Origin of the sequence: Pantoea sp. GM_Pan_4 (genome assembly GCF_026541005.1) — a bacterium.
Taxonomy (GTDB): Bacteria; Pseudomonadota; Gammaproteobacteria; order Enterobacterales; family Enterobacteriaceae; genus Pantoea; species Pantoea dispersa.
In genome coordinates this window covers 1-57136 of sequence record NZ_JALNUZ010000006.1, presented here as the reverse complement: position 1 = coordinate 57136, position 57136 = coordinate 1, and the positions used below count along the sequence as shown (strand labels likewise).

Here is a 57136-nt window from a genome sequence, read left to right as displayed (position 1 = left end):
AGCATCAGATGGTTAACGTCTTTATCCATCGCCACCGGCACGCCCAGTCGTTCACTCAGCAGCGCCGCTACCGGCTGGTGATCGAGCGCCTGAATGAACGGCAGTGAAATTACCTGCTGGCGATCGCGGCTGAGAATGCCCGGCAGGCCGAGCATCACACCGCTGACCGGCTGCTGCTCCAGCGTTTCCGCAATCAGCTGCCCAAGTGCGGCCAGCGCATCGGGCTGCTGCGCCCAGCTGGCGGTGGGCACTTTACGAAAGCTGCTCCAGATGCGGCCTGCCTCCATCAACTGCAGACGGGTGCCGGTGCCGCCAATGTCGATACCGAGCCAGCGTGTTGTCATGCCGACACCTGCGCCAGGCCCTGCGCTTCATCAATGCTCTCACGCATCATGTTCCACGCGGTGGCAAGGTCTTCGTGAATGTTAAACAGGCCGGAAGTACCGACAATCAGCACTTCGGCACCGGCACCGACCAGCGTGTTGTAGGTGCGCGTATTACAGGAACCGTCAATCTCAATCAGGTAGCGGTGGCCGTGCGCCTGTTTCAGCGCCTTCAGTTCCTGCACCTTCTGCACCATCTCCGGAATAAACGGCTGACCGGCATAGCCCGGGTCCACCGTCATCACGGTGATTTTATCCAGCAGATGAATGTAATGATGGATAAAGGAGACCGGCGTGGCCGGGTTGAGCACCACGCCCACTTTTTTGCCGTAGCTGCGAATCAGGTTAATCACGCGAAACGCATCACGATTGATGGTTTCAGCGTGCGGGCAAATGTAATCGGCGCCGGCATTGGCCACCGCTTCAATAAAGTCGGTCGGCTCTTCCACCATCAGATGCACATCGATCGCCACCTGGGTATGCGGGCGGATCTGCTCAATAAAGAACGGCGACAGGGTGATGTTTTTAACGTAGTGACCGTCCATGATGTCGATGTGCAGGAAGTCAGCGCGGGAGTCCAGCACGGCCAGCTGGTGCTTGATCTCCATCAGATTCATACACATCAACGACGGGGAGACTTGAATACGCATCATACTTCCTTTTTTTCGGTCAGAGGATTAAGCGCCGCGGCCAGCTTGCTGAGCCTGACGGCACGGTGATCGTTAAAGCGCGCTTTGAGTTGTTTGAAGGCCAGCACCACCACCAGCACGGCACCCCACATCGCCAGGCTGACGTGCTGGCTGATGTTCATCAGGTTGAAGCCGGTGGAGAGCACCTGCAGCGCAATCAGCGCCAGCACCACGCCGGTCACGCGGCCAAAACCGCCGTTGGGATCGGTGCCGCCGAGAATAATGGCCAGTACGGTCAGCAGCAGATAGGCATCGCCGTAACCCATGCGCGCCGAGTTAAAGCGCGCCATCATGATCAGACCGGCCAGCACGCACAGCAGGCTGGAGATGACATACACCAGCATCACCATACGGTGGGTATTGATGCCGCTGAACCAGGTGGCGTTGATGTTGCTGCCGCCCATGTAGATGCATTTGCCGGCGCGGGTTTTGCCGAGGAACAGCGCCAGCAGCGCGGCGGCAACCAGGAATACCCACAGCGGCAGCGGCATGCCCAGCAGCGTGTCTGAGCCGAGCGACTGCACCACCGGCGGCATACCGCTCACCGCCGCACCTTTGGTCAGCCAGATGCCGATGCCGTTGAGCGTCATCATGGTGGCCAGCGTCACCAGAATCGGGTGCGCGCCGATGCGCGTTACCATCACGCCGGTGATTACGCCAATCACGGCGGCAATCACCATCGCGCCGACGATGGCGATAAACAGCCACAGTAACTGCTGACCGGTACCGGCATCAGCCGGCAGTGCGCTCATCAGGGTCCAGGCGATGAACAGCGCCGTCAGGTTGGCGGTGGCGATGATGGCGAGGTTCAGGCCGCCGCTGAGGATGGCGATAAACATCGCCAGCGTTAACAGGCCGAGCTCCGGCAGCTGAAACGCCATGCTCATAAAGGTCGAATCAGTGAGAAAGCGGCCTGGCAGCATGACGCTGAAGGTGGCCAGCGCCAGCGCAATCAACAGCATCAGGCCGATGTTGGTGCCGTCCGGCCGCAGCGCAGAGAGAGATTTCATGGTGATGGCTCCTCCCGTCAGACGAAACTGACGTCGGTTTCTTTACGTTTTTTGTAGTGGGTGACGGCAATCGCCACCATAATCGTGCCGCCGACCACAATGTTCATGAAGTAGTTGGAGACGCCGATCAGATTGAGGCCGTTTTTCAGGATGGCGATCAGGAATACGCCCATCAGCGTGCCGCTGACCGTGCCTTTGCCGCCCATCAGGCTGGCACCGCCCAGCACCGTCGCAGCCAGCACATCCAGCTCACCGCCCACCAGCGCGTTCGGCACTACTTCACCCATGCGGTACACCTGCACCAGCCCGCCAATCGCCGCCATCGCCCCGAGCCAGCCGTAGGCAAACACGTGAATCAATCCCACGCGGATGCCAATACGCCGCGCCGATTCCGCATCGCCGCCCACCGCATACAGCTGACGGCCCAGATTGGTTTTGTTGAGCAGCAGCGCGGTGAGGGCGGCAATCACCAGCATGATCGCCAGCGGTAAGCCAATCTGAAAACTGTTGCCCTGTACGCTAAACGGCAGCACGCTGCGCAGGGTGATCCACCAGTCCGGCAGCGAGTAGAGGCTTTTGCCGCCGGTAACCCACATCAGCAGACCAAACAGCAACGACTGCATGCTGATGGTGATGATGATCGACACCACGCGCAGCGAGGTGATCAGCAGGGCGTTGATCACGCCAAACAGCGTGCCACAGACGATAGCCAGCAGAATGCTGAGCAGCGCGTTATCAAACTGGAACTGCACAAACAGCGAGGCGATCAGGTATTGCACCACCGACGCCACGGCGGCGAAGGAGATATCGATACCGCCGGTCACCAGCACCACAAACAGGCCGAGGGCGAAAATGCCGGTAACGGCATAGCTTTCCGCCAGATCCAGCAGGTTCTGCACCGTCAGGAACTGATCGCTGGCCAGCGAGAAGAACACCATGAAAGCCAGCAGCACCCAGGCGAGCCAGCCCTGGCTGGAGTGCGGACGTAAACGAGAGAAATCAGGCATTAATCACCTCCGCCAGCTGTTCCTGCGCCACGGTATCGGGTTGGTATTCGGCATGGATGGTGCCGTCGCGGAAGTGCAGAATGCGGTCGCAGTTGTACCAGACCTCCGGCACTTCGTCGGAAATCAGGATGATCGACAGTCCCTCTTTCGCCAGCTCGTGGATCAGCTGATAGATGCTGGCCTTGGCGCCGACATCCACGCCGACTGTCGGCGAGTCGAGGATCAGAATGCGCGGCTGGGTCAGTACCCATTTTGCCAGCACGATTTTTTGCTGGTTGCCGCCGGACAGGGTGGAGATCGCCAGGTTGGGATCGGCCACGCGCACGCCGAGCTGCTGAATCCACTGCAGGATCAGCTTGTTCTTGCGGTATTCGTCGATCAGATGAAAACGGTTTTGCAGCTTATCGAGAATCGGCAGCACCATGTTGTCGGCCACCGACTGCTGCTGCACCAGGCCGAGCGTCAGACGATCTTCCGAAACGTAGCCGATGCCGGCTTTGATGGCATCTTCGTGCCCGCGAAAACGCACCGGCTTGCTGTCGAGCCAGATTTTGCCGCTGTCCGGTTTGGTCATGCCAAACAGCGACAGCGCCAGTTCGGTGCGGCCGGAGCCGAGCAGGCCGCACAGGCCCAGCACTTCACCGGCGTAGAGTTTGAAATTGACGTCATGATACTGACCGGCGCGTGTCAGCTTCTCCACTTCGAGAATCGCCCGGTCGGCGTTGCGCGTTGGCGCTTTTAACTGGTAGTCGAGCTTCAGGCCAGTCATCAGTTCGGTCAGGTGATGCGGCGTCATCTCTCTGGCTGGCCAGCAGCCCATCTTGCGGCCGTCGCGGATCACCGTCACGCGATCCGAAATCTCCAGCACTTCATCCAGCCGGTGACTGACAAACACCACGCAGATGTTTTTGTCTTTCAGATAGCGCACAGTGCGCAGCAGCTGATTGACCTCGGTACGCGTCAGCGACGCGGTGGGTTCGTCCATGATCACCAGTCGTGCATCGGCCACCAGCGCGCGGCAAATCGCCACCTGCTGGCGTTGGGCAATCGACAGCGCAGCGACTTTCTCATTCAGATCAAGGTCAAATTTCAACTCATCAATAATGCCGCGCGCGGTGTCACGCAGCCGGGCCTGACGGTGCCAGCCGAGCAACCCGTTGAGGTTATGCTCAAAAGCGATGTTCTCCGCCACGCTCAAATTGGGGAACAGCGACAGATCCTGGTAAATCACCTGGATACCGAAGTCGCGCGCCTGACGGGTGGTCAGACGCGGGAAACTCTGGCCGTCGCCGAGGGTAATGCGGCTGCCACTATCCGGGGCGTGCACCCCGGAAATGACTTTAATTAAGGTGCTCTTGCCACAGCCGTTGGTGCCAGCGAGACAGTGCACTTCGCCGGCCAGCAGGGTCAGCGAGATATCGCTCAGTGCGCGGTTGCCACCAAATGTTTTCGACAGGTTGTCGAGCGCAATCAGCGTCTGTGGAGTGACCTCTTGCATGTTACAGCCCCATTTTCACCAGTTTTGGCAGGTTCTCTTTATCGAGACTTTCGGTGTTGTTACCGAGAATGGTGTGCGTCGCCTCATCCACCTTCACTTTGCCCAGCCCTTCAATGGTCATGCCGTCGGTAATTGGCTCTTTTTTCTCCATCATGTCGGCGATACGCACAAATACTTCACCGGCGGTCTGCGGATTCCAGATATAGCCGCCCTTGATAGCACCGCGCTGTACCAGCGTCGCGCCCTGGCCCGGGCTGAAGGCGCCGATGACGCACACCTGATCGATCTTGTTGCGGTTCATGACCGCGCGGCCGGCGCCAATCGGTCCCTGTGAACCAAAGGCCATAATTCCTTTCAGATCCGGGTACTTAGACATCAGCTCGTTGGTGGTGCGGATGGAGTCATCCAGCGATTCGCCGACGCCGAATTTGTCGGTCACCAGCTGCATCTTCGGATAGTGCTGTTTCTGGTAGTTGAGCGCGGCGTCGGTCCACTCCTGATGCAGTGGCACCGTCAGGCTGCCGACATACATGGCGTATTTGCCTTCTTCATGCATGCATTTCGCCAGCGCTTTCATATGGTTGATGCCGTGGGTTGGCGCATCGACCAGCTCGAAATCCCAGTTGGCGTCTTTCTGGCCGGGCGATTCGTGAGTAATCACCATGATCCCGGCTTCACGTGCGCGCTTCAGCACTGGCTCAAGCACTTTCGGGTCGTTTGGCACCACGCCGATGATATCGACCTTCTGCGCAATCAAATCTTCAATCGCGCGCACCTGCAGCGCCGGGTCAGCGGCGGTTGGCCCGACCATCCACGCGTCGATGCCGCGTTTTGCCGCTTCACTTTTGATGCCCGCTTCCATGGCGTTGAACCACGGAATACCGCCAATTTTTACCACGATGCCCATGCGGATTTTGTCAGCGGCCTGCGCGCCAGCGGCGGCAAACAGGGCAAGCAGAGAACAGGCGATAAGATGTTTTTTCATAAAGACTCCGGATTAATTTTTTATTAGCTGCATCGAATGGCTGCGTTGCGAGCAATCAATAATATTGACGCCGTTCCACGCCAGTTCTTGTTCCAGCTCTTTGTCTTTTAATTGGTCAGTGATGAGAAAATCCACATCGCGGTAGTGACAAATACGCGCGAATGAGGGGCGCAGAAATTTACTGCCGTCCAGCAGCAGATGTTTTCTTTCTGCCGCTAACAACATTTGCTGTTTTAAATGTGCGTTGTTTTCGTTACCTTCGCGTAAATAACCGTCATTTCCCAGACTGCTGCAGGAAAAAAAGATCTTATTGATCTGAAATTCCCGTAGCGGCTGCTCTGCGACGACGCCGTGGAAATCTTCATAACGGTCAGAATATTCTCCACCCAGGCAGATGGTGCGGATACTGCCGCGCGCTGCAAGGGTCTGGACGATTCTGATAGAATTGGTTAACACCGTTAATTCAATATCCGGTAGCTGTCGTGCCAGATACCAGCAGGTGGTACTACTGTCGAGTAATAAACAATCACCGGGGCTGATAAAATCGAGTGCTCGTTTGGCTATCGCCATCTTGGCCTCGACGTTTTCATTCATGCGCTGGCGAAAAGATAATTCATACTCGTTAATACCGCGTGTATTTCCCTGAATGTTGGCGGCCTGTCGTTTGGCTGGTACTGCACCACCGTGGCTGCGCTGTAATACGCCACGTTTCTCCAGCTGCGTTAAATCACGACGAATGGTTTCCTGCGAAACCTGACACAGCGTGACTAATTCAGCGACAATGACCCGACCATTTAAATTAAGCTCGTCAATAATTCGCTGCTGTCTTTCAATCGGCAACATGACTTCCCTCCGATGGCTATAAATTACTGGATGCCGGAATGTGAAAATGTGGGCTGGGCACGAGTCCGCAGCGACCAACTGGCCCGGCGACATTAAGGTGATTTTCATTGGATTTTTTATGTAAATGAGATCTCTTTATTTCAAATTTGAGTGATCGCATTCACATAAATGCGCGTTATCACGCGAGGGAATGAGAGAGACCGTGCACAGCGTTGACGCTCTGCCAGCACCATAGCATGACCGCTTATGACCGTTTGTGTGTATTTGACCGTTTTGTGAAGGGGGTAAAAATTGTCCGACGAATCCGATTGAGCAGAAATCAGCCGCACCGGATGATGGAGCTGTTGCGCTATTCCACACAGATCGCCCATAAGGCGACGGCTTTTTCAGCAGTTAACTTCGCTTTTCAGGCCACTTCACAGTTTCGGCCTGATGACCGCGCATGCATTGCGCTATCATTTTCTTTCCAGGAATCGGGGATCGTTTTTTTTCATGTCGTATTGGATGAAGTCGCTGCTTTTATTGCCCTTTCTGCTGATCGCCAGCGTACAGGCCGAGCCGCTGCAAAAGTCGTTTTCCGACTGGCAGATCACCTGCAACAACGCAGCGTTCTGCGTGGCACGCAGTTTTCCTGGCGATAATGGCCTGGTAATGACGATTTCGCGTCACGCCGGGGTCAACGATCGGCCACTGCTGCGCATTGATTACGGCAGCGCCTATAGCGGTGCATTGCCGGGCGCGGCGCTAAAAGACAACCTGCTGCTCGACCAGCGCCGCCTCAATCCCGACCTCAAACACTGGACGGTGGAGCCGCATCATCTGGCCACCAGCAACGCCATCGCCATCGACGAATTTCTCGCCCAGACGCTGGATGCCAGCAATTTACAGCTCACCTATAAAGCCAGCGCCAGTATTCCGTTGCGCGGTATGAAAGCGGCGCTGCTGCTGATGGATGACGTACAGGGGCGGGTTAACGGTGCCAGCGCCTGGGTAAAGCGCGGTGATCGCGTCCAGTGGGATGTGCCACCGCCGCCCTCAATTCCACAGCTGCCGGCACCAATGCCCGCACCCGCGCCGCTGACGCAGCAGGAAACCACCGGCCTGATCGATTACGGAACCTGGCGCGTCAATACCGATAACTGCTCGCTCGATCCGCTGCGGCGGGAAGTCAGCGTTGCGCCACTCACCGACAGCAAAGCGCTGCTGCTGATAAGCTGCGAAACCGGCGCCTACAACGTGATCGATCTGGCGTTTGAAGTCACACGCAGCCAGCCGTATGTATCGCGCGGCATCACGCTCAACCTGCCGTTTACCCCGCCGTCGCGCACTGATAATCAGCTGGAGCTGGTGAACGCCGAGTTCGATGCCAGTAACGGCCAGCTGTATACCTTCAGCAAAGGGCGCGGTCTGGGCGACTGCGGTGTGGCCACACGCTGGCAGTTTGATGGTAATGCTTTCGTGCTGGCGGAGTATGCGGAAGAAAAGACCTGTGACGCCTGGCATAGTAGTGATGACTGGCCCACCCTCTGGGTCACTCAGTAATCCCCGTCATCCTTCGCACTGCAGGGGCGTTGGCTGCGGCTGCTCATCCCGGTCACTTACCTGAGTAAGCTCCCGGGGATGCCCATCCTTGCCGCCTTCCTGCAGCACGAATGATTTAGGGGAGGGTTCGCAGTAAATAACCACTAGCTGTTGGTCAAATACTTAGCGAATATTACCGATCATCATCGGTGAGCCCGTCTGGTTGCCCACCAGCTCAGCCAGCATGTTGTTGACGCCATCGCTCATTGGGGTGAAGCGGGTCAGCGGCGAGCGCGTCACCACCACAAATACGCCGACGTTGTGCTGTGGCACCATCGCCATGTAGGTGATGAAGCCGCCGCCGCCGCCGGTTTTCTGAATGATGCCCGGATGGCCCGCCTTCGGTGCCATGTAAACCCAGCCCATACCCAGCGCGTCGGCGCGTCCTGGCACGTCCATGCCTTCCACCTTGGTCAGCTGGTCGCGGCGATAAATCAGCGTTTGCAGCCGATCGATCTGCGGCGTGCGGTGATTCACCGCCGAGTTGAGGAACTGCTGCATCCAGCGCCCCATATCGTCCGGCGTGGAATACACGCCGCCGCTGCCGATGGCTGCCAGCGTGTTATTGCACGGGCTGGCCCCTTTTTCGGCGATCATCAGGCGCTGACACTGGTCCGGTGATGGCGTGAAGGTGGTGTCCTTCATGCCGAGCGGACGCGTCACCAGCTGCTGCAGCAGGGCCGGATAAGGCATACCGGCGGCTTTAGCCAGCGCGTCGCCCAGCAGATCGAAGGCGAGGTTGGAGTAAGCCGCCTGCGTGCCCGGCGCGGCTTTTAGCTGCGCACCGCGCAGCCACTGCCAGCGATCCGCTTTGGTTGGCCAGACAAACACCGGACGATGCGGTTTGCCGCCCGGCTGCTCGCGCGGCAGGCTGCTGGTGTGGGTAGCGAGATTGATCAGCCGAATCGGCTGGCCGTTGTAAGTCGGTACCCGGGCGCCCGGCGGCGCGTATTTGCTCAGCGGATCGTCAAGACGAATCTGGCCGCGCTCGGCCATCTTCACCATCACTTCGCTGGTCATCAGTTTGCTCAGCGAGGCGATACGGATCAGTGAGTCCTGCTGTGGGCGCACATTATTGCCGGGACGGGTTTCGCCAAAGCTGGCGAACACGCGCTGGTTACCGTCAATTGCCACCAGCGCCATGCCGGTCGCACCGCTGCCATAAAAGATGTGTTCTGCATAGCGATCGACAATCTGCGAGGCCAGCAGCGGATCGGGCGATACCTGCGCCGCGCTGGTAAAGGGCAGCACGGCAACCATTAAGGCCAGTAAAAAAGGAGTACGTTTTTTCAACGGGAAAGCGTCCGCTATAGGAATCGGAGGAAAACCTATAGTAATCAGTTTGCGCAAAGCGGGAAGGGGGCGGGGCGGATTTTTTTCTGTATCAGGCTGTGAAATAAAACGGCCCTCTCCCGGTAGCGGGAAAGGGCCAGACACTCAGGCAGGCTTAAGCAGCGATTCGGCGTGGCTCACCACGTTCTCGACGGTAAAGCCAAAGGCCGGGAACAGCTTGCCGGCCGGCGCGGATTCGCCGAAGGTGGTCATGCCGACAATTTTGCCGTCGATACCGACGTATTTGTACCAGTAGTCGGCAATACCGGCTTCAACCGCCACACGCGCGCGCACGGTGGAAGGCAGCACCGATTCACGATAGGCCACGTCCTGTTTATCAAACACGTCAGTGCTCGGCAGCGACACCACGCGCACCTTGTGGCCGTCGGCGCTGAGTTTCGCTTCGGCGCCCAGCGTGATCTCCACTTCGGAACCGGTGGCAATCAGGATGACGTCCGGCGTGCCGTCACAATCCTTGAGGATGTAGCCACCGCGCGCGATGTTCTCTACCTGTTGCGCGCTGCGCTCCGGCTGCAGCAGGTTCTGACGCGACAGAATCAGCGCGGTCGGACCGTGATGGCGCTCAATCGCCGCTTTCCACGCCACGGCGGTCTCGACCTGATCGCACGGTCGCCAGGTGCTGAAGTTTGGCGTCACGCGCAGGCTGGCCAGCTGTTCAACCGGCTGGTGCGTCGGGCCATCTTCGCCCAGACCAATTGAGTCGTGGGTGTAGACCATAATCTGGCGCGCTTTCATCAGGGCGGCCATGCGCGCTGCGTTACGCGCGTATTCCACGAACATCAGGAAGGTGGCGGTATAAGGCACAAAGCCACCGTGATGCGCGATACCGTTGGCAATGGCCGTCATGCCAAATTCGCGTACGCCGTAATGAATGTAGTTACCGGCGTGATCCTCTTTGATCGGCTTCGAACCGGACCAGATGGTGAGGTTGCTGGGCGCGAGGTCGGCGGAACCGCCGAGGAACTCCGGCAGCAGTTTACCGAAGGCTTCCAGCGTGTTCTGTGAGGCTTTGCGGCTGGCGATTTTCTGCGGGTTAGCCTGCAGATCGCGAATGAACTGGCTGGTTTTGTTTTCCCAGTCAGCCGGCATTTCGCCCTTCAGGCGGCGGCTGAATTCGTCCGCCAGTTGCGGATGCGCCTGCTGATAAGCCGTGAACTTCTCTTCCCAGGATTTCTCCTGCGCGGCCCCGGCTTCTCTGGCATCCCACTGCTGATAAATATCCTGCGGGATTTCGAACGGACCGTAGTTCCAGCCGAGCTGTTTACGCGTCAGCGCCACTTCTTCTTCGCCCAGCGCGGCCCCGTGCGACTCCTCTTTGCCGGCTTTGTTTGGCGAGCCAAAGCCGATCACCGTGCGGCAGATAATCAGCGAAGGCTTGTCGGTGACGCTTTGCGCTTCTTTGATGGCCGCCGCGATGGCATCCGGATCGTGGCCGTCGATGCCTTCGGCGCTGCCCACCACGTGCCAGTTATAAGCTTCAAAACGCTTGTGGGTGTCGTCGGTAAACCAGCCTTCGGTTTCGCCGTCGATGGAGATACCGTTGTGATCGTAGAAGCCAATCAGTTTGCCGAGGCCCAGCGTGCCGGCCAGCGAACAGACTTCGTGCGAGATGCCTTCCATCAGACAGCCGTCGCCCATAAACACATAGGTAAAGTGATCGACGATATCATGGCCAGGCTGGTTAAACTGGGCCGCCAGCGTGCGCTCGGCAATCGCCAGACCGACAGCGTTGGCCAGCCCCTGGCCGAGCGGGCCGGTGGTGGTTTCAACGCCCGGCGTGTAGCCAATTTCCGGGTGGCCCGGCGTTTTTGAGTGCAGCTGGCGGAAGTTTTTCAGCTCTTCCAGCGGCAGATCATAGCCGGTGAGATGCAGCAGGCTATACAGCAGCATCGAGCCATGCCCGTTAGACAGAATGAAGCGATCGCGATCCGCCCAGGCCGGGTTGGTCGGGTTGTGCTTCAGGAAGTCGCGCCACAGCACTTCGGCGATATCAGCCATGCCCATCGGCATACCTGGGTGGCCGGAATTTGCTTTCTGTACCGCATCCATGCTCAGGGCGCGGATCGCGTTAGCCAACTCTCTGCGTGAAGACATAGGGTTCTCCCTTGTAATTGGGCAAAAGCGGACGGGCCGCAACCCGTCCGGCAGAAGGTGAGTTCAGGATTACAGGCGGGCGGCCAGCACGTCTTCCAGCTTCTGCTGGTCGACGGCAAACTGGCGGATACCGTCGGACAGTTTCTCCACCGCCATCGCATCCTGGTTATGCTCCCAGCGGAACTCCGCTTCGGAGAGCGGTGCCGGCTGGTGGAAGCCCTCGGTTGATGGCTCCAGTTTGCGCTCCACCGGCGCTTCGCTGTTGGCCAGTTCTTCCAGCAGGTTCGGGGAGATGGTCAGGCGATCGCAGCCGGCCAGCGCCACAATCTGCTCCACTTTACGGAAGCTGGCACCCATGATGACGGTGTTGTAACGGTGCTTTTTGTAGTAGTCGTAAATACGACGCACCGATTTAACGCCCGGATCTTCGTCGACCACATACGGGTCGAGCGGTTTGCGCGTGTTGTACCAGTCGTAGATTCGGCCGACAAATGGCGAAATCAGGAACACGCCGGCTTCGGCACAGGCGCGCGCCTGGGCGAAGGAGAACAGCAGCGTCAGGTTACAGTTGATGCCGTTCTTCTCCAGCTCTTCCGCCGCTTTGATGCCTTCCCAGGTGGACGCCAGTTTGATCAGAATACGTGAGCGGTCGATGCCGTTCTCTTCATACAGGCGGACCAGTTTCTCCGCTTTGGTCACACACATGCCACGATCGAAAGAGAGGCGCGCATCCACTTCGGTCGAAACACGGCCCGGTACGCTTTTCAGAATTTCCATACCGAGGTTGATCGCCACTTTATCGCTGGCGTTGATGATTTGCGTCTCTTTGCTGCCGCCCTGTTTTTTCGCGTACTCAATGGCGTCATCAATCAGGTGTTTGTAAGCGTCGAGGCCGGCAGCTTTGAGGATCAGGGATGGGTTAGTGGTGGCATCTTCCGGATGGTAATGGCGAATGGATTCGATATCGCCGCTGTCCGCCACCACGGTGGTGAACTGTTTTAATGCATCTAGCTGGTTCATCGCTTAACTCCTTGATTAGCAATAATGTGGGCAAAACAGGCACCCGGGCAGTCATCGTCTTAGGTGCGCCCTTATCGGGGAAGGGAGGTTCCACACAGTGCAACAGACGCCGGATGAAGAAAATGCGTTTTCTCTGATTGTGACGTCGGGGCGCGTTTCTGATAGTCAGGCCTGCCTGATCGGTTCAGCTCAGCGTTTTGCCACCCTTAAGCATAGCAGGCTGTCCCAAAGCCGCAGGCGAAGCCGTGGCAATCCGTGTCCTGGCGACTGTGCGTTCTTTGAGCGCCTTCACCCTCTTTTGCGCCGCGCGTTCTTATACTGAGGGCTTTTCAGCCGTGCAAAAGGATGTCTGATGGACGATCAACTCAAGCAAAGCGCGCTCGATTTTCACCAATATCCCACCCCCGGAAAAATTCAGGTGTCACCCACTAAGCCGCTGGCGACGCAGCGCGATCTGGCACTGGCCTATTCGCCCGGTGTGGCGGCACCCTGTCTGGAAATTGCCGCCGATCCGCTGGCCGCGCACAAATACACCGCGCGCGGCAATCTGGTGGCGGTGATCTCCAACGGCACGGCGGTGCTGGGGCTCGGTAATATTGGCGCGCTGGCCGGCAAGCCAGTGATGGAAGGCAAGGGCGTGCTGTTCAAAAAGTTTGCCGGCATTGATGTGTTCGACATCGAAATCGACGAGCACGACCCGGACAAGCTGATTGAGGTGATTGCCGCGCTGGAGCCGACGTTCGGCGGCATCAACCTTGAGGACATCAAAGCGCCGGAGTGTTTTTACATTGAGCAGCAGCTGCGGCAGCGCATGAAGATTCCGGTGTTTCATGACGATCAGCACGGCACCGCCATCATCTGTACCGCGGCAGTGCTTAACGGCCTGACCATCGTGCATAAGGCGATTGCCGACGTGCGGCTGGTGGTGTCGGGCGCCGGCGCGTCAGCCATTGCCTGCCTCAATCTGCTGGTGGCGCTTGGCATGCAGCAGAAAAATATCGTGGTGTGTGATTCAAAAGGGGTGATTTATCGCGATCGCGAAGCGGACATGACGCCGACCAAAGCCGCCTATGCCGTGGAAGATAGCGGGGCGCGCACGCTGGATGAGGTGATTGGCGGCGCGGATATTTTCCTCGGCTGCTCCGGTCCGAAAGCGCTGACGCCAGAGATGGTGCAGAAGATGGCACCAAATCCGCTGATTCTGGCGCTGGCCAATCCGGAGCCGGAGATCATGCCGCCGCTGGCGAAGCAGGTGCGGCCGGATGCGATTATCTGTACCGGGCGCTCGGATTTCCCCAATCAGGTGAATAATGTGCTGTGCTTCCCGTTCATCTTCCGCGGCGCGCTGGACGTCGGTGCCACCGCCATCAACGAAGAGATGAAGCTGGCGGCGGTGCATGCGATTGCCGCCCTGGCGCAGGCGGAACAGAGCGACGTGGTGGCGTCCGCTTACGACGATCAGGATCTGAGCTTTGGCCCGGAGTATCTGATTCCCAAACCATTCGATCCGCGTTTGATTGTGCAGATAGCCCCGGCCGTCGCCAGAGCGGCGATGGATTCCGGCGTGGCGACGCGACCGATTGCTGACTTTGACGCCTATCGCGAGCAGCTCACCGAGTTCGTGTATAAAACCAATCTGTTCATGAAGCCGATCTTCTCGCAGGCGCGCAAAGCGCCGCAGCGCGTGGTGCTGGCGGAAGGTGAAGAGGTGCGGGTGCTGCACGCCACTCAGGAGCTGGTGTCGCTCGGGCTGGCGAAGCCGATCCTGATTGGCCGTCCCAACGTGATTGCCATGCGTTTGCAGAAGCAGGGGCTGAAAATCGAGGCCGGGCGTGATTTTGAGATCGTGAACAACGAGTCCGATCCGCGCTTTAAGGAGTACTGGAATGAATATTATCAGCTGATGAAGCGGCGCGGCGTCACGCCGGAAACCGCCCAGCGCGCGGTGATTGGCAATCCCACGCTGATCGGCGCCATCATGGTGCATCGCGGCGAAGCGGACGCGATGATTTGCGGCACCATCGGCGACTACCGCGAACATTATGACGTGGTGGAGAAGGTGTTTGGCTTCCGCGATGACGTCAAGGTCGCCGGGGCGATGAATGCGCTGCTGCTGCCGAGCGGCAACACATTTATTGCCGATACCTATGTGAATGAGGATCCCAGCGCTGAGCAGCTGGCGGATATCACGCTGCTGGCGGCAGAAACCGTGCGGCGTTTCGGCATCGAACCGCGCGTGGCGCTGCTGTCGCACTCCAGTTTCGGCACTTCGAACGCCCCCGGCGCGCGGAAGATGCGCGAGGCGCTGGCGCTGATTCAGCAGCGAGCGCCGGAACTGGAGATTGATGGCGAGATGCACGGCGATGCAGCGCTGGTGGAGAGTATTCGTCGCGAGCTGATGCCGGACAGCCCGCTGAAAGGAACCGCCAATCTGCTGATCATGCCGAACGTTGAGGCCGCACGCATCAGCTACAACCTGCTGCGCGTGTCCTGTTCGGAAGGGGTGACGGTGGGGCCGGTGCTGATGGGTATCCGCAAGCCAGTGCATGTGCTGACGCGCATCGCCTCGGTGCGGCGCATTGTTAACATGGTGGCGCTGGCGGTGGTGGAGGCGCAGACCGAGCCGTTGTGAGCGGCAAGCTGGCCTGATACCCGGTCGCCCTGAAGGGCGACCCTACGGGGGCGCGTTTTATCGGGTTATTCCGCAGGGTGCGCATGAATGCGCACCTGGCTTATTTTTCCAGCCCCAGCCAATCCTGCACCGGCAGGAAATCGCGGGTCAGCGCGGCTTCCGGGGAGTCGTCGGCGGGTTGATAATCATATTCCCAGCGCACCAGCGGCGGCATCGACATCAGAATCGATTCGGTGCGACCGCCGGTTTGCAGACCGAACAGCGTGCCGCGATCCCACACCAGATTGAACTCAACGTAGCGGCCCCGGCGGTAAAGCTGGAACTGACGCTCGCGTTCGCCCCAAGCCAGTTCTTTGCGCTTCGCTACAATCGGCTGATAGGCCTGCATGAAACCGTTGCCGACCGCCTGCATGAAATCAAAGCAGTGGTCAAAATCCGGCGTATTCAAATCATCAAAAAACAGGCCGCCAATGCCGCGCTGCTCGTTGCGGTGTTTCAGGTAGAAGTAGTCGTCACACCACTTTTTGTAGCGCGCATAGACGTCATCGCCAAACGGCTGGCACAGATCGAACGCGGTCTGATGCCAGTGCCGGGCATCCTCTGTGAAACCGTAATAAGGGGTGAGATCGAAACCGCCACCAAACCACCAGACCGGATCGGCGCCCGGCTTTTCAGCAATGAAAAAGCGCACGTTGGCGTGGCTGGTTGGCACATACGGATTTTCCGGGTGTACCACCAGCGACACGCCCATCGCTTCGAAGCTGCGGCCTGCCAGCTCCGGGCGATGCGCGGTGGCTGACGCGGGCATCTGCTCGCCATACACATGGGAGAAATTAACCCCAGCCTGCTCGAACACCTTGCCATTGCGCAGCACGCGGCTGCGTCCGCCGCCGCCGCCGGGGCGTTGCCAGGTGTCTTCGGCAAAGCTGGCGCTGCCGTCTTCCGCCGCCAGACCGGCGCAAATATCATCCTGCAGCGCCAGCAGATAGGCTTTGACGCGCGAAATATCGGGATTGCTCATGGCTCACTCATTGCAAAAATTTGCCGCGATTCTAGCACAAAACGCTATCAGGCCTGGCGACGATCGTACTCATCAAAGTAATTGACGATACCGTCGGCAATCGCCCGGGCAATTTTCTGGCGAAACGCCGTGGTGCCCAACAGCTGTTCTTCACGCGGGTTGGTGATAAACGAGGTTTCCACCAGCACCGACGGGATGGACGGGGATTTTAACACTGCGAACGCCGCCTGCTCGGTGTGCTGGCTGTGCAGGTGATGCACCGGACGAATCTGGTCCAGCACGTGTTTACCCAGCGTCAGGCTGTTGCGGATGGTATCGGTCTGCACCAGGTCGAACAGGATCTGGTTAAGATAATTATCTTTTTCCTGCACCGCCGCGCCGCCCACTTTATCGGCGTCGTTTTCGCGCTGCGACATATAGCGCGCCATGGCGCTGCTGGCACCGCGATTGGAGAGGGCAAACACCGACGCACCGTTGGCTTCCGGGCTGGTGTAGCCGTCGGCGTGAATCGACATAAACAGGTTGGCGCCGTGCTGATGCGCAATCTCCACGCGCTGGTAGAGCGGAATGAAGTGGTCGCTGTCGCGCGTCAGCCGCACTTCCACCTTCGGGTGGTTCTGCAGCAGCGTACGCACGGTGTTGGCGATCTCCAGTACGATGTGCTTCTCTTCTGAGCCTTCCTGACCCACCGCGCCAGAATCAATGCCGCCGTGACCGGGATCGATCATCACAATGCGCTTGCCGCTGGTGGCCGGTTTCGGCGGTGTATGGCGTGCGCTGACGGGCACTGCCGCGCGCGTTTCCTGCGCCTGGACCGCGCGCGGCGACAGCACCGCCAGCGCCAGGCCGGAGAGGATCAGCTGGCGGCGATTGGTCAGGCGCCGCAACAGTGAAATCTTGTTCATTAACATGTCCCTGAGAGTAAACCTGCCCCGTGTTATAGCTTAAGCGCCGTCCGGCGGCGACTGCCGAACCATTTCAGGACATTACTTTGTATTTCAGGCCGCGAATCGCTATTTAGCCGTTTTTTTCAGCCGTTGCGCCCTGCGAGGGTTGCGCCTGGCAAAGAATGCGTGATAATCAGCGAATTGTGCCTCATTGCAGGGTAACGCCGATGGAAATCCGCTCCTTCCGCCAGGAAGATTTTGAAGAAGTCATTACGCTCTGGGAGCGTTGCGATCTGTTACGGCCGTGGAATGATCCGGAACTCGATATCGAACGCAAAATGAACCATGACCCGGAGCTGTTTCTGGTGGCTGAGGTAGGCGGCGAGGTCGTGGGCACGCTGATGGGCGGCTACGATGGCCATCGCGGCTCCGCCTACTATCTGGCGGTGCACCCTGATTATCAGGGCCGGGGATTTGCCAATGCGCTGATGAACCGGCTGGAGAAAAAGCTGATTGCGCGCGGCTGCCCGAAAATCCATCTGATGGTGCGCGAAGAGAACGATCAGGTGGTGGCTTTCTACGAGAAGCTGGATTACGAGCCGGTCGACTCGCTGCTGCTGGGCAAACGCCTGATTGAAGACCGCGAATACTGATTCAACGCGGCGCGCGGCCGGGTTTCTGCCCGCCATGCAGCACAGCGAATAAACTTTTTGCCGGTTTGCGACTCCAACAGGCACGCCAGTCGGCACAAAAGAAAGGAGTTTGCATGAAAGTTGTTCGTCCCGCCCTGCTGGTCAGCGCCCTGGTGCTGGCCGGTTGCGCCAGTTCCGGTTCCTCTTCCCCTGCCAGCACCAGCGAAAGTCACTGGTACAATCCGCTCAGCTATCACTGGTCGGCGCTCAATCCGTTCAGCTGGTTTGGCAGTTCGCTCACCGTCACCGAGCAGGGCGTCGCCGGGCTGAACAGCAACACGGCAATGTCGGAGTCCGCCATTGGCGCCGCGCTGAACAATGATTATCAGCTGCGTCAGGGCATGCGCACGCAGAACGGGCAGGTGGTGGATTTCTGGCAGGCGCTGGATGACGGTAAGGTTAAGCTGGTGATCAATGGCCAGCGCAGCGTCGAGCGCATTGAAGTGCTCGATAGCGACGCGCGCAGCGCCGACGGCAGTAAAATCGGTGATGCGTTCAGCGATAAATTCAGCAAAGCGTTTGATAACTGCAAAATGGTTGCCGGGCTGGATGTGCGCGATGTTGAGTGCCGCGCGCCGGGTAGTCAGCATATCGCTTATATCTACAGCGGCGAGTGGCACGGTCCGACCGGACTGATGCCGTCGGATGATACATTAAAAAGCTGGAAAATCAGTAAGATCGTCTGGCAGCGTTAACTGGCGAAAAAATTGCGTTAACGCATCTTCTGCGCAGGGCTTTCCGGTATGATACCGGCGAAAAAACGCCGTTAACTTTTATGCCGGAGAGCATTGTCATGTCTCAGTTTCAGAGCGGGATCCTGCTGGAGCACCGCCGTTTCGCCATTTGGCTGGAAGCCCGCGCCACCGGCGACCTCGCTGCGCTGCGCCAGGGTTGCCACGCCTTTCTGCAACAGCTGGCTGCGCTGCAGCAGCAATTCCCGGACGCCGGTCTTGGTGCGGTCATCGCCTTTGGTGATGCGCTGTGGCGCGATCTGCAGGGCACCGATTCAGCTCCTGAACTCAAAGCTTTCACGCCGCTCGGCAAAGGTGCGGCACCGGCGACCCAGCGCGATCTGTTGATCCATATTCAGTCGCTGCGTCACGACGTGAACTTTTCGCTGGCGCAGGCGGCGCTGACGGCGTTTGCCGGCGCGGTCGCCATTGAAGAAGAGACGCACGGTTTCCGCTGGGTCGAGGATCGCGATCTTTCCGGTTTTGTTGATGGTACCGAAAACCCGCAGGGCGAGGCGCGCCAGCAGGTGGCGATCATTGCTGACGGGCCGGATGCCGGCGGCAGCTATGTGTTTACCCAGCGCTGGGAGCACAACCTGCCGCAGTTCAACCGGCTGGCGATTGATAAGCAGGAAGCGATTATTGGCCGCACCAAACAGGACAATGAAGAGCTGCCGGGCGATCAGCGGCCGGCGACGTCGCACCTGAGCCGCGTGGATTTGAAAGAAGCGGGCAAAGGCCTGAAGATTCTGCGCCAGAGCCTGCCGTACGGCACCGCCAGCGGTCGCCACGGTCTCTATTTTATTTCGTATTGTCATCGCCTGTATAACATCGAGCAGCAGCTGCTGAGCATGTTTGGCGAGCGCGACGGCAAGATGGACGCGATGTTACGGTTCACCAAACCGGTGAGCGGTAGCTACTTCTTTGCCCCTTCGCTGACGGCGCTGCAGGCGCTGTCACGTTAATCCATCGCGTTTTACCGGTGCGCCGCCGTGCGCACCACATCCCCGCTTGACGCGGCTCAGTTAATCCCGCCCTGCGCATAAACTCTGCCGCCGGCTTATGCCTTTTTAGACTTTGAAATCCCTAAACGATATATAAAACCGTTACAGCTTTCGCCAGAGTTATAAATACACTGACAGCATCTAATGGCATAGGCTCGAACTCCATTTCTCAGGGTGCAGCATGACACGTTCGGTTTCGAAAAAATGGCTTGGCGGTATGGCGCTGTCGCTGAGTTTAGCGGGCGCGGCACAGGCAACAGAGCTGCTCAATAGCTCTTACGATGTGTCACGTGAACTGTTTGTTGCCCTGAATGCGCCGTTTGAACAGCAGTGGGACGCGGCGCACCCTGACGACAAGCTGACCATTAAACAGTCACATGCGGGCTCCTCAAAACAGGCGCTGGCCATTCTGCAGGGGCTGCGTGCCGATGTCGTGACCTATAATCAGGTGACCGATGTACAGGTGCTGCACGACAAAGGCAACCTGATCCCGGCCGACTGGCAGAGCCGTCTGCCCAACAGCAGCTCACCGTTTTATTCCACCATGGCGTTCCTGGTGCGCAAGGGGAATCCCAAGCAGATTCACGACTGGGCCGATCTGGCGCGCGATAACGTGAAACTGATTTTCCCGAATCCGAAAACCTCCGGTAACGGCCGTTACACCTATCTGGCCGCGTGGGGCGCTGCCGACCAGGCGGATGGCAAAGATCAGGCCAAAACCGAAGCGTTTATGACCAGGTTCCTGAAAAACGTCGAAGTGTTTGATACCGGCGGCCGTGGTGCCACCACCACCTTTGCCGAGCGCGGGCTGGGCGATGTGCTGATCAGCTTTGAGTCGGAAGTGAACAATATCCGTAACCAGTACGGTAAAGACCAATACGAAGTGATTGTGCCGAAAACCAACATCCTTGCTGAATTCCCGGTCGCGTGGGTCGATAAGAACGTCGAACACAATGGCACGGCGGAAGCGGCGAAAGCCTATCTTAACTACCTCTACACGCCGCAGGCGCAGAAAATCATCACCGGCTTTTACTATCGCGTGAATAACCCGCAGCTGATGGCGGAGCAGAAAGATCGCTTCCCGCAGACTGCGCTGTTCAATGTTAATGACGCGTTTGGCGGCTGGCCACAGGTGATGAAAACCCACTTCGCCAGCGGCGGTGAGCTGGATAAATTACTGGCAGCGGGGCGCGGCTGATGTTGGCTTCTGCACAAAAACGCGTTCTGCCCGGATTTGGTCTCAGCCTTGGCACCAGCCTGCTGTTTACCTGCCTGATTCTGCTGCTGCCGATCAGCGCGCTGATCATGCAGCTGTCGCAGATGACGCTGGCGCAGTACTGGCAGGTGATCAGCAATCCGCAACTGGTGGCGGCGTATAAAGTCACGCTGCTGTCAGCGGGCGTGGCCTCGCTGTTTAACGCGGTGTTTGGCATGCTGATGGCGTGGATTCTGACCCGCTATCGCTTTCCCGGCCGTACGCTGCTGGATGGCCTGATGGACCTGCCGTTTGCGCTGCCGACGGCGGTGGCCGGCCTGACGCTGGCCGGGCTGTTTTCGGTTAACGGCTGGTACGGTCAGTGGCTGGCACATTTTGATATCAAAGTGTCTTACACCTGGCTCGGTATCGCGGTGGCGATGGCGTTCACCAGCATTCCGTTTGTGGTGCGTACCGTGCAGCCGGTGCTGGAAGAATTAGGCCCGGAGTATGAGGAAGCGGCGGAAACCCTCGGTGCCACGCCGTGGCAGAGTTTCCGGCGCGTGGTGCTGCCGGAAGTCGCGCCGGCGCTGCTGGCCGGGACCGCGCTGTCGTTTACCCGCAGCCTCGGTGAATTTGGCGCGGTGATCTTTATCGCCGGTAACATCGCCTGGAAAACTGAAGTGACCTCGCTGATGATTTTTGTTCGCCTGCAGGAGTTTGATTATCCGGCCGCCAGCGCCATCGCTTCGGTGATCCTCGCGGCGTCGTTGCTGCTGCTGTTTGCGATTAACACTCTGCAGAGCCGCTTTGGCCGCCGTCTGGGAGGTCACTGATGGCTGAGATTTCACAGATCAATCATGCCGAGCGTCAGCCGGTGAACTGGGGCAAATGGCTGCTGATCGGCATTGGCGTGCTGGTATCGATTGGCCTGCTGGTGGTGCCGATGGTCTCCATCTTCTGGGAGGCGCTGGGACAGGGCATCGGCAAGGCCTTTAGCAACCTGCAGGATGGTGACATGCTGCATGCTATCTGGCTGACGGTGCTGGTGGCGCTGATTACCGTGCCGGTTAACCTGGTGTTCGGCACGCTGCTGGCCTGGCTGGTGACGCGCTTCACTTTCCCCGGTCGCCAGCTGCTGCTGACCCTGTTCGATATTCCGTTTGCCGTGTCGCCGGTGGTGGCCGGTCTGATGTATCTGCTGTTCTGGGGCGTGAACGGCCCGGCTGGCGGCTGGCTTGATGCGCACAACATCCAGGTGATGTTTGCCTGGCCGGGTATGGTGCTGGCGACGATTTTCGTCACCTGTCCGTTTGTGGTGCGCGAGCTGGTGCCGGTGATGCTGAGCCAGGGCAGCCACGAAGATGAAGCCGCCGTGTTGCTGGGCGCCTCTGGCTGGCAGATGTTCCGCCGCGTGACGCTGCCAAATATTCGCTGGGCGCTGCTGTACGGCGTGGTGCTGACCAACGCGCGCGCCATCGGCGAATTTGGTGCGGTATCGGTAGTGTCCGGCTCGATTCGCGGCGAAACCTATACCTTACCTTTACAGGTTGAATTACTGCATCAGGATTACAACACCGTGGGCGCTTTTACCGCCGCCGCGCTGCTGACCCTGATGGCAATTGTGACGCTGTTTCTGAAAAGCGTGGTGCAGTGGCGATTAGAGCATCAGCAGAAGCGCCAACAGGAGGAAAATCATGAGCATTGAGATTAAACACATTAATAAAGCATTTGGCCGCACGCCGGTGCTGAACGATATCTCTCTGGATATTCCTTCCGGCAAGATGGTGGCGCTGCTTGGACCGTCCGGTTCCGGTAAAACCACGCTGCTGCGCATTATCGCCGGGCTGGAGCACCAGAACAGCGGGCAGATCCATTTTCATGGCAAAGACGTCAGCCGCACGCACGCACGCGATCGTCAGGTCGGCTTTGTGTTTCAGCACTATGCGCTGTTCCGCCATATGACGGTGTTCGACAACATCGCCTTTGGTCTGACGGTGCTGCCGCGCCGCGAGCGTCCGAACAGCGCCGAAATTAAGCAGCGCGTTACCCGTCTGCTGGAGATGGTACAGCTGGCACATCTGGCCAACCGCTACCCGGCACAGCTCTCCGGTGGACAGAAACAGCGCGTGGCGCTGGCGCGTGCGCTGGCCGTTGAGCCGCAGATTCTGCTGCTGGACGAACCGTTTGGCGCGCTGGATGCCCAGGTGCGTAAAGAGCTGCGCCGCTGGCTGCGTCAGCTGCATGAAGAGCTGAAATTTACCAGCGTGTTTGTGACCCACGACCAGGAAGAAGCGATGGAAGTGGCGGATAGCGTGGTGGTAATGAGTCAGGGCAATATTGAGCAGGTGGGCGCACCGGATGACGTGTGGCGCGAACCTGCGACCCGCTTCGTGCTGGAGTTCCTCGGCGAAGTGAACCGCTTTGACGGCGAAGTGCACGGCTCGCAGTTCCATGTGGGCGCGCATCGCTGGCCGCTGGGCTATACGCCAGCGCATCAGGGCGACGTGGAGCTGTTCCTGCGTCCGTGGGAAGTGGACGTGTCACGCCAGAGTAGCCTGGAGACGCCGTTGCCGGTACAGGTGCTGGAGGTCAGTCCGCGTGGCCACTTCTGGCAGCTGGTGGTTCAGCCCGTCGGCTGGCAGAGCGAGCCAATCTCGGTGGTATTCGCCGGTGAACAGACGGCGCCAATCCGCGGCGAACGGCTGTTTGTTGGTCTGCAACAGGCACGTATCTACCAGGGCACCACGCCGCTGCGCCCGGTTGCCTTTGCCGAAAGCGCCTGATATTTTTGTCACTCCTTCGGGCGGGATTTTCCCGCCCGATTTATTTGTACTCCTTTCGGCTGGAATGACACCGTGACCACTCTGGAAAACACCATCGGCAATACGCCGCTGATTAAGTTGCAGCGCCTGACGCCGGATAACGGCAGCGAAATCTGGCTCAAGCTGGAAGGCAACAATCCGGCAGGTTCGGTGAAAGATCGCGCGGCCTGGTCGATGATCCACCACGCTGAGTTGCGGGGTGAAATCCAGCCCGGCGACACGCTGATTGAGGCCACCAGCGGCAATACCGGCATTGCGCTGGCGATGATTGCCGCGCTGAAAGGCTACCGGTTACGCCTGCTGATGCCGGAGAACATGAGCCAGGAGCGTCAGGATGCGATGCGCGCCTACGGGGCTGAGCTGGTTTTGGTGACACGCGAGCAGGGCATGGAGGGCGCACGCGATCTGGCGCAGGCCATGGCGCAGCGCGGTGAAGGCAAAGTGCTGGATCAGTTTAATAATCCCGACAACCCGCTCGGCCATTATCTCACCACCGGTCCGGAGATCTGGCAGCAAAGCCACGGTCGTATGACGCATTTTGTCTCCAGCATGGGCACCACCGGCACCATCAGCGGCGTCGGGCGCTATCTGAAAGAGTTTGCTCCGGCGGTGAAAGTGATTGGTTTGCAGCCGCAGGAGGGCAGCAGTATTCCCGGTATTCGTCGCTGGCCGGCGGCCTATCTGCCGGGGATTTTTCGTCCGGAACTGGTGGATGAAGTGATAGATATGGCGCAGCAGGAGGCAGAAGAGACCATGCGCGCGCTGGCGCAGCGCGAAGGCATTTTCTGCGGCGTCAGTTCAGGTGGGTCAGTGGCTGGCGCATTGCGCATCGCGACGGCGCAGCCGGGCAGTGTGGTTGTCGCCATTGTCTGCGATCGCGGCGATCGCTATCTCTCCACCGGCGTTTTTCACCGCTAGTTCCCCCCGCCTGTTTCTGGCTTCGTGCGCCCTGTGACGCGGCGTACGGGCCATTTTTGTCTATAGTCTCCCTAAGCATGTTCTGACGCGGTCACTGTAAGGATCGCGTAAAACCGGCTGCTTTCCCGCGGCACTCAGGACAAAATAGCGGCAATTTTGTACGAGAGAAAAAGATGAAAATCCTGCTTGTTGATGACGATGTTGAACTTGGCACCATGCTGAGCCAGTACCTGATTGCCGAAGGTTTTGAAACCCAGCTGGTGCTGACCGGCAGCGCCGGGATTGAAGGGGCGTTATCCGGACACTACACTGCGATGATTCTCGACATCATGCTGCCGGATATGAGCGGTATTGATGTGCTGCGTCAGGTGCGGCAGAACAGCCGCCTGCCGGTGATTATGCTGACGGCGAAGGGCGACAATATCGACCGCGTTATCGGCCTGGAGATGGGCGCGGATGACTACGTGCCCAAACCCTGCTATCCGCGCGAGCTGGTGGCGCGTCTGCGCGCGGTGCTGCGTCGCTTTGAAGATCAGGCACCGGTGCCGGACAAGAAAGAGGTCCTGCGTTGGGGCGATCTCAGCCTGAACCCGGCCACGCGTATCACGGAGTGGCAGGGCAAAGCTTTTGATCTCACCGCGTCGGAGTTCAATCTGCTGGATCTGCTGCTGCGCGCACCGGACCGCGTGGTGTCCAAAGATGAGCTGTCGGAGAAGGGGCTGGGCCGACCGCGTGAAGCTTACGATCGCAGCGTGGATGTGCACATCAGCAACATCCGCCAGAAGCTGGCTGCGCTGACCGCAGACAGCGTGAATATTGAAACCGTGCGCAGCATTGGTTATCGCATTCGATGAAACACAGCTACCGTGGCCGCATGTTCTGGAAGATCCTGCTGGGCTTCTGGATTGTGTTTGTGATTATCAGCCAGCTGCTGTGGCTGGGCTTTACCTTGTCAGGAAACCGTCACGAGCCGCCGGAGATTGTGGCGGTACGCCGTATCGTCAATCTGCAAATGGCTTCGGCGGTGTCGGTACTGGAGCGCGGCGGTCCCAGCTCGCTCGACGATATGATGGCCGACTGGGAGCCGAACGATCGCCAGTTTTTCTCGGTGATTCAGCACGCCAGACCGGCCACTACGCCGGACAATGCGCCGCCGGAGACCTTTAATCAGCCGTTTCACGGCCCGTTTCCGCAGGTGATTGTGCGCTGGGTGAAGGGCGCTGACGGTAAAGAGTACGAACTGCGCTATGACGTAAAAGGGCTGCGCGAGGACAGTTCAATGGGCGGCGGAGGCCCGCGTCGTATTCTGAATATCCCCGAGCCGATGTTTACCTTTGCCGGCGCGCTGGGGCTGCTGTTCAGTCTGCTGCTGGCGTGGAACCTGACGCGACCAATGCGTCAGCTGCGCGAGGGGTTTGCCCGCGTGTCGCGCGGTGATTTGTCGGTGCGGCTCTATCCGGTGATGCGCCGCCGCCATGATGAGCTGTCGATTGTGGCCCAGGATTTTGATGCGATGGTGGAGCGGCTGGATACGCTGGTGAAAGCGCGTGAAGAGCTGCTGCACGATATCTCCCACGAGCTGCGCTCCCCGCTGGCGCGCCTGCAGTTAGCCACCGGTCTGGCGCGTCAGACGCCGGAGTCGGTAGCCTCCTCACTGAACCGCATCGACGAGGAGGCGCGCCGTCTGGATAAGATGATCGGCGAACTGCTGACGCTGTCGCGCGCTGAGCATGAGAGCATGCCTGGCGAGCAGTATTTTGATCTGACCGGCCTGCTGCATGCGGTGGTAACCGATGTGCGCTACGAAGCGCAGATCCCCGGTGTGCACGTTGATTTTCTGGTGGATGAGAACGCGGATTACACCGTGCGCGGTAATGCTGAGCTAATCCGCCGCGGCGTGGAGAATGTGCTGCGCAACGCGCTGCGTTTCTCGCATCAGGGGCAGCATATCAGCGTGCAGTTGCAGGCGGAGAATCAGTGGCTGGCGATTCGCGTGCGCGATCAGGGGCCGGGCGTGGATGATGAGAAACTGTCGAGTATCTTCGATCCGTTCGTTCGGGTGAATTCGCCGCTAATGGGCAAAGGCTATGGGCTGGGGCTGTCGATCGTGCGCAAAGTGGTTCTGGCCCATCACGGCGAAGTTCAGGCGGTGAACCGTCCGGAAGGCGGGCTGGAAGTGACGCTGCGGCTGCCGCGCTGGAAGCAGGCGTAAATCATCACGCCAGGCGCAGGCGGTCAGGACGACCGGACAGATCGCAAAGACGGCATAAACCGTCCCTGGGCCTCGGCCCGCGCCATCCATGGCGCGGGACGCTTTGCTCCTCTGCCCGGTCGTCCTGCCCTCAAACAGGCACGGTGCGCTTTGCCAGAAGCGCTCGCCTGCAAATCATTCATCAGCGTGTGAAACAAACAAAAACGGCACCCATTGGGTGCCGTTTTCACGCAATCAGCGCGGTTTACTTCCTGATGCGGATAACAGGCGTTTCGCCCACGGTAACCTGACCGGAGAGTTTCACCAGGTCCTTGATCTCATCCATATTCGAGATCACGACCGGGGTCAGCGTGGATTTGGCTTTCTCTTCCAGCAGCGGCAGATCAAACTCGATCACCACATCGCCTTTTTTCACTTTCTGGCCTTCTTCAGCGATGCGTTTGAAGCCTTCACCTTTCAGTTCTACCGTGTCGATACCGAAGTGCACGAACAGTTCGATGCCGTTATCAGACTCGATAGAAAACGCGTGGTTGGTTTCGAAAATCTTGCCGATAGTACCATCCACTGGTGCAACCATTTTGTTGCCAGTAGGTTTGATGGCGATACCATCACCGACGATTTTCTCTGCGAATACCACATCAGGTACGTCTTCGATATTCACGATTTCGCCTGACAGAGGCGCAACGATATCGATAGTCCCTGACGCGCTCTCTGATTTATCGCCAAAAAGTTTAGAAAACAAACCCATGATCTTCTCCTAAGCAGTAATTTGGGGCCAGCGTCTCGTGGATCAGCAGAGCGTTTTTTCTTTGATGAACTTGTTCACCAGGTTCATCAAATCTTCCGCTGTGGGTTGAGCCAGAGCCTGCTCTGCCAGTGCCTTCGCATCTTCGAAATTGGTATTGCGAATGATCTTCTTGATGCTTGGGATTGAAATGGCACTCATGCTGAATTCGTCCAGCCCCATTCCCAGTAACAGTAGTGTAGCACGTTCATCACCAGCCAGCTCACCACACATGCCGGTCCATTTCCCTTCGGCATGTGATGCGTCGATCACTTGCTTAATGAGGCCCAGTACAGATGGCGTCATTGGGTTATAGAGGTGTGAAATCAAATCATTACCACGATCGACCGCCAGAGTATACTGCGTCAGGTCATTTGTCCCAATACTAAAGAAGTCGACTTCTTTCGCCAGATGGCGGGCAATCACTGCGGAAGCCGGGGTTTCCACCATGATGCCCACTTCAATGGACTCATCAAAGGCTTTACCTTCTTCACGCAGCTGTGCCTTCAGCATCTCCAGCTCAGCCTTCAGGAAGCGCACTTCTTCAACCGAGATGATCATCGGGAACATGATGCGCAGTTTGCCGAAGGAAGACGCACGCAGAATGGCGCGCAGCTGGGCATGCAGAATCTCTTTGCGGTCCATGGCGATACGAATCGCACGCCAGCCGAGGAATGGGTTCTCCTCTTTTGGCAGGTTCATGTACGGCAGATCTTTGTCGCCGCCGATGTCCATGGTGCGCACGATCACGGCCTGGGAACCCATCGCTTCCGCCACGGCTTTGTAAGCCTGGAACTGCTCTTCTTCGCTTGGCAGCGAATCGCGGTCCATGAACAGGAATTCAGTACGGTACAGACCAACACCTTCCGCGCCGTTGCGCTCAGCACCGGCGACATCTCGCACGGTACCAATGTTGGCGCACACTTCAACCTGATGGCCGTCCAGCGTAATCGCTGGCAGATCTTTCAGTTTCGCCAGCTCGTGCTTCTCAGACAGATACTGCGTCTGAATCGCTTTCAGCTCTTCCTGCACGTCGTCGGTCGGATTGACGTAAATCTTGTTGTTCACGCCATCGATAATCAGGAAATCACCGTTTTTCACGGTAGCGGTCACGTTGCCGGTGCCGACAATCGCAGGCAGCTCCAGCGAACGCGCCATGATCGAGGTGTGTGAAGTACGACCACCCAGATCGGTAATAAAGCCCAGCACCTTTTTCAGGTTCAGCTGTGCGGTTTCGGATGGCGTCAGATCTTTCGCCACCAGAATGGATTCGTCAGCAATGGCGCTCAGGTCAACGATATGCAGACCCAGAATGTTCTGCAGCAGACGCTTGCCGATGTCACGTACGTCAGCCGCGCGCTCTTTCAGATATTCGTCGTCGAGCTCTTCCAGCGCTTTTGCCTGGCCTTCAACCACAGAGTGGGCGGCGGCGTCAGCGGTTACGTGATCTTTTTTAATCAGGTCGATGATTTCCTGCTCAAGCTCTTCGTCTTCGAGCAGCATGATGTGACCTTCAAAGATCGCCGCTTTCTCTTCACCGAAGGTTTCACCGGCTTTCACACGGATGGCTTCAAGCTGCCCGGCTGCTTTGCTGCGACCGTCGAGGAAGCGCTGAACTTCCTGCTCAACCTGGTCGTCAGTAATCTTTTTACGGCTGATGACGATCTCGTCTTCCTTCAGCAGCAGTGCTTTGCCGAAAGCGATACCCGGTGATGCTAAAATGCCTGAAATCATAACCCTACCTTTTAATCACGATGGCTCATTGACCCAATGCGTTGCCACTGTCGCGGAGCAGTACTCTAAGGAAGCAATAACGCGGACAGGTTGTCCGCGATCAACATAATTGCACTCAATGGGGCAAAGGAGTCGGTTTAATGGCTTGCCGGAGCGGAATTACTCCAGTTCAGCCATCAGTTTGACCAGATGCTCAACCGCCTGCTGCTCGTCTTCACCTTCTGCAGAAAGCGTAACAACCGTACCCTGAGTCAGACCCAGAGTCTGCAGTTTGAACAGGCTTTTCGCGCTGGCAGATTTGCCGTTAGAAGTAACGGTGATTTCAGACTGGAAAGCCTTCGCTTCTTTCACGAACTGAGCTGCAGGACGGGTATGGAGGCCGTTAGGTGCGGTAATGGTAACTTCTTGCTGGAACATTCTATTTCCCCAACTTTATCAGGTTTGGTGTTATGGATCTAAAGTCTAGCCTGGAGCCGTAACTTTAGCCTGTGTAGGTGCGCTGGTACGGCATCACGCTGACCAAAAAATGCGCTTGAATGAAAAAGTCATTTTTTCGATGACGGATCAAAACTGCTGCAATACGTCACTCTGCTGATTATGCCGTGATTCGCCGTTTCACCAAATCAGTAAATCGATTCAGCTTGATCCACTTCAAAGGCAGATTAATTTCAGGCACCGAAATAATTGGCTGCTTAAATACCAGAGCCGCATCACTGAAATCAATCTGCCCGGTGGTAAAAGTGAGATCTGCGCCACAAAAAAGCACCCATTTGGGTGCTTTTTTCATCATTTTCAGACTCTGTCGTTTACTGTTGCAGCTCTTTTTCGGTGAACAGATCGGCAAACAGTGCGGTACTGAGATAGCGTTCGCCGGAAGAGGGCAGAATCACCACGATATTTTTATTGGCGAAGGCTTCATCTTCCTGCAGCTTAAGGGCAGCCGCCACCGCTGCACCGGAAGAGATACCGGCCAGAATGCCTTCCTCTTCCATCAGCTGACGCGCGGTGCTGATCGCTTCTTCATTGGTTATGGCCACCACGCGGTCAATCAGTTTCAGGTCAAGGTTGCCCGGAATAAAACCGGCACCGATGCCCTGAATCTTGTGCGGGCCCGGTTTGATCTCTTCTCCCGCCAGCGCCTGCGCGATGACCGGGGAATCCGTAGGCTCAACGGCCACGGTGATCAAATCCTGCTTGCCTTTGGTGTTCTTGATGTAGCGGCTCACGCCGGTCAGCGTACCACCGGTGCCCACGCCGGCAATGAAGACATCTACGGCGCCGTCAGTGTCTTCCCAGATCTCCGGGCCAGTGGTCTTTTCGTGAATTTCCGGGTTGGCCGGGTTGCTGAACTGCTGCAGCAGCACATATTTGTCCGGATCGCTGGCAACAATCTCTTCTGCTTTAGCGATGGCGCCCTTCATGCCTTTTGGCCCTTCGGTCAGCACCAGATTGGCGCCCAGCGCTTTCAGCAGCTTGCGACGTTCAATCGACATGGTCTCAGGCATGGTCAGCGTCAGCTTGTAGCCGCGCGCAGCGGCGACATAGGCCAGCGCAATGCCGGTGTTGCCGCTGGTTGGCTCTACCAGCTCAACGCCCGGTTTCAGAATACCGCGTTTTTCTGCGTCCCAAATCATATTGGCACCGATACGGCATTTAACGCTGAAGCTCGGGTTACGCGACTCGACCTTCGCCAGAATGCGTCCATTACCGATGCGGTTCAGTCGAACCAGCGGCGTATGACCAATTGTCAGAGAGTTGTCTTCATAGATCTTACTCATAGCCCGTCCTTAACTGTATGAAATATTGGGAACCCTCAGAGCATACCTGTTCTGACCCCCGGCGGAAGGAAAGAAATCGTATATCTATATAGCCTGCGACCATAAGCCTGATGCAAAAATGCATAAGGCTTTTTGATGCATTATAGATGACGCGCATGCTGGCTGCGGTAGCGATCGACCCACATGGCGGTCGCGCCGCATACCGCGACCGGCATGATGGCGAGATTGAGGATCGGAATCATGGTGAACAGACTGACCAGCGCGCCAAACTGCATATTGGCGGTTTTATGCTGACGCAGCGCGTTACGCATCTGAGGAAAACTGACTTTGTGGTTGTCGAACGGATAGTCGCAATATTGTATTGATAGCATCCAGGCGCTAAACAGAAACCACAACACCGGTGCCACGGTCTGGCCAAAGCCGGGGATAAAATAGAGCAGCAGCAGTCCCAGCGCGCGCGGCAAATAGTAGCCGAGCTTCTGTAACTCGCGCTTCATGATGCGCGGGATGTCTTTCATCATGCCGAGCCAGCCACTGTCCGGCAGGGGTTTTCCGGTCAGACGCCCTTCTAGCTGCTCCGCCAGCAGGCCGCAAAACGGCGCGGCAATCCAGTTGGCGATGGTGGAGAAGAAATAGCTGAATACCAGCACAATCGAAATCACCGACAGCGGCCACAGCAGATAGCTCAGCCACTGCAGCCAGTCCGGCACGTGCGACATCAGCCGGGGAATCCACTGGCCGAGGCGCTGAAACAGCCAGATAAACGCACCGCCCAGCAGCACAATGTTTACCAGCAGCGGGATGATGACGTAGCGGCGGATACCGGGCAGACGCACCAGTTTCCAGCCCTGGGCAAAATAATGAATACCATTCATGGATGAGACCGAATTCTCAGCGGGCATAGCGAGCCTTTCTCCTTTATGTAGCGGCGCCAACATCATAACCTGGCTTTTTATCGGTGACAGGCGCACTTTGCGCGAAAAAACAGCAAAAAAGCGTGGGGCAGCTATCTTATTTGTCAGAAAATACTGCACAGACTTGCACTTGTGTAGCTGGGCAAATACAGTTAGAGGATAAAGTTTGCCGTGGTGGCAAGGTATTGGAACAACAGAGAATACAATGATGCAGGATTTGCGTCTGATATTAATCGTTGTTGGCGCGATCGCCATAATAGCGCTGCTTCTTCACGGACTGTGGACCAGCCGTAAAGAGCGCTCTTCCGTGTTTCGCGATCGCCCGCACAAACGTCTGAAACAGCGTGAAGAAGCGGATGACGATGATCTGCTGAACAGCGAAGACGATGGCGTCGGCGAAGTACGCGTGCGTCGTCAGCGTGATGCCGAAGACGAGCCGCAGTTCGATGCGCCGGTCACCAAACCTGCTGCTCCGCGTGCGCCGGAACCGGTGCGTCAGCCATTCCCACGCCAGGAAACGCCGTTAAGCGGCGATCCGCTGCTGGACGATGAGCCGGTACGTCAGTCTGCACCTGCGCCACAACCGCAGGCGCCGGTAGCGCAGCCCGTGCCGCAGCCACAAGCGATTCAGGCCGATCCGCTGCTGGATAATGAACCGCTGTCCGCCACCCAGCCGGCTCCGGAGTTTACCGCCGCCGAGCCGGAGGTTAAACAACCTGAACCTGCGCCTGTGCAGGAAGCTGCACCGCAGCCGCAGCCCGCTGCGCCGGGCAGTAAAAAAGAAGCGGTGCTGGTGTTGCACGTTGCCGCGCATGCCGGTGGCGCACTGAACGGCGAAGCGCTGCTGCAGGGCATTCTGCAGGCCGGCTTCCAGTTTGGTGAAATGAACATTTTCCATCGCCATCTCAGCCCGGCCGGCAGCGGTCCGGTGCTGTTCAGCCTGGCGAATATGGTCAAACCGGGGTCGTTCAATCCGGATGAAATGGGCGATTTCACCACGCCGGGCGTCTCAATCTTTATGATGGTGCCGTCGTACGGCGACGCCAACCAGAACTTTAAGCTGATGCTGCAATCCGCGCAGCGTATCGCCGATGATGTCGGTGGCGTAGTGCTGGATGATGAGCGTCGCATGATGACACCGCAAAAGCTGGAAACCTATAAAGCACGCATCCGCGAGGTTATTGGCTAAGCGCCGCCAGCAGCATCACCCTTTAACTAAATAACCCCCGCTTGCCGGGGGTTTTTTATCGGACGAGAGAATATGACATCGGTTCAGGAGCAGATCACCGCGCTGCGCACCACGTTACGCCACCACGAATACCTCTATCACGTGATGGATACGCCGGAAATCCCGGATGCAGAATATGACCGATTGATGCGCGAACTGCGTGAGCTGGAGAGCGCGCATCCCGATTTAATCACCCCGGATTCTCCCACCCAGCGCGTGGGCGCGGCACCGCTTGCCACCTTTGAACAGGTGCGCCATGAAGTGCCGATGCTGTCGCTTGATAACACCTTCGATGAAGCCGGATTTCTTGCCTTCAATAAGCGCGTGCAGGATCGCCTGAAAAGCACCGACGATCTCACCTACTGCTGCGAGCTGAAGCTGGATGGTCTGGCGGTGAGTCTGCTGTATGAAAACGGCCTGCTGGTGCGTGCCGCCACGCGTGGCGATGGCACCACCGGCGAAAACATCACGGCGAACGTGCGCACCATTCACGCCATTCCGCTGCGCCTGCACGGCGACGATATTCCGGCGCGGGTAGAAGTGCGCGGTGAAGTATTCATGACCGAAAGCGGCTTTGAAAAGCTGAACGAGGAAGCGCGACGCACCGGCGGCAAAGTGTTTGCCAACCCGCGCAATGCGGCGGCCGGCTCGCTGCGCCAGCTCGATCCGCGTATCACCGCGAAACGTCCGCTGACCTTCTTCTGCTACGGCTTTGGTCTGCTGGAGGGCGGCGAAATGCCCGCCAGCCACTGGCAGCGTCTGCAACAGTTTAAGGCCTGGGGATTACCGGTCAGCGACCGGATTCGCCTGGTGCACACCGCGGACGAAGCGCTGGCGTTCTATCGCCAGGTTGAGCAGGACCGTCCGTCGCTCGGCTTTGATATTGACGGCGTGGTGATCAAAGTCGACTCGCAGGCGCTGCAGGAGCAGCTGGGCTTTGTGGCCCGCGCACCGCGCTGGGCGGTGGCATTCAAGTTCCCGGCGCAGGAGCAGATGACGGTGGTGCGCGACGTCGAGTTTCAGGTCGGACGTACCGGGGCGATTACGCCGGTGGCGCGCCTCGAACCGGTGCAGGTTGCGGGCGTGATAGTCAGTAATGCGACGCTGCACAACGCCGATGAAATCGCCCGGCTGGGGCTGCGCATCGGCGACAAAGTGGTAATTCGCCGCGCCGGTGACGTAATTCCGCAGGTGGTCAACGTGGTGGAATCCGAGCGTCCGGCGGATGCGCGTGAGATCGTGTTCCCCAGCCACTGTCCGGTGTGCGGCTCTGACGTGGAGCGGGTGGAAGGCGAAGCGGTGACGCGCTGTACCGGCGGGCTGATTTGCGGCGCGCAGCGTAAAGAAGCGCTGAAGCACTTTGTCTCACGCCGTGCGATGGACGTGGACGGCATGGGCGATAAAATCATCGACCAGCTGGTGGAAAAAGAGTACGTCAAAACCCCGGCCGACCTGTTCCGTCTCACCGCCGGCAAGCTGACCGGACTGGACCGCATGGGGCCGAAATCAGCGCAAAACGTGGTGGACGCGCTGGAAAAAGCCAAATTCACTACACTGCCGCGCTTCCTGTATGCGCTCGGCATCCGCGAAGTGGGCGAGGCGACGGCGGCCAACCTGGCGAACCACTTTGGTGAGCTGGAAAAGGTCATGAACGCTGACCTTGATGCGCTGATTGCGGTACAGGACGTCGGCAAAGTGGTGGCAGCGCACGTGCGCAACTTCATGGAAGAGGAGAGCAACCGTGAAGTGATCCGCCAGCTGACGGAGGAGGTGGGCGTGCACTGGCCGGCGGTGGTGGTGGTCAAAGCCGAAGAGATCGACAGCCCGTTCGCCGGAAAAACCGTGGTACTGACTGGCTCGCTGTCGCAGATGAACCGTGACGATGCCAAAGCGCGGCTGACGGCGCTGGGGGCCAAAGTCAGCGGCAGCGTATCGAAAAAAACCGATCTGCTGATCGCCGGTGAGGCCGCCGGTTCCAAGCTGGCAAAAGCGCAGGAGCTGGGGATTGCGGTGATCGATGAAGCCGAAATGATTCGCTTACTGGGCGCCTGAGATGGATAAGCAGCAGCTGGTTGAGATTGCCAATACCGCGATGCCGTTTGGCAAATACAAAGGGCGGATGCTGATCGATGTGCCGGAAGAGTATCTGCTGTGGTTTGCGCGTAAAAATGAGTTTCCTGCCGGCAAACTAGGTGAGCTGATGCAGCTGACGCTGGCGATCAAAATCGAAGGCTTACAGGGCTTGGTTAAACCGCTCAAGCGCAGTGAATAAGTGACAGGCCCGCAGTTGCGGGCCTGATGTTTTTATGACTTCTGTGCTTCAATCTGCTGCTTCGCCAGCTTCTTCTCATTGCCGGCTTTATAGCGCTGGGCAATGAACGAGCACACCATCAGCTGGACCTGATGGAAGATCATCAGCGGCAGGACAATAATCCCCACTGCGCTGGCCGGGAACAGAATGTTAGCCATCGGCACACCGTTTGCCAGGCTCTTTTTCGAGCCGCAAAACAGCACCACAATCTCATCCGCACGGCTAAAGCCAAACAGCCGGGAAGCGCCAAGGTTGATCGCCAGTGCGACGAACAGAATCAGCAGGCTGCCAGCCAGAATCCACAGCAGGGTATCAACGCCAACGCGATGCCAGATGCCGTTAACCACCGCTTCACTGAACGCCGAATAGACCACCAGCAGAATCGAGGTTTGATCGGTTTTGCCAATCAGGCTGCGATGCTTCTCCACCCAGCCACCAATCCAGCGGCGTGCCAGGTGGCCCAGCACAAAGGGCACCAGCAGCTGCAGCATGATTTTACCAATCTGCTCGAGGCCGTTACCCGGCGCATCGCTGTGCACATTCATCACCAGGTTAACCAGCAGCGGCGAAATAAAGACGCCCAGCAGACTGGAGGCGGAGGCGGCACACACCGCCGCGGCAACGTTACCGCCCGCCATGGAGGTGAAAGCAATCGCGGACTGCACCGTCGCCGGCAGGATACACAGGTAGAGGAAACCGGTGTAAATCTCCGCGCCGACGTTAACCGGATGCCACCACACCAGCAGCAGGCCAAGGATCGGGAAAATCACGAAGGTACTGCACATAATCCACAGATGCAGCCGCCAGTGGCTGCTGCCGGCGATGATCTTCTCACGCGACAGTTTGGCACCGTGCATGAAGAACAGCAGGGCGATGGCCGCGGTGGTCAGGTATTCGAAGAAATCGACAAACCCGCCTTTGGCCGGGAAGAAGCTGGCCAGCAGCACGGTGATGATGAGTTTGACCATCATCGGATCAAGTCGTAAAAAGCCCATTGTTACAATCCGGTTAAATGTAATAAATGATGCTGCTGATTGTGCGTCAGACGCGTTTAGAAATAAAATTGATTTATTGCATTAATCTATGAGCGTAATCGATGAATTACACCTTACGACAGCTGCGCACCTTTGTGGCGGTGGCGCAGCACGGCAGTTTCAGCCAGGCAGGGCAGGCGATTGGGCTGAGCCAGTCGGCGGTCAGTCACAGTATTAAAGAGCTGGAAGCGGAGATGGGCGTACGGCTGCTGGATCGCACCACGCGCGAGGTGTTACTAAGCGAAGCCGGACAGCAACTGGCAACGCGGCTGGAACGACTGCTGGAGGAGCTCAATACCACGCTGCTCGATGTGCGCAGCTATGGCGAGCAGCGCAGCGGCACGGTGCGCGTGGCGGCCAGCCAGACGCCCTCGGCGCATCTGATGCCGCAATGTCTGGCCAGCAGCCAGCTGCGTTACCCCGACATTCGGGTGATTCTGCACGACCGCGTGCAGCAGTGGGTATTGCAGAGCGTGCGCAATGCGGAAGTCGATTTTGGCATCGTCATCGGTCCGCTGCAGGATGCCGATTTTGATAGCGAGGAGATTCTGCAGGAGCCGTTTTTACTGTTGTGTCATCAGGATGATGCGCTGGCGCAGGTGCCGCAGGCCCAGTGGTCAATGCTGGCTGGTCGCGCTATGGTGCTGCAGGATTACGCGTCGGGCAGCCGATTGCTGGTCGATGCCGCATTGCAGCGGCTGGCGCTGAACGTACAGGTGGTGCAGGAGATTGGCCATCCGGCCACGCTTTATCCGATGGTGGAAGCGGGCATTGGCATCAGTATTTTACCGGCACTGGCGCTGCCGCTGCCGTCTGGTCGTAAGCTGACGGTGCGCCGGCTCTATCCGGAGATCAATCGCAGCCTGATGCTGATTAAACGCAAAAACCGGTCACTCACCCCGGCAGCGGAGGCTATCTGGCAGGAAGTGCGTCAGCAGGCGGCGCTGCTGACGCAGGATCGCGCGCTTAATCCGGCGTTTTAAACATAAACGTCAAGTTGGTTGCTGTCGGTTGGGCGGTTGATACCATCCGCTTTCACTGCAGTAACCTCCTGTTTCTCCTGCTTCTGCTCCGCTTTCTCCTTTTCCTGCTTCTGCAACTGCTGGATTTGCGCCTGCAGCAGCTGAATCTGCGCGTTAATCGTCTCCTGCTTATCCTTTCTTTGCTTCTCGGTCAGGCTTTTGTCCTTCGCGATGTCTTTCAGTTCATCGTTCAGACTGGCGATTTGTTTGGTCAGGCTGGCGATTTTCGAAGCGCTATCGCTACTGCCGGATGCGCTTCCGGATCCCGAAGTACTGCTGCTGCCAATATTGGTATTGGTCGAAATGGTGGTCATAACGTTCTCCTTGCAAATGTGCCCTTTCGTTATCGGAACGCAGCCGCTGCGGCTTGAGGGCGAGAGGTGTTAAATTTGCGAAAAGGTTTCGTCAGGAACGAGGGCGGAAGGGGATAGGGCGGGCACGACCTCAGGCTGAGCGGGGTCTTTCTTCACAGCTGAAGCGGAAAAGCGCCCTGAGAACGTAAGAGCGGTCAGGTAAGGCAATCGCAAATCGCACATTATTCGTAGCGGCGCGATTCATCGCGCAATAAATTGCGCTGCTACCAAACGTGCAACCGTGGTTGAATGCAGTTAGAGCTTAACTGGTAGCCTGGGGGAACGTGAAGAAACGAAAAAAGGCGCCCTGAGAACGTAAGAGCGGTCAGGTAAGGCAATCGCAAATCGCACACTATTCGTAGCGGCGCGATTAATCGCGCAATAAATTGCGCCGCTACCAAACGTGCAACCATGGTTGAACGCAGTTGCAGCTTAACTGGCAGCCTGGGGGATGCGAAGAAACGAAAAAAGCGCCCTGATGGCGTAAGGGCAACCAGGTAAGGCAACCGCAAATCGCACACCATTTGTAGCGGCGCGATTTATCGCGCAATAAATTGCGCCGCTACCAAATGTACAACCGTGGTTGAATGCAGTTGCAGTTGCAGTTGCAGTTGCAGTTGCAGTTGCAGCTTAGCTGGTAGCCTGGGAAGTGAGATATGAAGAAACGAAAAAAGCGCCCTGAGGGCGCTCTTTTCTGAATTTGGTGGGTCGTGCAGGATATGCCTCGGCCCATCCGGGGCCTCGCCCTGCGGGTGATGCTGGCGCATCAGCCTGAATCGCTCCCGGCGATTCAGTCGAACCTGCAGCAGGTTCTCATCCTGCACGTTCAGCATCGGCACACAGAAACGAAAAAAGCGCCCAAAGGGCGCTCTTTTCTGAATTTGGTGGGTCGTGCAGGATTCGAACCTGCGACCAATTGATTAAAAGTCAACTGCTCTACCAACTGAGCTAACGACCCGAAGTGGTGGGTGATGACGGGCTCGAACCGCCGACCCCCTCCTTGTAAGGGAGATGCTCTACCAACTGAGCTAATCACCCACTTCGGTACTGCTTAACAAGAGTGTCATCTGACTAAGATATGGTGGGTGATGACGGGCTCGAACCGCCGACCCCCTCCTTGTAAGGGAGATGCTCTACCAACTGAGCTAATCACCCATATCTTATCTCTTGTTCACTGCGGGCCATCTCATTAAGAGTGGTGGGTGATGACGGGCTCGAACCGCCGACCCCCTCCTTGTAAGGGAGATGCTCTACCAACTGAGCTAATCACCCCCGCTGTGTGGAGTCGCATTATAGGGATCCTTCGAAGTGAGTCAACGCTTTTTAAAACATAAATGTGCGTTCGCTTTAAATTTAGACATCATGCAGCGCTTTTAGCCAATGTGCTGGTTTTATTAGCAGAAAAACGCACTTCTGCCCGCGCCGCCAGCGTGACAGTGATTGAGGAATCAGCCTCACCTGCTAGAATATGCGCACTGTTTTTCCGCGTTAACCCGTTTTTTTGTCATCCAGACAACGAAACCTGCGCATTTAAGGCAATGCTGAATGAAAATCAAAACTCGCTTCGCACCCAGCCCGACGGGCTACCTGCACGTCGGTGGTGCGCGTACTGCGCTTTACTCATGGCTTTATGCTCGCCATAACCAGGGCGAATTCGTCCTGCGTATCGAAGATACCGACCTGGAGCGCTCCACGCCGGAAGCGATCGAAGCCATTATGGATGGGATGAACTGGCTGAATCTCGACTGGGATGAGGGCCCGTACTACCAGACCAAACGTTTCGACCGTTATAACGACGTTATCGACGAAATGCTGGAAGCCGGTACTGCTTATAAATGCTATTGCTCGAAAGAGCGTCTGGAAGCGCTGCGTGAAGAGCAGATGGAAAAAGGCGAGAAGCCCCGTTATGACGGCCGCTGCCGCGACAGCCATGAACATCATGCTGTCGATGAGCCGTGCGTGGTGCGCTTCCGCAACCCGCAGGACGGTTCGGTGATTTTTGACGATCAGATTCGTGGTCCGATCGAATTCAGCAACCAGGAACTGGATGATCTGATCATCCGCCGTACCGACGGTTCACCGACCTACAACTTCTGTGTGGTGGTCGACGACTGGGATATGGGCATCACGCACGTTATTCGTGGTGAAGACCATATCAACAACACGCCGCGTCAGATCAACATCCTGAAAGCGATTGGTGCGGAAGTGCCAACTTATGCGCACGTATCCATGATCCTTGGCGATGACGGTAAAAAGCTGTCCAAGCGTCACGGCGCAGTGGGCGTCATGCAGTATCGCGACGACGGCTACCTGCCGGAAGCGCTGCTTAATTATCTGGTGCGCCTCGGCTGGTCACATGGCGATCAGGAGATTTTCAGCGTGGCGGAAATGACCGAACTGTTCACCCTCGATGCGGTAAGCAAGTCGGCCAGCGCCTTCAACACCGAGAAACTGCAGTGGCTCAACCACCACTACATTAATACGCTGCCGCCGGAATATGTCGCGACCCAGCTGCAGTGGCACATTGAGCAGCAGAATATCGATACCCGCACCGGACCGGAGCTGGCGAAGCTGGTGACGCTGCTGGGTGAGCGTTGCAAAACGCTGGTCGAAATCGCCGCGTCCTGCCGCTACTTCTATGAAGAGTTTGACGCGTTTGATGCGGATGCAGCGAAAAAGCATCTGCGTCCGGTGGCGCGTCAGCCGCTGGAAGTGGTACGCGACAAGCTGGCGGCCATCAGCGACAGCGACTGGAATGCGGAAAACGTGCATCACGCCATCCAGGCTGCTGCGGATGAACTCGAGCTCGGCATGGGCAAAGTCGGTATGCCGCTGCGCGTTGCCGTAACCGGTGCCGGTCAGTCGCCTGGGCTCGACGTGACGGTGGAAGCCATCGGCCGCAGCCGCAGCGTGGCGCGTATCGAAAAAGCACTGGCGTTCATCGCGGAGCGTGAAGCACAGGCCTGATTGAGCTGAACAGCGGCCTGTCAGGCTGCTGTGATGCGGCAGGCAACAAAAAAGCCGGAAGCATCTCACTGCTTCCGGCTTTTCTATTCTTCCTGGATTCCTAACCGCTGTAATACGCCCCTGATCCCTTCCCGCAATAACAGCGCCGCCAGTTGTTCCTGTTCGGTGGGCGTCATTTGCTGGACAGAATTTATTAATAACGCAGGTAACGTATTTTGCTGAGCGCCGTAATTCGCCGCCGGTTCGTTTGCATGGCGGGTGGACTGAATGAAGCTTTTGACACGCTCATCAATGTGGATTAATCGCGCCTTACCGCCCTGTACACCGGGCTTGGGCGTGGTCGTCCAGTTTTCACGCTTGATCCATTTATTCACCGTCTGCCGACTGTAGCCCGTTTCCAGCGCGAGCTCTTCGGGAGTGAGCCATTCCTTTTTCACGATGCTGTCCCTGTTAAATACATTAGCTCTACATATTACAACAAAACGTTACGGGGAAAAGTAATCAAGGCAGAAAATGCCTTTTGCTGTGCGACAAAAGGCAAAATCGGTTTACTGCGCTTCGCTGACCGCCGCCTGTGCCGGACGGAAGGCGAGGAAATAGGTGAGGCCGACAAAGATCGCACCGCCCACACCATTGCCTAAAAATACCGCAACCACGTTAGGTGCAAATTCTGCCCAGCTCATCTGACCGGCAAAAATTGCGGCAGGCACGATAAACATGTTGGCCACCACGTGCTGGAAACCGATTGCCACGAAGGCCATCACCGGGAACCACATGCCGAAGATTTTGCCGACCATATCTTTACTGGCGAAGGCCAGCCACACCGCCAGACACACCAGCCAGTTGCAGCCGATGCCGGAGATGAACGCGTGCATGAAATCGGCGTTCACTTTGGCATGCGCGATCGCCACGGTTTTCTTCAGATAGTCGCCTTCGGTCATGCCGAGCAGATGGCCGAAGAACCATGCTACCGCAACGCTGCCAATAAAATTGGCGATGGTGACCCAAAACCAGTTACGCAGCACGCTGAAACCACTAATGCGGCGCGCGAACCAGGCAATGGGCAGGGTCATCATGTTGCCGGTCAGCAGCTCGCCGCCCGCCAGCACGGTCAGAATCAGTCCGACCGGGAATACCGCCGCACCGAGGAAGCCGGCAAACGAGCCCCATTCAGCAGGCAGCTGGTTAATAACGTGCAGATCGAGCAGGAAGCCGGTCGCGATAAACGCGCCAGCCATAAAGCCAAGAATTAATAAGGTGGAAACCGGCAGACGGCTTTTAGCCACGCCGGCCTGAATCGCCAGTTGCGCGATCTCTTTAGGTGTATGCAGCGACATAGTTCACTTTTCTTTTATTAAACAAGGAGGACGTGCTGGCCGGTTAGCGAGTGAATACCCTGGACGGCTAACCGGTTAATTAGCGCGCTAAGTTTTACACGCACCATTAACGAAAACAAGCCTGACGCTAACATCTTTAACCTAAAGTTAACCTCGGCGTGGTGCACCGTTGAGGCGGCGTTGAGATAACGGCTGAGGGCAGGGATGACGAGTACGCGCTGCGCTGAAAAAAAAGCCACGGCGACACAGGGTTGCCGCCTTTTTCAGCGATCGCACGCAGAACGAGAATTTGCCGTTGACACTCAAACAGCGGTCTCATATTATGCCGTCCGTCGAGGTAACTCGGCGGTTTTTTCGGTACGGGGCTATAGCTCAGCTGGGAGAGCGCTTGCATGGCATGCAAGAGGTCAGCGGTTCGATCCCGCTTAGCTCCACCAAACCGCTCCCAACGGTTTGCACTGAAAAAACGAATTCCAGATGTGGGGGTATAGCTCAGCTGGGAGAGCGCTTGCATGGCATGCAAGAGGTCAGCGGTTCGATCCCGCTTATCTCCACCAATTCTCTGTTCGTTCAGAACAAACGTACTTAAAACCCGATAATAATACTGCCCGTTTGCGCAGTGTGACGTTGCATTCGCCGACTGGCTGCGTGCAATGGCGCTGACCTGCAGCGCCTTTCCGTGTTAAACCGTCACGGCCTGTGGCTGCAGCTGCAGCACGCGAAAACCGTGGGTACCGTCGCGATCCAGTTGCGCCACCAGACCATATTCCCAGTCGAGATAGGCCTGCATCACGTCCGGTTCAATATCGGTGCCTTCGTACGGGCGGCGATAACGATCGATGGGCGGCGAGAGCAGGCGCTGCTCGCCCTGCTCGGTGGGCAGACCGGCGGCGCGCCAGGCTGCATTGCCTCCCGCCAGCACCCGCACCGGTTTGCCGGTCAGCGTGGCAATTTGCTCCACGGCATAGCTGGCCAGCAGACTGCTGCCGCAGGTCAGCACATAGCGGCCAGCATCGGGCAGTAGTGCCTTGCCCTGCTGCTGCAGGGTGGAACGCAGCAGCCAGGCCGCACCGGGAATATGGCTGTTGCGGTAATTGGCGAGCGTGGTGAAATCCAGCACCTGCGTGTCGCCAGCCGCCAGCCACTCGGCCAGCTGCGCGGGGGAGATCGATTCCGGCGCAGCAACCGGCGCGACCTGCGGCTGCCAGCTGCCGACAGCGCTGAAATCGCTGGCCTGCAATGCGTCAAGCACCGCCACCTGCCAGCCAAGCTGCGCCAGCCAGGAGCCAGTCATATTGGCGCGGACACCGTCATCATCCACCAGCACGATACGCGCACCGCGCACGCTGGCGTAATGATCGGTCTCCTGTACCAGCTGGCCGCCCGCCACGTGGCGGCTGCCCGGCAGATGACCGGCGGCGTACTCGTCGGCATCACGCACGTCAAACAGGTAGGTGGTGCGTGCTTCCTGCTGCCAGCGCGTCAGCGTCGCCAGAGGAATGCGTGTCACGCCAGCACGATCGGCAATGGCGCGGGCCTGGCTCGCGGCCTGACGTTGCGCGGTTTCGCTGGCGTAGCCATAGCGGCGGCTCTGCCCATGCTCCAGCGCATGACCGGCCAGCGTCCAGCCAATGGTGCCGTTGCGCAGCGCGAATACCGGATTACGAATACCGGCATTGACCAGCGACTGCGTGCCAATAATGCTGCGCGTGCGTCCGGCGCAATTCACAATCACTGTGGTGCGCGGTGAGGGGGCTAAATCGCGCACGCGCAGCACCAGTTCGCCGCCGGGTACGCTGGTGGCGCCCGGAATGCTCATGGTGTGATATTCATCAAAGCGCCGCGCATCCAGCACCACCACGTCGGCATCATTGCTAATCAGCGTCTGTACCTCATCGGCGGAGAGCGAAGGCGTGCGGGCATGATGTTCCACCAGTTCGCCAAACGCTTTGCTGGGTGAATTAACATCGATAAACAGCTCGCCGCCAGCCGCCTGCCAGCCGGCTAAATCATCGGCCAGTAGCGTGACCTGCTGATAACCCAGTGCGGCGAGACGTTCAGCGGCGGTCTGCGCCAGGCCTTCGCCGTTGTCATACAGCGTAATGGCGGTGTGACGTTGGGGAACGCGGTCCAGCAGCTCCAGCTCCAGCTTTGACAGCGGAATGTTGACGGCAAACAGCGGATGCCCGGTGGCAAACAGCGCCTCATCGCGCACGTCAATGATCGCCACTTCCTGTTGCTGACGCAGCGCTGTCAGCAGTTCCGCCGCCTGGCGAAACGGGAAAACCGGTTTAGTCATGTGAAAGGTCCCAAATGTTAGGTAGATAACGGTTGCTGTAGCCGGAAATAAAGCGTTTTTCGTGGCCGTCGGCGGTGTAGACCGCGCGCTCAACCGCGCCGATATTCGCGCCATACACGTGGATACTGACAGAGACGCGATCGTCATAGGCGTTGCTGACGCGATGGATATCACCGACTGTCGGCGACACCGCCTCCACGCTGCCGGGTTCAAGCCGCACCGGCGCACCTTCTGCCTGTAAACCGTGCGGGCCCGGCTGCCACGATTGTGAAATCTCGGCGCCGCGCAGCATGCCAATCAGGCCCCAGACGCGGTGATCGTGAATCGGCGTCTGCTGACCCGGCCCCCAGACAAAACTCACCACGGAAAAGCGCTGCTGCGCATCGGCATACAGCAGATATTGCTGATAGTGCTGCGGATGGGGCTGGGTAAACGCCTCATCCAGCCAGTCATCGTGGCGAATCAGTTCGGCCAGCCAGCCGCTGCCCTGCCGCAAAAGGGTCGCTTCGTCCGGCTGGCTGTCGAGCAGAGTGGCCAGCCGGGCGACGAAGGTGCGCAGGCGATGGTGCTGATAATCACTCATGATTTGTCTCCCGGCGCGTGCTGGGCGATGCGGTTAGCGGCGGCTGACAGACTGAAGTCAAACGCCTGGCTGACATCGACCTGCTTTGGCAACACCTGATAACGATGGAAAAAGTCGGCGGATTTCTGCAGCGTGGCAATCAGGTGCGTGTCAAACACCAGCGGGCGGATGCGCGCATCGTCAATCCAGCTGCGGGTAATGGCGGGGGGCATATTCAGGGTTTGGCTCAGCACGCCGGCGAATTCCTGCGGATGGTGTTGCGCCCAGATTTGCGCCTTCGCCAGTCGCGCCAGCAGATCAGCAATCGCTTCCCGCTTGCCGGCGTCCTGCAACGCTTCATTGCGGGCCAGCGCGTAGGAGTAACCGGACATAATGCCTTTACCCCCGCCGTCCGGCACGCGCACCGTGCCGTCGATGGCGGTCGAGGTGGCAATATAAGGCTCCCACGGCGCCCAGGCCGCGACCGCACCGGACGTCAGCGCCGCGCGACCATCCACCGGTCCGAGGAAGCGCAGCGTGACATCCTGCGGCGTCAGGCCAGCGCGCTCCAGCAAGCCCAGCAGCAGATAGTGTCCCCAGCCGCCGCGGTTGACCGCGATCTGCTTACCTTTCAAATCCTGCAGCCGGTGAATGCCGGCGTCGGGGCGGGTCAGCAGGGCGATGCTGTCCGGGTTATTCTGCCAGGCACCCACGGCTTTCACCGGCGCGCCTGCCGCATAGACAAACAGAAACGGCAAATCACCGGTAAAGCCAACGTCGAGCGCCCCGGCATTGAGCGCTTCCTGCACCGGCGCGCCGGAGTCAAAGGCGGTGAGCTTAAGATCGTAAGGCAGATTGTTCAGTTCGCCCGAGGCTTTCAGGGCGGCAAAACGATCGCCTTTAACATCGCCGAGGCGCAGCGTGACTTTATCGGCCGCCAGCAGCGGCTGGAGTGACGCGAGGGCCAGCGCAACACCGGCAAACAGAGCGGCGAGACGCATCAGGCGCTCCTTTTTTCAGTTGCGCTGAGCGCAGCCACTTTTTCACGCGTCAGCGGCAGCAGCTCACGGCCGTATTCCACCGCGTCATTCAGCGGGTCAAATCCGCGGATCAGCACGCTATGAATACCGAGGCGATAATAATCCAGCAGCGCCTCAGAAACCTGATCCGGCGTGCCGACCAGCGCGGTGGAGTTGTAGCCGCCCTGCACCAGTTTTGCCACGCCGGTCCACAACACTTTGTCGTGGCGTTCGCTCTCATGCGCCGCCGCCAGCAGACGCTGCGCACCGACACTCTGCGGCTTCGGCAAACCAAAGGTATAGCCGGTCTCCGCCAGCTGCTTCTCTGCGGTGGCGCGGATATGTTCGGCGCGCTCCCAGGCTTCTTTTTCGGTGTTACCCAGAATAGGCCGGAAGGAGATGTTAAACGCAATCTGGCGCCCCTGCGCGGCCGCCGCCGCACGCACATTACGTACCGTCTCGGCCGCGCCTTTTAACGGTTCGCCCCACAGCGCGAAGACATCGGCATGCCGCGCCGCCACGTCAATCGCCTCCGGTGACGATCCGCCGAAATAGATCGGCAGCTTATGTTGCAGCGGTTTGATGGCAGAGAAAGCCTGCTCAGCCTGGTAAAACCGGCCCTGATGATCGTAAGGCTGCGGCGATTCAAGGCTCTGTTTCAGCACGCTGAGAAATTCGTCGGTGCGCGCATAGCGTTCAGCCTTGCTGAGAAAATCACCGTCGCGGCGCTGTTCGCTGTCGCTGCCGCCGCTGATAATGTGCACGGCCAGGCGGCCGTCGGTGAGATGGTCGAGCGAAGCCAGCTTGCGGGCCGCCAGCGTGGGCGCGACAAACCCCGGACGGTGCGCCAGCAGGAATTTAATTTTCTGGGTATGCGCCGCTGCGTGAGCGGTGACCAGAAAGCCATCGGGTTGATCGGACCAGTAGCCGACAAGGATGCGATCGAAACCGGCCGCTTCATGGGCGCGGGCAAAGCGGGCAATGTAATCTTTATCGAACAACGTGCCGGATGCGGGAATGATTTCTGAGGCAAGCCGGTGGCCAATCATGCCAAGGAACTGAATGCTCATGCGATTCTCCTGAGGTGAGGTCAGAAGGAAAAGCTACGGGCGCAGACGGCAACAACGGAAATTCGATATTGTGCAAAGGGTTTGCGGGAAACGGTGAAGCAGAGCGTGACGCGGCGGCAGGCTGACTGACGCGGTATATAACGCTTAGGTATATAAAAGAAGAGAAGGGCGAGCCGCAGCCCGCCCTGTAGATCAGAAGCCCAGCACCAGACCGGCGATGGCGGCGGAGAGCACGCTCACCAGCGTCGAGCCGTACAGCAGTTTCAGGCCGAAACGTGATACCACGTTACCCTGCTCTTCATGCAGACCTTTGATCGCGCCTGCGACAATGCCGATGGAAGAGAAGTTGGCGAAGGAGACCAGGAACACCGACAGAATGCCTTCCGCATGCGGCGACAGCTGACCGGCGATTTTCTGCAGGTCCATCATTGCAACGAATTCGTTAGAAACCAGCTTGGTCGCCATGATGCTGCCCACCTGCAGCGCTTCGCTGGATGGTACGCCCATTACCCAGGCAAACGGATAGAACACATAGCCCAGCACGCCCTGGAAGCTGATGCCGAAGATGGTATCAAACAGCGCGTTGAGGCCGGAGATCAGCGCGATAAAGCCAATCAGCATCGCCGCAACGATAATCGCCACCTTGAAACCGGCCAGGATGTATTCACCCAGCATCTCAAAGAAGCTCTGACCTTTATGCAGATCCTGCAGCTGCAGGTCTTCTTCGCTGTCCACGCGGTACGGGTTAATCAGCGACAGCACGATAAAGGTACTGAACATGTTGAGCACCAGCGCGGCCACCACGTACTTTGGCTGCAGCATCGTCATATAGGCGCCCACAATCGACATCGACACTGTCGACATCGCGGTAGCTGCCATGGTGTACATGCGGCGCTGTGACATTTTGCCGAGGATATCCTTATAGGCGATAAAGTTTTCTGACTGTCCCAGAATCAGAGAGCTGACGGCGTTAAAGGATTCCAGTTTGCCCATGCCGTTGATCTTCGACAGCACGGTACCGATAGCGCGAATCACCCACGGCAGGATGCGGAAATGCTGCAAAATACCGATCAGGGCCGAGATGAAGACGATAGGGCACAAAACATTGAGGAAGAAGAAGGCCAGACCTTTCTCGTTCATGTTACCGAACACGAAATTCGTACCCTCTGCTGCATATTTGAGCAGATGATCAAACAGCCCGGCGAAACCTTTAACAAAGCCAAGGCCTGCTTCGGAGTTAAGGAAGAACCACGCCAGCAGCACTTCAATCACCAGCAGCTGAACGATATAGCGAATCCGGATACTCTTACGATCGTGACTGACGAGTAACGCCAGCACGGCTACCACCACCAATGCTAAAAGGAAGTGCAAAATATGGGACATATCGGCTCCAAATTTGAGGAGGGTTGTATTTTGCTGCGTATTCTATGTAACGCGTTACTTAAAAACGAGATCAAAACCACAATATAAGTATTCGGTATCGCTTTATTTCTCAGATTAGTCTCACCGCTCACAACCTGTTTACAAAACGATCACAAGAAATATCCACAAAGAGATTGTCTATAATTTGACCCGGGAGTAGAGTGAAACCTGTTGCATAATTTTTAGCAAGCGCTAACTTTACCTTGTGGTATAGCAATGGCTATACTTTATAGCACCATCTATCAATGCGATAACTATAACCAAATTTCACTTGCCTTGAATGCCCCGTAAGCTGGATGGGTCAGACAAGCGTTAGGACAGGGTCAAAACTATGTCAGAAAGTCGCACCGCCGAGCGCGCCGCTCGCGGAGCCAGAAAGATCAAGCTCGCGCTGCTGGGACCGGCCTTCATCGCGGCCATTGGTTATATCGATCCCGGCAACTTTGCCACCAACATCCAGGCGGGGGCCGCGTACGGCTACAAACTGCTGTGGGTGGTGGTATGGGCCAACATCATGGCGATGCTGATCCAGCTGATGTCCGCCAAGCTGGGCATTGCCACCGGTAAAAACCTCGCCGAGCATATTCGCGATCGCTTCCCGCGTCCGGCGGTGTGGTTCTACTGGGTACAGGCGGAGATCATCGCCATGGCCACCGATCTGGCGGAATTCATCGGGGCTGCGCTCGGCTTTAAGCTGCTGCTCGGCATCTCGCTGCTGCAGGGCGCGGTGTTAACCGGTATCGCCACGTTCCTGATTCTGATGCTGCAGAACCGTGGACAGAAGCCGCTGGAGCTGGTGATTGGCGGGCTGCTGCTGTTTGTCGCCGCCGCTTATATCGTTGAACTGTTCTTCTCGCAGCCGCGCGTCAGCGATCTGGTGGTGGGCATGGCGCTGCCGAGCCTGCCCACTTCGGACGCGGTATTCCTCGCGGCTGGCGTGCTGGGCGCGACCATTATGCCGCACGTCATTTATCTGCACTCTGCGCTGACGCAGTACGGTAATAAAGGCAGCAAGGCGGAGCGCTACTCCTCCACCAAGCTCGACGTGGCGATCGCCATGACCATTGCCGGTTTCGTTAACCTGGCGATGATGGCCACCGCAGCGGCCGCGTTTCACTTTAGCGGTCACACCAGCATTGTCGATCTCGACCAGGCCTATCTGACGCTGCAGCCGCTGCTGGGTCACGCGGCGGCGATTGTGTTCGGGCTGAGTCTGGTAGCGGCCGGCCTCTCTTCTACCGTGGTGGGCACGCTGGCCGGCCAGGTGGTGATGCAGGGCTTTATCCGCTTCCACATTCCGCTGTGGTTCCGTCGCACCATTACCATGCTGCCGTCCTTTATTGTTATCTGGGCGGGCTGGGATCCGACGCGCATTCTGGTGATGAGCCAGGTGCTGCTGAGCTTCGGTATTGCGCTGGCGCTGATTCCGCTGCTGTCGTTCACCGGTAACCGTGACATCATGGGCGATGAACTGGTGAACTCACGCCTGATGCAAAATGCCGGGCGTCTGATTGTGGTGCTGGTGGTGGCGCTGAATATCTATCTGCTGGTGGGCGAAGCGCTCGGCTGGTAAGCGAATAACTGAATAAAAAAATCCCGGCTGCGTCTGCGCCGGGATTTTTTTAATGGTGATGATGGTCGTGGCGGTCGTGTCGATCGTGCCGGCGATCGTGACGCCAGTGTTCGCGACGTTCGCGCTCGTGCCAGCGGCGCTCACGTTCACGCTCCCAGGCTCGATGGCGTTTCCACTCTTCGTGACGCCACCAGCGATGATCGTTGTACTGATAGCGATCGTGCCACCAGCGCGGTTCACGCCAGCGACCGCCGTCCCAGTAGTAGCCGCGACGATCGCGATCGCCGAGATGCAGCGTGACGCCAGGGGCCAGATTGATGGTAGCGCTACTGGCTTCAGCTGTGTGCAGCGCCAGAGGGGATAACGTTGCCAGCAAAGCGGCAAACAAAATTGCACGTTTCATACTTTCTCCTCATCGATAGCATCGAGGCTACCGTGGCGCTAGTGTGCCATATCGGACCAGACACGCCTTGAGATTTAGTCTGAAAAAGTGCCAGCGAAAGGTTGCGCAGCGTTTTCTGCTAAGGACAGCGCCCGGAAAAGTCCGGGCGGGTAAACGGTTACACCAGAATTTGCTCAATGGCGGCGATCTCGTCCGCCGTTAATTCAGGCTGGCTCAGCATGTCGACGGCATCATCAATCTGCGCGGTTTTACTGGCACCAATCAGCACCGACGTGACGCGCGTGTCGCGCAGCACCCAGCGCAGCGCCATTTGCGCCAGCTTTTGACCGCGCTGCTGCGCCAGCGCCTGCAGCTGCTGCACTTTCGCCATCTTCTCTGGCGTTAGCTGGTTTTCGTTGAGGAATTTGCTGCCGCTGGCGATGCGCGAATCCTGCGGAATGCCCTGCAGATAGCGGTCGGTCAGCACGCCACCGGCCAGCGGCGAGAAAGCAATACAGCCGACGCCATTGTCACCCAGCACGTCCAGCAGACCCTGTTCCGGCGTGCGTTCGAACATCGAATAGCGCGGCTGGTGGATCAGGCAGGGGGTGCCGAGATCGCGCAGCATGGCGATAGCGGCGGCGGCTTTATCCGCCGGGTAGTTCGAAATCGCCGCGTACAGCGCTTTACCCTGACGCACCACCTGATCGAGCGCGCGCATCGTCTCTTCCAGCGGCGTTTCCGGATCCGGGCGATGGTGATAAAAGATATCCACGTATTCCAGCCCCATGCGCTTCAGGCTTTGATCGAGGCTGGAAATCAGGTACTTGCGTGAGCCCCAGTCGCCGTACGGACCGTCCCACATGGTGTAACCCGCTTTGGTGGAGATCACCAGCTCGTCGCGCAGGCCGTGAAAATCTTCGCGCAGAATGCGGCCAAAGTTGCTCTCCGCAGAACCGGGCGGCGGCCCGTAGTTATTGGCCAGATCAAAATGGGTAATACCGCGATCAAACGCGTGACGCAGCAGCGCGCGGCTGTTGTCGACGCGCGTGCTGTCGCCAAAGTTGTGCCATAGACCCAGCGAAATCGCCGGCAGCTTCAGGCCGCTGCGGCCGCTGCGGCGATACTGCATCTGGTGATAACGTTCGGCGTGGGGAAAAGTACTCATGCAGCGTTCCTGTCTCAGGTGGGAGAAAGTGGCATCAGCATAGCAGTGTATGCGTTTACACTGCGCCGTAACGCGGCAAAGATCGCAACTTACAGAATTTTCTGTCGTCGTAACGAATGCTTGCCATGCATGACAGCGCGATGATGGTGAAAATCTCGCCAGTTCAGCCACATCGCTAATACTCCTGATCATTCCCCCTCACAGGAGCGGTCGATGAACACTCTTAACGTTGGCGACTATTTACTGCATCGTTTGCACTAGGCGGGTATCCGCCATCTGTTCGGCGTACCCGGCGACTACAACCTGCAATTTCTCGACAGCGTCATTGACCATCCCGGTATTACCTGGGTCGGCTGCGCTAATGAACTCAATGCCGCCTATGCGGCCGATGGTTACGGTCGCTGCAACGGCGCGGCCGCGCTGCTGACCACCTTTGGCGTCGGTGAACTCAGCGCGATTAACGGCATTGCCGGCAGCTACGCCGAATACGTGCCGGTGATTCACATCGTCGGCGCTCCTGCCAGCCACGCGCAGCAGCAGGGCGACTGCGTGCATCACTCGCTCGGCGACGGTGATTTTGGTCATTTTCTGCGTATGGCCCAGGAAGTGAGTGCCGCCAGCGCGGTGCTGAGCGCGGAAAACGCCGTGGCTGAAATTGATCGGGTCATTGCTAGCGCGCTGCAGCAGCATCGTCCGGGCTATCTGCTGCTGGCGGTGGATGTCGCCGCCGCCACGGTAACGCTGCCGTCAGCCAGCGCCAGCCCGGTACCGGCTGAAAACCGCGACGTGGCGCAGGCGTTTGCCGCAGCGGCGGAACGCCTGCTGGCACCGGCGCAGCGCGTGGCGCTGCTGGCCGATTTTCTCGCTGCCCGCTGGCAGCTGCAGGCACCGCTGGCTGAGCTGCGTGCGCTGCGCGCCATTCCGGCAGCCACGCTACTGATGGGCAAGGGCGTGCTGGATGAGCAGCAACCGGGCTTCGTCGGCACCTACGCCGCCAGCGGCAGCCGCGAAACCGTGCGCGCGGCAATTGAAGACACCGATGTCACCCTGTGCGTCGGCGTGCGTTTTACCGACACCCTGACCGCCGGGTTTACCCAGCAGCTGTCGGCGCAGCGGGTGATTGATCTGCAGCCGTTTCATGCCAGCGTCGCCGGAGAAACCTTTGCACCGCTGAGCATGGCGCAGGCGCTGGCCGCGCTGCTGCCGGTTTATCAGCGCCACTGCGCGCACTGGGCTACGGGCGTGGCCGACATGCCGGACGATGCACCGCCCGCTGCTGCTGCCGTAATCAGTCAGCAGGCTTTCTGGCAGGCGATGCAGCGTTTCCTGCAGCCCGGTGATATTATCCTTGCCGATCAGGGCACGGCGGCGTTTGGCGCTGCCGCGCTGCGTTTACCGCATGATGCGCAGCTGCTGGTACAACCTTTATGGGGTTCCATTGGCTATACTTTACCCGCCACCTTTGGTGCCCAGACGGCGCAGCCCGACCGGCGCGTCATTCTGATCATCGGCGATGGATCGGCGCAGCTGACCATTCAGGAACTGGGATCGATCCAGCGCGACGGCTTAAGCCCGATCATTTTTCTGCTGAATAATGAGGGATACACTGTCGAACGCGCGATCCATGGAGCGGAACAGCGCTACAACGACATCGCGCAGTGGAACTGGACCGCGCTGCCGCAGGCGATGAGCCTGAATTGTGCGGCTCAGAGCTGGCGCATCAGTGAAACGGCGCAGCTCGACGCCGTGATGGCGCTGCTCAGCCAGGCGCGTTGCCTGTCACTGATTGAAGTGGTGATGGAGAAACAGGATTTGCCGCCGCTGCTGCGCACCGTCACGGCGGCGCTGCACCAGCGAAATAGCCACAAAGTTTAGGACAGTTGCCTCTGTACAGTTGGGCTGGCGACAGTCAGGCTGTGCGTCGCACTGAATGACCAACGCTCATCGTGCAAGGTGAGCGTTGTTGTTTTATTGGCAGGCTTTTATAGTGTCCTGCACTTGTTTATGACCCAAGCGGAGCAGCAGAAGAATGACAAAATACGCCCTGGTCGGCGATGTGGGCGGCACTAACGCTCGTCTCGCCTTGTGTGAGGTGGAGACCGGCGCCATCTCCCAGGCCAAAACATTCTCAACATCAGACTACGACAACCTTGAAGCAGTTATCCGTCACTATCTGGATGAGCAAAAACAGGACATTACCGACGGCTGCATCGCCATCGCCTGTCCGATTACCGGCGACTGGGTGGAAATGACCAACCACGACTGGGCTTTCTCAACGCGTCAGATGAAGGAAAGTCTGGGCTTTGCGACGCTGGAAATCATCAACGATTTCACCGCGGTTTCCATGGCGATTCCGATGCTGACCGCACAGGACGTCATCCAGTTCGGTGGCAAAACGCCGGTGCAGGATAAACCGATTGCCATCTACGGTGCCGGCACCGGGCTCGGCGTCAGCCATCTGGTGCACGTTGATAAGCGCTGGGTCAGCCTGCCGGGTGAGGGCGGTCACGTTGACTTCGCGCCAAACAGTGAAGAAGAGGATGCGATTCTCGAAGTGCTGCGCGCCGAACTGGGTCACGTTTCTGCCGAGCGCGTGCTGTCGGGTTCCGGACTGGTTAACCTGTATCGCGCGATTGTGAAATCCGATCAGCGCGAGCCGGAAAACCTCAAGCCCAAAGATGTCACCGAGCGGGCACTGCAGGACAGCTGCATTGACTGCCGCCGCGCGCTGACGCTGTTCTGCGTCATCATGGGACGGTTTGGCGGCAACCTGGCGCTGAACCTTGGCACCTTTGGCGGCGTCTACATTGCCGGTGGCATCGTGCCGCGCTTCCTCGAGTTCTTTAAAGCGTCCGGTTTCCGTGCGGCGTTTGAAGACAAAGGCCGCTTCCGCGATTACCTCGTTGATATCCCGGTCTACATGATTACTCACGACCAGCCGGGCCTGCTTGGCGCCGGTGCCCATCTGCGCCAGGCGCTGGGGCGCGTGCTGTAATCTGACGGGCGAACGGCTTCCCGTGCCGTTCGCCTTCAAAGATGCATCAGCTGGCGAAACGCCTTCACCTTGCTGCGACTCACCGGCACCTGCGCATCCATATCGCGCAGCTTCACCAGATAGGTGTTGTTAAACCACGGTTCGATCTCGCCAATCTTGCTCAGATTAACGCAGTAGGAACGGTGGCAGCGAAAGAACATCGACTCAGGCAAACGGCTGCAAAACTCGCTTATCGCCATCGACATCACATAGGCTTCGCGCCGCGTGTAGACAAACGTCAGCTTCTCATGCGCTTCAACGTAATAGATATCGTTAATATCGGTCACGATAATGCGCTCATCTTTGACTAAATTCACCGTTTGCGGCGCGCTGGCTGCCGGGTTGTGCTGCTGCGCCTGCTGCTGTTGTGCACTGGCCTCCAGCTTGTTCAGCATGGTGATGATGCGCGACTCGTGATACGGCTTGAGGATGTAGTCAAACGCCTGCAGTTCGAAGGCCTCGACCGCGTGCTCTTTCCACGCGGTGATAAACACAATCAGCGGCTTATGGATAAACTGGTTGATGTTCTGCGCCAGCAACATGCCGTCCAGCGACGGGATGTTGATATCGAGAAAAATCACGTCCACCCGATGAGTCTGCAGATACTTCAGCACTTCCAGCCCATCATCAAAGCAGGCTTCGATGCTGATCTGGCTATGCTGCTGGATCATCCAGCTTAGTTCCTGCTGCGCCAGGAATTCGTCTTCGACAATAATGGCTTTCACGCTGAGGTTTCCGCTAACGGGGTGAGCGGGCCGGACAGCCGCTGACCACTTTTGCTGAGGGTAAAGGCGATTTCCGTACCGGGCTGATGACGGGTGATGGTTAAGCCGTGGCCGGACAGCAGTTTCACCCGGTGATGCACATTCAGCAGGCCAATTTTGTTGCCCGGCATTTCGTTGCGCGCTACCCGGCTGACCACCTCTTCGCTGATGCCGGCACCGGTATCGCGCACCGCCACGCGCACGCGATCGCCCAGATCTTTCACGCTTAGCGTGACCACGCCTTTGCCGCGACAGGGCTGAATACCGTGCACGATGGCATTCTCCACCAGCGGCTGGATCAGCAGGCTGGGCAGCGAAAAGTGCAGATCCTCATCGATGTCGTAAATCATCGACAGCTTGTCGCCAAACCGCGCCTGTTCAATGGCGATGTAATCTTTCACCTGCCACAGCTCTTTTTTGATGTCGATGGGTTCATCGTCATTGAGTTCCAGGTTGTAACGCAGGTAGCGCGACAGATTAATCACCAGCTGGCGCGCTGTGTCCGGATTGAGGCGAATCGATGAGGAAATGGCATTCAGCGCGTTAAACAGGAAGTGCGGGTTGATTTTGCTTTGCAGCGCGCGCAGTTCCGCTTTATTGGCCATCTCGCGTAACTGCTCGGCACGCGAGACTTCCAGCTGCGTCGAGATGATTTGCGACAGACCGACCGCCATCTCTTTCAGTGAACCAGTAATACGATGGGCGCGGCGATAGTAGATTTTCAGCGTGCCTGTCACTTCCCCTTTTTCCCAAAGGGGAATCACCAGCATTGAGTGAATGTCTTTGGTGCGGTGTGCCTCATCATTATTCTTAATGATAATTTTACCGCTGGCGATCGCCTGCGCGGTGGTAGGACTGATGCCGTCGTCGCCGTTGTGGTAGTTCTGCTCGCCGTAGCCGACGTAAGCCAGAATCTGTTTGGTGTTAGTGATCGCCACCGCATCGGCATGGATGTCGCTGCGAATGATGGCGCACACTTTGCGCAGCGAGTCGCTATTAACCTGACGAAACAGCGGCAGGGTTTTGTTGGCAATCTCCAGCGCCAGCTTGGCCTGACGCGCGGCAATCGCCTCCTTTTCCCCTTCGACGCTCTGCACCAGCAGCACAATCAAACCAATGCTCGACGCGCCGAGAATCATCGGCAGCGCAATTTCCGACACGATGGTTAAACCGAGTGACATCGGTTTCGCCCACAGCACGATCAGCAGCATGGTCAGGCTTTCACACAGCATGCCGCCGAGGATGCCGGCGCGCCAGCGCTGCTCTTTGCTGACGAAGCGGTTGATGGCGCCGGCGGCGATACCGGCGATGATGCTGGTAATCAGACAGGGCACCGAGGTGATGCCGTCGATATCAATCAGGAAGCGGTGCACGCCGGCAATCACGCCGGTTGCAATGCCGACCCACGGCCCGAACAGAATGCCGCCCGCCATGACCGCAATCACCCGGACGTTGAGCAGTGAGCCGTCAACGTTGATGCCGGACCAGGTGCTGAACAGCCCAAACACCGAGAAGATGGCGGTCACCACGGCTTTTTCGCCGATAGAGTGCTCATCTTTTTGCAGTAGCTGACGAAATACGCGGGTGCGGGTCAGGAAGAACAGGCAGATCAGCATCAGCGCGGCGCGGTCAAACACCGCCAGCAGCATGTCGAAATGGGAAGGCACGGTGTTCTCCGGAGCAGGCAAGGTTGCGGACATGATAAAAAATGTGATCGCGATCCGCCAGCGTCCCGGCAAGCTGCAGACGTTTCTCATAGCCTGGATCAATTTTTAAGGTGCGCGCTGCCGGTGCGCATCAA

At 58.0% G+C, this 57136-nt stretch carries 52 protein-coding genes, 6 tRNA genes and 1 other RNA gene (1 of these 59 cut by a window edge); 23 read left to right on the top strand and 36 right to left on the bottom strand.

The window, feature by feature from the left end; genetic code table 11:
* The 7 genes in view from alsK to OXR61_RS14115 are tightly spaced (at most 17 nt apart) and all read right to left on the bottom strand, a layout consistent with a single transcriptional unit that may run on beyond the window.
* Positions 1-344, bottom strand: the beginning of a protein-coding gene (gene alsK, locus OXR61_RS14145; RefSeq protein WP_021508057.1) for an allose kinase. Its footprint begins 553 nt before the window's first position; only the first 344 of its 897 coding nucleotides appear in the window; it begins with the start codon at positions 342-344; its stop codon lies off the left edge, out of view.
* On the bottom strand, positions 341-1033 hold the full coding sequence (gene alsE, locus OXR61_RS14140; protein ID WP_031279804.1) for a D-allulose 6-phosphate 3-epimerase: 693 nt from the start codon (positions 1031-1033) through the stop codon (positions 341-343). The genes alsK and alsE overlap by 4 nt, the downstream gene beginning before the upstream one ends.
* The gene (locus tag OXR61_RS14135; RefSeq protein ID WP_021508059.1) at positions 1033-2082 is read right to left on the bottom strand and encodes an ABC transporter permease; all 1050 of its coding nucleotides are present in this window, start codon (positions 2080-2082) and stop codon (positions 1033-1035) included. Before OXR61_RS14135 ends, alsE begins: the two co-directional genes overlap by 1 nt.
* Positions 2083-2099: 17 nt before the next feature.
* On the bottom strand, positions 2100-3089 hold the full coding sequence (locus tag OXR61_RS14130) for an ABC transporter permease (RefSeq protein WP_021508060.1): 990 nt from the start codon (positions 3087-3089) through the stop codon (positions 2100-2102).
* A complete protein-coding gene (locus tag OXR61_RS14125; RefSeq protein WP_021508061.1) occupies positions 3082-4587 on the bottom strand; it encodes a sugar ABC transporter ATP-binding protein in 1506 nt (501 codons plus the stop codon). Before OXR61_RS14125 ends, OXR61_RS14130 begins: the two co-directional genes overlap by 8 nt.
* 1 nt (position 4588) lies before the next feature.
* Positions 4589-5572 carry a substrate-binding domain-containing protein gene (locus OXR61_RS14120; protein ID WP_021508062.1) on the bottom strand — a complete coding sequence of 328 codons (984 nt, stop codon included), beginning with the start codon at positions 5570-5572 and terminating at the stop codon, positions 4589-4591.
* A gap of 12 nt (positions 5573-5584) precedes the next feature.
* Entirely contained in the window at positions 5585-6415 is an 831-nt protein-coding gene (locus OXR61_RS14115) for a DeoR/GlpR family DNA-binding transcription regulator (protein WP_021508063.1), read from the bottom strand.
* 236 nt (positions 6416-6651) lie between these two features.
* Here OXR61_RS14115 and OXR61_RS14110 point away from each other — a divergent pair, with 236 nt between their 5' ends.
* Complete coding sequence (locus OXR61_RS14110; RefSeq protein ID WP_230857099.1) at positions 6652-7056, top strand: hypothetical protein; 405 nt, start codon at positions 6652-6654, stop codon at positions 7054-7056.
* A complete protein-coding gene (locus OXR61_RS14105; RefSeq protein ID WP_230857100.1) occupies positions 7031-7957 on the top strand; it encodes a DUF1176 domain-containing protein in 927 nt (308 codons plus the stop codon). Before OXR61_RS14110 ends, OXR61_RS14105 begins: the two co-directional genes overlap by 26 nt.
* 162 nt (positions 7958-8119) lie before the next feature.
* Here OXR61_RS14105 and ampH read toward each other — a convergent pair whose 3' ends face one another.
* From ampH to tal, 3 genes are all read right to left on the bottom strand, one after another.
* Complete coding sequence (ampH, locus tag OXR61_RS14100) at positions 8120-9289, bottom strand: D-alanyl-D-alanine-carboxypeptidase/endopeptidase AmpH (protein WP_031279806.1); 1170 nt, start codon at positions 9287-9289, stop codon at positions 8120-8122.
* A 144-nt stretch (positions 9290-9433) separates the two neighbouring features.
* Positions 9434-11443, bottom strand: a complete 2010-nt coding sequence (tkt, locus tag OXR61_RS14095) for a transketolase (protein WP_031279807.1) — start codon at positions 11441-11443, stop codon at positions 9434-9436.
* Between the two features lie 69 nt (positions 11444-11512).
* Positions 11513-12463 carry a transaldolase gene (tal, locus tag OXR61_RS14090; RefSeq protein ID WP_021508067.1) on the bottom strand — a complete coding sequence of 317 codons (951 nt, stop codon included), beginning with the start codon at positions 12461-12463 and terminating at the stop codon, positions 11513-11515.
* 352 nt (positions 12464-12815) lie between these two features.
* Here tal and maeB point away from each other — a divergent pair, with 352 nt between their 5' ends.
* Positions 12816-15095: an NADP-dependent oxaloacetate-decarboxylating malate dehydrogenase gene (maeB, locus tag OXR61_RS14085; protein ID WP_021508068.1), complete on the top strand. Its 2280-nt coding sequence runs from the start codon at positions 12816-12818 to the stop codon at positions 15093-15095.
* Between the two features lie 100 nt (positions 15096-15195).
* Here maeB and hemF read toward each other — a convergent pair whose 3' ends face one another.
* A complete protein-coding gene (hemF, locus tag OXR61_RS14080; RefSeq protein WP_021508069.1) occupies positions 15196-16116 on the bottom strand; it encodes an oxygen-dependent coproporphyrinogen oxidase in 921 nt (306 codons plus the stop codon).
* A 47-nt stretch (positions 16117-16163) separates the two neighbouring features.
* Positions 16164-17021 carry an N-acetylmuramoyl-L-alanine amidase AmiA gene (amiA, locus tag OXR61_RS14075; protein ID WP_021508070.1) on the bottom strand — a complete coding sequence of 286 codons (858 nt, stop codon included), beginning with the start codon at positions 17019-17021 and terminating at the stop codon, positions 16164-16166.
* Between the two features lie 209 nt (positions 17022-17230).
* On the opposite strand from amiA, the gene OXR61_RS14070 reads away from it, so the two are divergent.
* The 10 genes from OXR61_RS14070 (at position 17231) to OXR61_RS14025 (ending at position 26580) form a co-directional block, all read left to right on the top strand.
* Positions 17231-17656, top strand: a complete 426-nt coding sequence (locus OXR61_RS14070; RefSeq protein ID WP_021508071.1) for a GNAT family acetyltransferase — start codon at positions 17231-17233, stop codon at positions 17654-17656.
* Between the two features lie 113 nt (positions 17657-17769).
* Positions 17770-18390 (top strand): RpoE-regulated lipoprotein, encoded by a 621-nt coding sequence (locus tag OXR61_RS14065; protein WP_021508072.1) that lies wholly within the window; start codon positions 17770-17772, stop codon positions 18388-18390.
* 98 nt (positions 18391-18488) lie between these two features.
* Positions 18489-19391: a Dyp-type peroxidase gene (locus OXR61_RS14060; RefSeq protein ID WP_021508073.1), complete on the top strand. Its 903-nt coding sequence runs from the start codon at positions 18489-18491 to the stop codon at positions 19389-19391.
* Between the two features lie 220 nt (positions 19392-19611).
* Positions 19612-20628: a sulfate ABC transporter substrate-binding protein gene (locus tag OXR61_RS14055; protein WP_021508074.1), complete on the top strand. Its 1017-nt coding sequence runs from the start codon at positions 19612-19614 to the stop codon at positions 20626-20628.
* Positions 20628-21461, top strand: a complete 834-nt coding sequence (gene cysT / locus OXR61_RS14050; RefSeq protein WP_021508075.1) for a sulfate/thiosulfate ABC transporter permease CysT — start codon at positions 20628-20630, stop codon at positions 21459-21461. Before OXR61_RS14055 ends, cysT begins: the two co-directional genes overlap by 1 nt.
* Positions 21461-22333, top strand: coding sequence for a sulfate/thiosulfate ABC transporter permease CysW (gene cysW, locus OXR61_RS14045; protein ID WP_021508076.1), 873 nt, complete (start codon positions 21461-21463; stop codon positions 22331-22333). Before cysT ends, cysW begins: the two co-directional genes overlap by 1 nt.
* A complete protein-coding gene (gene cysA, locus OXR61_RS14040; protein WP_021508077.1) occupies positions 22323-23411 on the top strand; it encodes a sulfate/thiosulfate ABC transporter ATP-binding protein CysA in 1089 nt (362 codons plus the stop codon). Before cysW ends, cysA begins: the two co-directional genes overlap by 11 nt.
* Positions 23412-23483: 72 nt before the next feature.
* Positions 23484-24368: a cysteine synthase CysM gene (gene cysM, locus OXR61_RS14035; protein WP_021508078.1), complete on the top strand. Its 885-nt coding sequence runs from the start codon at positions 23484-23486 to the stop codon at positions 24366-24368.
* Between the two features lie 173 nt (positions 24369-24541).
* On the top strand, positions 24542-25222 hold the full coding sequence (locus OXR61_RS14030; protein ID WP_021508079.1) for a response regulator transcription factor: 681 nt from the start codon (positions 24542-24544) through the stop codon (positions 25220-25222).
* A complete protein-coding gene (locus tag OXR61_RS14025; RefSeq protein WP_021508080.1) occupies positions 25219-26580 on the top strand; it encodes an ATP-binding protein in 1362 nt (453 codons plus the stop codon). The genes OXR61_RS14030 and OXR61_RS14025 overlap by 4 nt, the downstream gene beginning before the upstream one ends.
* A 244-nt stretch (positions 26581-26824) precedes the next feature.
* On the opposite strand, the gene crr is transcribed toward OXR61_RS14025, so the two are convergent.
* From crr to cysZ, 6 genes are all read right to left on the bottom strand, one after another.
* Positions 26825-27328, bottom strand: coding sequence for a PTS glucose transporter subunit IIA (crr, locus tag OXR61_RS14020; RefSeq protein WP_010617547.1), 504 nt, complete (start codon positions 27326-27328; stop codon positions 26825-26827).
* A gap of 42 nt (positions 27329-27370) precedes the next feature.
* Positions 27371-29098, bottom strand: a complete 1728-nt coding sequence (gene ptsI, locus OXR61_RS14015; RefSeq protein WP_021508081.1) for a phosphoenolpyruvate-protein phosphotransferase PtsI — start codon at positions 29096-29098, stop codon at positions 27371-27373.
* A gap of 159 nt (positions 29099-29257) precedes the next feature.
* Positions 29258-29515, bottom strand: a complete 258-nt coding sequence (ptsH, locus tag OXR61_RS14010) for a phosphocarrier protein Hpr (protein ID WP_007889063.1) — start codon at positions 29513-29515, stop codon at positions 29258-29260.
* A gap of 178 nt (positions 29516-29693) precedes the next feature.
* Entirely contained in the window at positions 29694-29888 is a 195-nt protein-coding gene (locus OXR61_RS14005) for a hypothetical protein (protein WP_021508082.1), read from the bottom strand.
* A gap of 16 nt (positions 29889-29904) precedes the next feature.
* Positions 29905-30876 (bottom strand): cysteine synthase A, encoded by a 972-nt coding sequence (gene cysK, locus OXR61_RS14000; RefSeq protein ID WP_021508083.1) that lies wholly within the window; start codon positions 30874-30876, stop codon positions 29905-29907.
* Between the two features lie 140 nt (positions 30877-31016).
* Complete coding sequence (cysZ, locus tag OXR61_RS13995; RefSeq protein ID WP_021508084.1) at positions 31017-31778, bottom strand: sulfate transporter CysZ; 762 nt, start codon at positions 31776-31778, stop codon at positions 31017-31019.
* Positions 31779-31995: 217 nt separating this feature from the next.
* On the opposite strand from cysZ, the gene zipA reads away from it, so the two are divergent.
* From zipA to OXR61_RS13980, 3 genes are all read left to right on the top strand, one after another.
* On the top strand, positions 31996-32979 hold the full coding sequence (gene zipA / locus OXR61_RS13990; protein WP_021508085.1) for a cell division protein ZipA: 984 nt from the start codon (positions 31996-31998) through the stop codon (positions 32977-32979).
* 72 nt (positions 32980-33051) lie between these two features.
* The gene (ligA, locus tag OXR61_RS13985; RefSeq protein ID WP_021508086.1) at positions 33052-35070 is read left to right on the top strand and encodes an NAD-dependent DNA ligase LigA; all 2019 of its coding nucleotides are present in this window, start codon (positions 33052-33054) and stop codon (positions 35068-35070) included.
* A 1-nt stretch (position 35071) separates the two neighbouring features.
* A complete protein-coding gene (locus tag OXR61_RS13980) occupies positions 35072-35290 on the top strand; it encodes a DUF3820 family protein (RefSeq protein ID WP_021508087.1) in 219 nt (72 codons plus the stop codon).
* 32 nt (positions 35291-35322) lie between these two features.
* Here the strand turns inward: OXR61_RS13980 and OXR61_RS13975 are convergent, their stop codons facing one another.
* Positions 35323-36324, bottom strand: a complete 1002-nt coding sequence (locus OXR61_RS13975) for a bile acid:sodium symporter family protein (protein ID WP_021508088.1) — start codon at positions 36322-36324, stop codon at positions 35323-35325.
* Positions 36325-36425: 101 nt separating this feature from the next.
* On the opposite strand from OXR61_RS13975, the gene OXR61_RS13970 reads away from it, so the two are divergent.
* Entirely contained in the window at positions 36426-37346 is a 921-nt protein-coding gene (locus OXR61_RS13970) for a LysR family transcriptional regulator (RefSeq protein ID WP_021508089.1), read from the top strand.
* Here the strand turns inward: OXR61_RS13970 and OXR61_RS13965 are convergent.
* The 6 genes from OXR61_RS13965 to OXR61_RS13940 all read right to left on the bottom strand — a co-directional run bounded on the left by OXR61_RS13965 (position 37343) and on the right by OXR61_RS13940 (position 39010).
* Positions 37343-37699: a FlxA-like family protein gene (locus OXR61_RS13965; protein ID WP_021508090.1), complete on the bottom strand. Its 357-nt coding sequence runs from the start codon at positions 37697-37699 to the stop codon at positions 37343-37345. The two genes, OXR61_RS13970 and OXR61_RS13965, sit on opposite strands and share 4 nt — an antisense overlap.
* A 740-nt stretch (positions 37700-38439) precedes the next feature.
* Positions 38440-38576, bottom strand: a non-coding RNA gene (locus OXR61_RS13960) — RtT sRNA.
* Positions 38577-38620: 44 nt separating this feature from the next.
* A tRNA-Lys gene (locus OXR61_RS13955) sits at positions 38621-38696 on the bottom strand.
* Between the two features lie 4 nt (positions 38697-38700).
* A tRNA-Val gene (locus tag OXR61_RS13950) sits at positions 38701-38776 on the bottom strand.
* A gap of 41 nt (positions 38777-38817) precedes the next feature.
* Positions 38818-38893 (bottom strand) — tRNA-Val (locus tag OXR61_RS13945).
* Positions 38894-38934: 41 nt separating this feature from the next.
* A tRNA-Val gene (locus OXR61_RS13940) sits at positions 38935-39010 on the bottom strand.
* Positions 39011-39283: 273 nt separating this feature from the next.
* Here OXR61_RS13940 and gltX point away from each other — a divergent pair.
* Positions 39284-40705: a glutamate--tRNA ligase gene (gene gltX / locus OXR61_RS13935; protein WP_021508239.1), complete on the top strand. Its 1422-nt coding sequence runs from the start codon at positions 39284-39286 to the stop codon at positions 40703-40705.
* A gap of 83 nt (positions 40706-40788) precedes the next feature.
* On the opposite strand, the gene OXR61_RS13930 is transcribed toward gltX, so the two are convergent.
* Positions 40789-41142: a YfeC-like transcriptional regulator gene (locus tag OXR61_RS13930; RefSeq protein WP_021508240.1), complete on the bottom strand. Its 354-nt coding sequence runs from the start codon at positions 41140-41142 to the stop codon at positions 40789-40791.
* 111 nt (positions 41143-41253) lie between these two features.
* Complete coding sequence (locus OXR61_RS13925) at positions 41254-42042, bottom strand: formate/nitrite transporter family protein (RefSeq protein WP_021508241.1); 789 nt, start codon at positions 42040-42042, stop codon at positions 41254-41256.
* A gap of 361 nt (positions 42043-42403) precedes the next feature.
* Between OXR61_RS13925 and OXR61_RS13920 the strand changes: the two genes are divergently transcribed.
* Together OXR61_RS13920 and OXR61_RS13915 are read left to right on the top strand one after the other, a co-directional pair.
* Positions 42404-42479: transfer RNA gene (locus OXR61_RS13920), tRNA-Ala, on the top strand.
* Positions 42480-42523: 44 nt separating this feature from the next.
* A tRNA-Ala gene (locus OXR61_RS13915) sits at positions 42524-42599 on the top strand.
* Between the two features lie 125 nt (positions 42600-42724).
* Here OXR61_RS13915 and OXR61_RS13910 read toward each other — a convergent pair.
* The 5 genes from OXR61_RS13910 to OXR61_RS13890 all read right to left on the bottom strand — a co-directional run bounded on the left by OXR61_RS13910 (position 42725) and on the right by OXR61_RS13890 (position 48375).
* Positions 42725-44341, bottom strand: coding sequence for a rhodanese homology domain-containing protein (locus OXR61_RS13910; RefSeq protein WP_021508242.1), 1617 nt, complete (start codon positions 44339-44341; stop codon positions 42725-42727).
* Positions 44334-44924, bottom strand: coding sequence for a cysteine dioxygenase (locus OXR61_RS13905; protein WP_021508243.1), 591 nt, complete (start codon positions 44922-44924; stop codon positions 44334-44336). The genes OXR61_RS13910 and OXR61_RS13905 overlap by 8 nt, the downstream gene beginning before the upstream one ends.
* Complete coding sequence (locus OXR61_RS13900; RefSeq protein ID WP_021508244.1) at positions 44921-45904, bottom strand: ABC transporter substrate-binding protein; 984 nt, start codon at positions 45902-45904, stop codon at positions 44921-44923. The genes OXR61_RS13905 and OXR61_RS13900 overlap by 4 nt, the downstream gene beginning before the upstream one ends.
* On the bottom strand, positions 45904-46992 hold the full coding sequence (locus tag OXR61_RS13895) for an LLM class flavin-dependent oxidoreductase (protein ID WP_021508245.1): 1089 nt from the start codon (positions 46990-46992) through the stop codon (positions 45904-45906). Before OXR61_RS13895 ends, OXR61_RS13900 begins: the two co-directional genes overlap by 1 nt.
* 192 nt (positions 46993-47184) lie before the next feature.
* The gene (locus tag OXR61_RS13890) at positions 47185-48375 is read right to left on the bottom strand and encodes a NupC/NupG family nucleoside CNT transporter (RefSeq protein WP_031279840.1); all 1191 of its coding nucleotides are present in this window, start codon (positions 48373-48375) and stop codon (positions 47185-47187) included.
* A gap of 370 nt (positions 48376-48745) precedes the next feature.
* On the opposite strand from OXR61_RS13890, the gene OXR61_RS13885 reads away from it, so the two are divergent.
* Positions 48746-49987: an Nramp family divalent metal transporter gene (locus tag OXR61_RS13885; protein ID WP_021508247.1), complete on the top strand. Its 1242-nt coding sequence runs from the start codon at positions 48746-48748 to the stop codon at positions 49985-49987.
* Positions 49988-50036: 49 nt separating this feature from the next.
* On the opposite strand, the gene OXR61_RS13880 is transcribed toward OXR61_RS13885, so the two are convergent.
* Both OXR61_RS13880 and mgrA read right to left on the bottom strand, forming a co-directional pair.
* Positions 50037-50390 (bottom strand): DUF2502 domain-containing protein, encoded by a 354-nt coding sequence (locus OXR61_RS13880; RefSeq protein WP_021508248.1) that lies wholly within the window; start codon positions 50388-50390, stop codon positions 50037-50039.
* Positions 50391-50547: 157 nt separating this feature from the next.
* Positions 50548-51537 (bottom strand): L-glyceraldehyde 3-phosphate reductase, encoded by a 990-nt coding sequence (gene mgrA / locus OXR61_RS13875; RefSeq protein ID WP_021508249.1) that lies wholly within the window; start codon positions 51535-51537, stop codon positions 50548-50550.
* Between the two features lie 267 nt (positions 51538-51804).
* Here mgrA and OXR61_RS13870 point away from each other — a divergent pair, with 267 nt between their 5' ends.
* Entirely contained in the window at positions 51805-53412 is a 1608-nt protein-coding gene (locus OXR61_RS13870) for a thiamine pyrophosphate-binding protein (RefSeq protein WP_267412357.1), read from the top strand.
* Between the two features lie 154 nt (positions 53413-53566).
* Entirely contained in the window at positions 53567-54532 is a 966-nt protein-coding gene (gene glk, locus OXR61_RS13865; protein ID WP_021508251.1) for a glucokinase, read from the top strand.
* A 35-nt stretch (positions 54533-54567) separates the two neighbouring features.
* Here glk and OXR61_RS13860 read toward each other — a convergent pair whose 3' ends face one another.
* Together OXR61_RS13860 and OXR61_RS13855 are read right to left on the bottom strand one after the other, a co-directional pair.
* On the bottom strand, positions 54568-55296 hold the full coding sequence (locus tag OXR61_RS13860) for a LytTR family DNA-binding domain-containing protein (protein WP_021508252.1): 729 nt from the start codon (positions 55294-55296) through the stop codon (positions 54568-54570).
* Positions 55293-56984, bottom strand: coding sequence for a sensor histidine kinase (locus OXR61_RS13855; RefSeq protein WP_276591599.1), 1692 nt, complete (start codon positions 56982-56984; stop codon positions 55293-55295). The genes OXR61_RS13860 and OXR61_RS13855 overlap by 4 nt, the downstream gene beginning before the upstream one ends.
* Positions 56985-57136 lie beyond the last annotated feature (152 nt).

Coding starts and splice junctions, on each gene's coding strand:
- OXR61_RS14005 (WP_021508082.1), bottom strand. CDS start 29,888: ATGATGAAAAAAGCACCCAAATGGGTGCTTTTTTGTGGCGCAGATCTC.
- OXR61_RS14125 (WP_021508061.1), bottom strand. CDS start 4,587: ATGCAAGAGGTCACTCCACAGACGCTGATTGCGCTCGACAACCTGTCG.
- tal (WP_021508067.1), bottom strand. CDS start 12,463: ATGAACCAGCTAGATGCATTAAAACAGTTCACCACCGTGGTGGCGGAC.
- OXR61_RS13890 (WP_031279840.1), bottom strand. CDS start 48,375: ATGTCCCATATTTTGCACTTCCTTTTAGCATTGGTGGTGGTAGCCGTG.
- OXR61_RS14055 (WP_021508074.1), top strand. CDS start 19,612: ATGACACGTTCGGTTTCGAAAAAATGGCTTGGCGGTATGGCGCTGTCG.
- OXR61_RS13885 (WP_021508247.1), top strand. CDS start 48,746: ATGTCAGAAAGTCGCACCGCCGAGCGCGCCGCTCGCGGAGCCAGAAAG.
- OXR61_RS13895 (WP_021508245.1), bottom strand. CDS start 46,992: ATGAGCATTCAGTTCCTTGGCATGATTGGCCACCGGCTTGCCTCAGAA.
- OXR61_RS14110 (WP_230857099.1), top strand. CDS start 6,652: ATGACCGCTTATGACCGTTTGTGTGTATTTGACCGTTTTGTGAAGGGG.
- OXR61_RS13855 (WP_276591599.1), bottom strand. CDS start 56,984: ATGCTGCTGGCGGTGTTTGACCGCGCCGCGCTGATGCTGATCTGCCTG.
- cysW (WP_021508076.1), top strand. CDS start 21,461: ATGGCTGAGATTTCACAGATCAATCATGCCGAGCGTCAGCCGGTGAAC.
- OXR61_RS13980 (WP_021508087.1), top strand. CDS start 35,072: ATGGATAAGCAGCAGCTGGTTGAGATTGCCAATACCGCGATGCCGTTT.
- OXR61_RS14030 (WP_021508079.1), top strand. CDS start 24,542: ATGAAAATCCTGCTTGTTGATGACGATGTTGAACTTGGCACCATGCTG.
- OXR61_RS14025 (WP_021508080.1), top strand. CDS start 25,219: ATGAAACACAGCTACCGTGGCCGCATGTTCTGGAAGATCCTGCTGGGC.
- OXR61_RS14130 (WP_021508060.1), bottom strand. CDS start 3,089: ATGCCTGATTTCTCTCGTTTACGTCCGCACTCCAGCCAGGGCTGGCTC.
- OXR61_RS14060 (WP_021508073.1), top strand. CDS start 18,489: ATGTCTCAGTTTCAGAGCGGGATCCTGCTGGAGCACCGCCGTTTCGCC.
- OXR61_RS13925 (WP_021508241.1), bottom strand. CDS start 42,042: ATGTCGCTGCATACACCTAAAGAGATCGCGCAACTGGCGATTCAGGCC.
- hemF (WP_021508069.1), bottom strand. CDS start 16,116: ATGAGCAATCCCGATATTTCGCGCGTCAAAGCCTATCTGCTGGCGCTG.
- OXR61_RS13880 (WP_021508248.1), bottom strand. CDS start 50,390: ATGAAACGTGCAATTTTGTTTGCCGCTTTGCTGGCAACGTTATCCCCT.
- cysK (WP_021508083.1), bottom strand. CDS start 30,876: ATGAGTAAGATCTATGAAGACAACTCTCTGACAATTGGTCATACGCCG.
- OXR61_RS14065 (WP_021508072.1), top strand. CDS start 17,770: ATGAAAGTTGTTCGTCCCGCCCTGCTGGTCAGCGCCCTGGTGCTGGCC.
- OXR61_RS13900 (WP_021508244.1), bottom strand. CDS start 45,904: ATGCGTCTCGCCGCTCTGTTTGCCGGTGTTGCGCTGGCCCTCGCGTCA.
- cysA (WP_021508077.1), top strand. CDS start 22,323: ATGAGCATTGAGATTAAACACATTAATAAAGCATTTGGCCGCACGCCG.
- amiA (WP_021508070.1), bottom strand. CDS start 17,021: ATGAACAAGATTTCACTGTTGCGGCGCCTGACCAATCGCCGCCAGCTG.
- cysT (WP_021508075.1), top strand. CDS start 20,628: ATGTTGGCTTCTGCACAAAAACGCGTTCTGCCCGGATTTGGTCTCAGC.
- OXR61_RS13910 (WP_021508242.1), bottom strand. CDS start 44,341: ATGACTAAACCGGTTTTCCCGTTTCGCCAGGCGGCGGAACTGCTGACA.
- cysZ (WP_021508084.1), bottom strand. CDS start 31,778: ATGCCCGCTGAGAATTCGGTCTCATCCATGAATGGTATTCATTATTTT.
- OXR61_RS14070 (WP_021508071.1), top strand. CDS start 17,231: ATGGAAATCCGCTCCTTCCGCCAGGAAGATTTTGAAGAAGTCATTACG.
- crr (WP_010617547.1), bottom strand. CDS start 27,328: ATGGGTTTGTTTTCTAAACTTTTTGGCGATAAATCAGAGAGCGCGTCA.
- zipA (WP_021508085.1), top strand. CDS start 31,996: ATGATGCAGGATTTGCGTCTGATATTAATCGTTGTTGGCGCGATCGCC.
- mgrA (WP_021508249.1), bottom strand. CDS start 51,537: ATGAGTACTTTTCCCCACGCCGAACGTTATCACCAGATGCAGTATCGC.
- OXR61_RS14120 (WP_021508062.1), bottom strand. CDS start 5,572: ATGAAAAAACATCTTATCGCCTGTTCTCTGCTTGCCCTGTTTGCCGCC.
- OXR61_RS13965 (WP_021508090.1), bottom strand. CDS start 37,699: ATGACCACCATTTCGACCAATACCAATATTGGCAGCAGCAGTACTTCG.
- glk (WP_021508251.1), top strand. CDS start 53,567: ATGACAAAATACGCCCTGGTCGGCGATGTGGGCGGCACTAACGCTCGT.
- OXR61_RS13905 (WP_021508243.1), bottom strand. CDS start 44,924: ATGAGTGATTATCAGCACCATCGCCTGCGCACCTTCGTCGCCCGGCTG.
- ligA (WP_021508086.1), top strand. CDS start 33,052: ATGACATCGGTTCAGGAGCAGATCACCGCGCTGCGCACCACGTTACGC.
- ptsI (WP_021508081.1), bottom strand. CDS start 29,098: ATGATTTCAGGCATTTTAGCATCACCGGGTATCGCTTTCGGCAAAGCA.
- gltX (WP_021508239.1), top strand. CDS start 39,284: ATGAAAATCAAAACTCGCTTCGCACCCAGCCCGACGGGCTACCTGCAC.
- OXR61_RS14115 (WP_021508063.1), bottom strand. CDS start 6,415: ATGTTGCCGATTGAAAGACAGCAGCGAATTATTGACGAGCTTAATTTA.
- OXR61_RS13975 (WP_021508088.1), bottom strand. CDS start 36,324: ATGGGCTTTTTACGACTTGATCCGATGATGGTCAAACTCATCATCACC.
- OXR61_RS14135 (WP_021508059.1), bottom strand. CDS start 2,082: ATGAAATCTCTCTCTGCGCTGCGGCCGGACGGCACCAACATCGGCCTG.
- tkt (WP_031279807.1), bottom strand. CDS start 11,443: ATGTCTTCACGCAGAGAGTTGGCTAACGCGATCCGCGCCCTGAGCATG.
- maeB (WP_021508068.1), top strand. CDS start 12,816: ATGGACGATCAACTCAAGCAAAGCGCGCTCGATTTTCACCAATATCCC.
- alsE (WP_031279804.1), bottom strand. CDS start 1,033: ATGCGTATTCAAGTCTCCCCGTCGTTGATGTGTATGAATCTGATGGAG.
- OXR61_RS13970 (WP_021508089.1), top strand. CDS start 36,426: ATGAATTACACCTTACGACAGCTGCGCACCTTTGTGGCGGTGGCGCAG.
- ptsH (WP_007889063.1), bottom strand. CDS start 29,515: ATGTTCCAGCAAGAAGTTACCATTACCGCACCTAACGGCCTCCATACC.